This is a genomic window from Acetobacter sp. ESL1128, from assembly GCF_058505085.1.
Map to the genome: position 1 here is coordinate 2,389,338 of NZ_CP196369.1, position 55,951 is coordinate 2,445,288.

Annotated in this window: 57 protein-coding genes, 1 tRNA gene, 1 other RNA gene and 1 pseudogene (2 of these 60 only partly in view); 32 read left to right on the forward strand and 28 right to left on the reverse strand. The window is 59.7% G+C overall.

Annotated elements, in window-relative coordinates; genetic code table 11:
* A protein-coding gene (locus ACSYTG_RS11170; protein ID WP_086646324.1) for a polyphosphate kinase 2 family protein crosses the window boundary here: on the forward strand, positions 1-388 show its 3' end. 509 nt of this gene lie to the left of the window's left edge; 388 of the gene's 897 nt are visible here — the last part of the coding sequence; the start codon falls outside the window, past its left edge; it ends in the stop codon at positions 386-388.
* Between the two features lie 84 nt (positions 389-472).
* On the opposite strand, the gene ACSYTG_RS11175 is transcribed toward ACSYTG_RS11170, so the two are convergent.
* Positions 473-1,486 (reverse strand): cache domain-containing protein, encoded by a 1,014-nt coding sequence (locus ACSYTG_RS11175; RefSeq protein WP_086646325.1) that lies wholly within the window; start codon positions 1,484-1,486, stop codon positions 473-475.
* A 234-nt stretch (positions 1,487-1,720) separates the two neighbouring features.
* Here ACSYTG_RS11175 and ACSYTG_RS11180 point away from each other — a divergent pair, with 234 nt between their 5' ends.
* On the forward strand, positions 1,721-2,221 hold the full coding sequence (locus tag ACSYTG_RS11180; protein ID WP_489783193.1) for a hypothetical protein: 501 nt from the start codon (positions 1,721-1,723) through the stop codon (positions 2,219-2,221).
* Positions 2,222-2,284: 63 nt separating this feature from the next.
* Here the strand turns inward: ACSYTG_RS11180 and clpA are convergent, their stop codons facing one another.
* Both clpA and clpS read right to left on the reverse strand, forming a co-directional pair.
* Complete coding sequence (gene clpA / locus ACSYTG_RS11185) at positions 2,285-4,630, reverse strand: ATP-dependent Clp protease ATP-binding subunit ClpA (protein WP_086646327.1); 2,346 nt, start codon at positions 4,628-4,630, stop codon at positions 2,285-2,287.
* Between the two features lie 353 nt (positions 4,631-4,983).
* Positions 4,984-5,361 (reverse strand): ATP-dependent Clp protease adapter ClpS, encoded by a 378-nt coding sequence (gene clpS, locus ACSYTG_RS11190; RefSeq protein ID WP_086646328.1) that lies wholly within the window; start codon positions 5,359-5,361, stop codon positions 4,984-4,986.
* 292 nt (positions 5,362-5,653) lie between these two features.
* On the opposite strand from clpS, the gene ACSYTG_RS11195 reads away from it, so the two are divergent.
* From ACSYTG_RS11195 to ggt, 3 genes are all read left to right on the forward strand, one after another.
* Complete coding sequence (locus ACSYTG_RS11195; RefSeq protein ID WP_489783192.1) at positions 5,654-6,814, forward strand: D-alanyl-D-alanine carboxypeptidase family protein; 1,161 nt, start codon at positions 5,654-5,656, stop codon at positions 6,812-6,814.
* Positions 6,815-6,928: 114 nt separating this feature from the next.
* A complete protein-coding gene (gene map, locus ACSYTG_RS11200) occupies positions 6,929-7,729 on the forward strand; it encodes a type I methionyl aminopeptidase (protein ID WP_086646330.1) in 801 nt (266 codons plus the stop codon).
* A gap of 5 nt (positions 7,730-7,734) precedes the next feature.
* A complete protein-coding gene (ggt, locus tag ACSYTG_RS11205; protein WP_489783191.1) occupies positions 7,735-9,534 on the forward strand; it encodes a gamma-glutamyltransferase in 1,800 nt (599 codons plus the stop codon).
* A gap of 18 nt (positions 9,535-9,552) precedes the next feature.
* Here ggt and ACSYTG_RS11210 read toward each other — a convergent pair whose 3' ends face one another.
* Positions 9,553-10,602: a lysine-2,3-aminomutase-like protein gene (locus ACSYTG_RS11210; RefSeq protein WP_489783190.1), complete on the reverse strand. Its 1,050-nt coding sequence runs from the start codon at positions 10,600-10,602 to the stop codon at positions 9,553-9,555.
* A gap of 20 nt (positions 10,603-10,622) precedes the next feature.
* Here ACSYTG_RS11210 and epmA point away from each other — a divergent pair, with 20 nt between their 5' ends.
* The 3 genes from epmA (at position 10,623) to ACSYTG_RS11225 (ending at position 12,988) form a co-directional block, all read left to right on the forward strand.
* Entirely contained in the window at positions 10,623-11,648 is a 1,026-nt protein-coding gene (gene epmA / locus ACSYTG_RS11215; RefSeq protein ID WP_489783189.1) for an EF-P lysine aminoacylase EpmA, read from the forward strand.
* Positions 11,649-11,743: 95 nt separating this feature from the next.
* Positions 11,744-12,154: a hypothetical protein gene (locus tag ACSYTG_RS11220; protein ID WP_489783188.1), complete on the forward strand. Its 411-nt coding sequence runs from the start codon at positions 11,744-11,746 to the stop codon at positions 12,152-12,154.
* 12 nt (positions 12,155-12,166) lie between these two features.
* Complete coding sequence (locus ACSYTG_RS11225; protein WP_489783187.1) at positions 12,167-12,988, forward strand: fasciclin domain-containing protein; 822 nt, start codon at positions 12,167-12,169, stop codon at positions 12,986-12,988.
* 42 nt (positions 12,989-13,030) lie between these two features.
* On the opposite strand, the gene ACSYTG_RS11230 is transcribed toward ACSYTG_RS11225, so the two are convergent.
* The 3 genes from ACSYTG_RS11230 to ACSYTG_RS11240 are packed head-to-tail and all read right to left on the reverse strand — an operon-like array spanning position 13,031 to position 15,080.
* Positions 13,031-13,615, reverse strand: a complete 585-nt coding sequence (locus tag ACSYTG_RS11230; RefSeq protein WP_415420981.1) for a thiamine phosphate synthase — start codon at positions 13,613-13,615, stop codon at positions 13,031-13,033.
* A 38-nt stretch (positions 13,616-13,653) separates the two neighbouring features.
* Complete coding sequence (locus ACSYTG_RS11235; RefSeq protein WP_086638149.1) at positions 13,654-14,568, reverse strand: class I fructose-bisphosphate aldolase; 915 nt, start codon at positions 14,566-14,568, stop codon at positions 13,654-13,656.
* A complete protein-coding gene (locus tag ACSYTG_RS11240; protein WP_489783186.1) occupies positions 14,565-15,080 on the reverse strand; it encodes a hypothetical protein in 516 nt (171 codons plus the stop codon). Before ACSYTG_RS11240 ends, ACSYTG_RS11235 begins: the two co-directional genes overlap by 4 nt.
* 55 nt (positions 15,081-15,135) lie before the next feature.
* On the opposite strand from ACSYTG_RS11240, the gene ACSYTG_RS11245 reads away from it, so the two are divergent.
* The 5 genes and pseudogenes from ACSYTG_RS11245 (at position 15,136) to ACSYTG_RS11265 (ending at position 17,359) form a co-directional block, all read left to right on the forward strand.
* A complete protein-coding gene (locus ACSYTG_RS11245) occupies positions 15,136-15,432 on the forward strand; it encodes a hypothetical protein (protein WP_165925552.1) in 297 nt (98 codons plus the stop codon).
* Positions 15,433-15,435: 3 nt separating this feature from the next.
* Positions 15,436-15,624 (forward strand): annotated as a pseudogene (locus ACSYTG_RS11250) (cell division protein ZapA); the annotation flags it as partial.
* 159 nt (positions 15,625-15,783) lie between these two features.
* Positions 15,784-15,939: non-coding RNA, 6S RNA (gene ssrS, locus ACSYTG_RS11255), on the forward strand.
* Positions 15,926-16,510, forward strand: coding sequence for a 5-formyltetrahydrofolate cyclo-ligase (locus ACSYTG_RS11260; RefSeq protein ID WP_415424747.1), 585 nt, complete (start codon positions 15,926-15,928; stop codon positions 16,508-16,510). Before ssrS ends, ACSYTG_RS11260 begins: the two co-directional genes overlap by 14 nt.
* Positions 16,511-16,543: 33 nt before the next feature.
* Positions 16,544-17,359, forward strand: coding sequence for a TIGR00282 family metallophosphoesterase (locus ACSYTG_RS11265; protein WP_165925554.1), 816 nt, complete (start codon positions 16,544-16,546; stop codon positions 17,357-17,359).
* 72 nt (positions 17,360-17,431) lie between these two features.
* Here ACSYTG_RS11265 and ACSYTG_RS11270 read toward each other — a convergent pair whose 3' ends face one another.
* From ACSYTG_RS11270 to ACSYTG_RS11280, 3 genes are read right to left on the reverse strand one after another with little or no spacing between them, the layout of a single operon-like run.
* Positions 17,432-17,833 (reverse strand): NUDIX hydrolase, encoded by a 402-nt coding sequence (locus ACSYTG_RS11270; protein WP_233129112.1) that lies wholly within the window; start codon positions 17,831-17,833, stop codon positions 17,432-17,434.
* 5 nt (positions 17,834-17,838) lie between these two features.
* Positions 17,839-18,714 (reverse strand): TIGR01459 family HAD-type hydrolase, encoded by an 876-nt coding sequence (locus ACSYTG_RS11275; RefSeq protein ID WP_489783185.1) that lies wholly within the window; start codon positions 18,712-18,714, stop codon positions 17,839-17,841.
* The gene (locus tag ACSYTG_RS11280) at positions 18,711-19,784 is read right to left on the reverse strand and encodes a quinone-dependent dihydroorotate dehydrogenase (protein WP_415420978.1); all 1,074 of its coding nucleotides are present in this window, start codon (positions 19,782-19,784) and stop codon (positions 18,711-18,713) included. The genes ACSYTG_RS11275 and ACSYTG_RS11280 overlap by 4 nt, the downstream gene beginning before the upstream one ends.
* A gap of 164 nt (positions 19,785-19,948) precedes the next feature.
* Here ACSYTG_RS11280 and ACSYTG_RS11285 point away from each other — a divergent pair, with 164 nt between their 5' ends.
* The 3 genes from ACSYTG_RS11285 to ACSYTG_RS11295 all read left to right on the forward strand — a co-directional run bounded on the left by ACSYTG_RS11285 (position 19,949) and on the right by ACSYTG_RS11295 (position 23,214).
* Positions 19,949-20,548 carry a hypothetical protein gene (locus tag ACSYTG_RS11285; protein ID WP_086646344.1) on the forward strand — a complete coding sequence of 200 codons (600 nt, stop codon included), beginning with the start codon at positions 19,949-19,951 and terminating at the stop codon, positions 20,546-20,548.
* A gap of 105 nt (positions 20,549-20,653) precedes the next feature.
* Complete coding sequence (gene dinB, locus ACSYTG_RS11290) at positions 20,654-21,733, forward strand: DNA polymerase IV (protein ID WP_489783184.1); 1,080 nt, start codon at positions 20,654-20,656, stop codon at positions 21,731-21,733.
* Between the two features lie 521 nt (positions 21,734-22,254).
* Positions 22,255-23,214, forward strand: coding sequence for a transporter (locus ACSYTG_RS11295; RefSeq protein WP_489783318.1), 960 nt, complete (start codon positions 22,255-22,257; stop codon positions 23,212-23,214).
* A gap of 80 nt (positions 23,215-23,294) precedes the next feature.
* Here ACSYTG_RS11295 and ACSYTG_RS11300 read toward each other — a convergent pair whose 3' ends face one another.
* From ACSYTG_RS11300 to ACSYTG_RS11315, 4 genes are all read right to left on the reverse strand, one after another.
* Positions 23,295-26,036: a M16 family metallopeptidase gene (locus ACSYTG_RS11300; protein WP_489783183.1), complete on the reverse strand. Its 2,742-nt coding sequence runs from the start codon at positions 26,034-26,036 to the stop codon at positions 23,295-23,297.
* A 42-nt stretch (positions 26,037-26,078) separates the two neighbouring features.
* Positions 26,079-26,738, reverse strand: coding sequence for a 2OG-Fe(II) oxygenase (locus ACSYTG_RS11305; protein WP_489783182.1), 660 nt, complete (start codon positions 26,736-26,738; stop codon positions 26,079-26,081).
* A 78-nt stretch (positions 26,739-26,816) separates the two neighbouring features.
* Complete coding sequence (gene uvrB / locus ACSYTG_RS11310; RefSeq protein ID WP_489783181.1) at positions 26,817-29,072, reverse strand: excinuclease ABC subunit UvrB; 2,256 nt, start codon at positions 29,070-29,072, stop codon at positions 26,817-26,819.
* 157 nt (positions 29,073-29,229) lie between these two features.
* Complete coding sequence (locus ACSYTG_RS11315; protein ID WP_086646348.1) at positions 29,230-30,213, reverse strand: aldo/keto reductase; 984 nt, start codon at positions 30,211-30,213, stop codon at positions 29,230-29,232.
* Between the two features lie 116 nt (positions 30,214-30,329).
* Between ACSYTG_RS11315 and ACSYTG_RS11320 the strand changes: the two genes are divergently transcribed.
* Positions 30,330-30,812: an NUDIX hydrolase gene (locus ACSYTG_RS11320; RefSeq protein WP_369823039.1), complete on the forward strand. Its 483-nt coding sequence runs from the start codon at positions 30,330-30,332 to the stop codon at positions 30,810-30,812.
* Positions 30,813-30,942: 130 nt separating this feature from the next.
* Here the strand turns inward: ACSYTG_RS11320 and ACSYTG_RS11325 are convergent, their stop codons facing one another.
* The 7 genes from ACSYTG_RS11325 to ACSYTG_RS11355 all read right to left on the reverse strand — a co-directional run bounded on the left by ACSYTG_RS11325 (position 30,943) and on the right by ACSYTG_RS11355 (position 35,518).
* Entirely contained in the window at positions 30,943-31,449 is a 507-nt protein-coding gene (locus ACSYTG_RS11325; protein WP_233129113.1) for a disulfide bond formation protein B, read from the reverse strand.
* On the reverse strand, positions 31,446-32,789 hold the full coding sequence (locus ACSYTG_RS11330; protein ID WP_354857547.1) for an alpha,alpha-trehalose-phosphate synthase (UDP-forming): 1,344 nt from the start codon (positions 32,787-32,789) through the stop codon (positions 31,446-31,448). The genes ACSYTG_RS11325 and ACSYTG_RS11330 overlap by 4 nt, the downstream gene beginning before the upstream one ends.
* 2 nt (positions 32,790-32,791) lie before the next feature.
* On the reverse strand, positions 32,792-33,535 hold the full coding sequence (gene otsB, locus ACSYTG_RS11335; protein WP_095349660.1) for a trehalose-phosphatase: 744 nt from the start codon (positions 33,533-33,535) through the stop codon (positions 32,792-32,794).
* Between the two features lie 99 nt (positions 33,536-33,634).
* Positions 33,635-34,282 (reverse strand): DUF2155 domain-containing protein, encoded by a 648-nt coding sequence (locus ACSYTG_RS11340; protein WP_489783180.1) that lies wholly within the window; start codon positions 34,280-34,282, stop codon positions 33,635-33,637.
* The gene (locus ACSYTG_RS11345) at positions 34,279-34,512 is read right to left on the reverse strand and encodes a hypothetical protein (RefSeq protein ID WP_408737426.1); all 234 of its coding nucleotides are present in this window, start codon (positions 34,510-34,512) and stop codon (positions 34,279-34,281) included. Before ACSYTG_RS11345 ends, ACSYTG_RS11340 begins: the two co-directional genes overlap by 4 nt.
* 32 nt (positions 34,513-34,544) lie before the next feature.
* Positions 34,545-35,081 carry an outer membrane lipid asymmetry maintenance protein MlaD gene (mlaD, locus tag ACSYTG_RS11350; RefSeq protein ID WP_095349662.1) on the reverse strand — a complete coding sequence of 179 codons (537 nt, stop codon included), beginning with the start codon at positions 35,079-35,081 and terminating at the stop codon, positions 34,545-34,547.
* 56 nt (positions 35,082-35,137) lie between these two features.
* Positions 35,138-35,518, reverse strand: a complete 381-nt coding sequence (locus tag ACSYTG_RS11355) for an NADH:ubiquinone oxidoreductase subunit NDUFA12 (protein WP_086646353.1) — start codon at positions 35,516-35,518, stop codon at positions 35,138-35,140.
* Between the two features lie 178 nt (positions 35,519-35,696).
* Here ACSYTG_RS11355 and ACSYTG_RS11360 point away from each other — a divergent pair, with 178 nt between their 5' ends.
* From ACSYTG_RS11360 to ACSYTG_RS11385, 6 genes are all read left to right on the forward strand, one after another.
* Complete coding sequence (locus tag ACSYTG_RS11360; RefSeq protein WP_489783179.1) at positions 35,697-37,244, forward strand: TSCPD domain-containing protein; 1,548 nt, start codon at positions 35,697-35,699, stop codon at positions 37,242-37,244.
* Positions 37,245-37,280: 36 nt separating this feature from the next.
* Entirely contained in the window at positions 37,281-37,742 is a 462-nt protein-coding gene (locus ACSYTG_RS11365; protein ID WP_086646354.1) for a RidA family protein, read from the forward strand.
* A gap of 18 nt (positions 37,743-37,760) precedes the next feature.
* The gene (locus ACSYTG_RS11370; RefSeq protein ID WP_489783178.1) at positions 37,761-38,921 is read left to right on the forward strand and encodes a GNAT family N-acetyltransferase; all 1,161 of its coding nucleotides are present in this window, start codon (positions 37,761-37,763) and stop codon (positions 38,919-38,921) included.
* A gap of 133 nt (positions 38,922-39,054) precedes the next feature.
* The gene (gene folD / locus ACSYTG_RS11375; RefSeq protein WP_095349665.1) at positions 39,055-39,966 is read left to right on the forward strand and encodes a bifunctional methylenetetrahydrofolate dehydrogenase/methenyltetrahydrofolate cyclohydrolase FolD; all 912 of its coding nucleotides are present in this window, start codon (positions 39,055-39,057) and stop codon (positions 39,964-39,966) included.
* Positions 39,963-40,712 carry a methylenetetrahydrofolate reductase gene (locus tag ACSYTG_RS11380; protein WP_086646357.1) on the forward strand — a complete coding sequence of 250 codons (750 nt, stop codon included), beginning with the start codon at positions 39,963-39,965 and terminating at the stop codon, positions 40,710-40,712. The genes folD and ACSYTG_RS11380 overlap by 4 nt, the downstream gene beginning before the upstream one ends.
* A gap of 73 nt (positions 40,713-40,785) precedes the next feature.
* Positions 40,786-42,933, forward strand: a complete 2,148-nt coding sequence (locus tag ACSYTG_RS11385; RefSeq protein ID WP_489783177.1) for a hypothetical protein — start codon at positions 40,786-40,788, stop codon at positions 42,931-42,933.
* 41 nt (positions 42,934-42,974) lie between these two features.
* Here the strand turns inward: ACSYTG_RS11385 and ACSYTG_RS11390 are convergent, their stop codons facing one another.
* On the reverse strand, positions 42,975-43,469 hold the full coding sequence (locus tag ACSYTG_RS11390; RefSeq protein ID WP_086646359.1) for a kinase inhibitor: 495 nt from the start codon (positions 43,467-43,469) through the stop codon (positions 42,975-42,977).
* 15 nt (positions 43,470-43,484) lie between these two features.
* A complete protein-coding gene (locus ACSYTG_RS11395) occupies positions 43,485-43,697 on the reverse strand; it encodes a hypothetical protein (RefSeq protein ID WP_086646360.1) in 213 nt (70 codons plus the stop codon).
* Positions 43,698-43,866: 169 nt separating this feature from the next.
* Here ACSYTG_RS11395 and queA point away from each other — a divergent pair, with 169 nt between their 5' ends.
* The 4 genes from queA (at position 43,867) to ACSYTG_RS11415 (ending at position 47,528) form a co-directional block, all read left to right on the forward strand.
* Positions 43,867-44,928, forward strand: coding sequence for a tRNA preQ1(34) S-adenosylmethionine ribosyltransferase-isomerase QueA (gene queA / locus ACSYTG_RS11400; RefSeq protein WP_489783176.1), 1,062 nt, complete (start codon positions 43,867-43,869; stop codon positions 44,926-44,928).
* 36 nt (positions 44,929-44,964) lie between these two features.
* Positions 44,965-46,125, forward strand: a complete 1,161-nt coding sequence (tgt, locus tag ACSYTG_RS11405) for a tRNA guanosine(34) transglycosylase Tgt (RefSeq protein ID WP_489783175.1) — start codon at positions 44,965-44,967, stop codon at positions 46,123-46,125.
* A 90-nt stretch (positions 46,126-46,215) separates the two neighbouring features.
* Positions 46,216-47,283 (forward strand): tRNA epoxyqueuosine(34) reductase QueG, encoded by a 1,068-nt coding sequence (gene queG, locus ACSYTG_RS11410; RefSeq protein ID WP_489783317.1) that lies wholly within the window; start codon positions 46,216-46,218, stop codon positions 47,281-47,283.
* Entirely contained in the window at positions 47,280-47,528 is a 249-nt protein-coding gene (locus ACSYTG_RS11415; RefSeq protein ID WP_086646363.1) for a ribbon-helix-helix domain-containing protein, read from the forward strand. The genes queG and ACSYTG_RS11415 overlap by 4 nt, the downstream gene beginning before the upstream one ends.
* A gap of 42 nt (positions 47,529-47,570) precedes the next feature.
* On the opposite strand, the gene ACSYTG_RS11420 is transcribed toward ACSYTG_RS11415, so the two are convergent.
* Together ACSYTG_RS11420 and ACSYTG_RS11425 are read right to left on the reverse strand one after the other, a co-directional pair.
* Entirely contained in the window at positions 47,571-48,443 is an 873-nt protein-coding gene (locus tag ACSYTG_RS11420; RefSeq protein WP_489783174.1) for a PhzF family phenazine biosynthesis protein, read from the reverse strand.
* 54 nt (positions 48,444-48,497) lie between these two features.
* On the reverse strand, positions 48,498-49,427 hold the full coding sequence (locus ACSYTG_RS11425) for a ketopantoate reductase family protein (protein ID WP_489783173.1): 930 nt from the start codon (positions 49,425-49,427) through the stop codon (positions 48,498-48,500).
* A 117-nt stretch (positions 49,428-49,544) separates the two neighbouring features.
* Here ACSYTG_RS11425 and ACSYTG_RS11430 point away from each other — a divergent pair, with 117 nt between their 5' ends.
* The 3 genes from ACSYTG_RS11430 (at position 49,545) to ACSYTG_RS11440 (ending at position 52,111) form a co-directional block, all read left to right on the forward strand.
* Positions 49,545-50,372, forward strand: a complete 828-nt coding sequence (locus tag ACSYTG_RS11430) for a TerB family tellurite resistance protein (RefSeq protein ID WP_253528117.1) — start codon at positions 49,545-49,547, stop codon at positions 50,370-50,372.
* Between the two features lie 241 nt (positions 50,373-50,613).
* The gene (locus ACSYTG_RS11435) at positions 50,614-51,462 is read left to right on the forward strand and encodes an MlaA family lipoprotein (RefSeq protein ID WP_086646367.1); all 849 of its coding nucleotides are present in this window, start codon (positions 50,614-50,616) and stop codon (positions 51,460-51,462) included.
* 25 nt (positions 51,463-51,487) lie between these two features.
* Positions 51,488-52,111 carry an MlaC/ttg2D family ABC transporter substrate-binding protein gene (locus ACSYTG_RS11440; RefSeq protein WP_086646368.1) on the forward strand — a complete coding sequence of 208 codons (624 nt, stop codon included), beginning with the start codon at positions 51,488-51,490 and terminating at the stop codon, positions 52,109-52,111.
* Positions 52,112-52,180: 69 nt separating this feature from the next.
* Here ACSYTG_RS11440 and ACSYTG_RS11445 read toward each other — a convergent pair whose 3' ends face one another.
* The 3 genes from ACSYTG_RS11445 to ACSYTG_RS11455 all read right to left on the reverse strand — a co-directional run bounded on the left by ACSYTG_RS11445 (position 52,181) and on the right by ACSYTG_RS11455 (position 54,566).
* On the reverse strand, positions 52,181-52,678 hold the full coding sequence (locus ACSYTG_RS11445; protein WP_086646369.1) for a GNAT family N-acetyltransferase: 498 nt from the start codon (positions 52,676-52,678) through the stop codon (positions 52,181-52,183).
* 58 nt (positions 52,679-52,736) lie between these two features.
* Positions 52,737-54,416, reverse strand: coding sequence for an energy-dependent translational throttle protein EttA (gene ettA, locus ACSYTG_RS11450; RefSeq protein ID WP_086646370.1), 1,680 nt, complete (start codon positions 54,414-54,416; stop codon positions 52,737-52,739).
* A gap of 76 nt (positions 54,417-54,492) precedes the next feature.
* A tRNA-Ile gene (locus ACSYTG_RS11455) sits at positions 54,493-54,566 on the reverse strand.
* A gap of 157 nt (positions 54,567-54,723) precedes the next feature.
* On the opposite strand from ACSYTG_RS11455, the gene ppa reads away from it, so the two are divergent.
* Together ppa and ACSYTG_RS11465 are read left to right on the forward strand one after the other, a co-directional pair.
* Positions 54,724-55,251: an inorganic diphosphatase gene (gene ppa / locus ACSYTG_RS11460; protein ID WP_086646371.1), complete on the forward strand. Its 528-nt coding sequence runs from the start codon at positions 54,724-54,726 to the stop codon at positions 55,249-55,251.
* A gap of 191 nt (positions 55,252-55,442) precedes the next feature.
* Positions 55,443-55,951, forward strand: partial view of a DODA-type extradiol aromatic ring-opening family dioxygenase gene (locus ACSYTG_RS11465; protein WP_489783172.1) — the 5' portion only. The gene runs 310 nt beyond the window's last position; only the first 509 of its 819 coding nucleotides appear in the window; it begins with the start codon at positions 55,443-55,445; the stop codon falls past the right edge of the window.

Here is a 55,951-nt window from a genome sequence, read left to right on the forward strand (position 1 = left end):
CCGCCACCTTGAACACTACCTGAGCAGGCAGGGCACAATTGTGCTCAAATTCTTCCTGAACATCTCACGCGAGGAACAGCGCGAACGCCTGCTGGCCCGGCTGGATATTCCTGAAAAACGCTGGAAATTCTCTCCCTCGGACCTGCATGAGCGCGAGTACTGGGATGATTACGCAACTGCTTACCAGGATGCCATTGCCCAGACCGCGCGCGCACATGCCCCGTGGATTATCGTGCCTGCCAACCACAAATGGTATGCACGTCTTGTGGTTATTGGCACCATTATCCGGGCCTTGCACAATTTGCGGCAGGTTACCCCACAGCCCAACCCCGACGTCATGCGCCAGCTTGATGACTACCGCACACGCCTGTTGCAGGAAAAACCCTGAAACACCTCCCCCATTGCAGCATACGCTGCAATGGGGGGAAGCCCCTCTGGGGAACAGGCAAACCCTGCTTAAATAGCTTTTGTTTTACAGGCTGGTTTCCAAAACCCCATACCAGCCAAGGCCTTTATAGGTTTCATACCCCGGCGTGTGGGCATAAGCGATCAGCTTATCCCCGCTTACGTAGTAGCCACGCTCCGCCTGCGGTGTGAACTTGTAATAATCGCCCGACACACCACTACCGTTAGACGATGCAATAATACGCTTGTGGGCATCTACCAGCATAACGCGCGTCTGCCCCCGTTCCACATCAGACAGGCGCACACCGTTTACAATGGCTTCGGCCTGCGGTGCCCAGTCAAACGCAATGCCGAGCACACCCAGAACCTGCCCGCGCGCATCCCCACCCGCTCGGATGGCGGTGCTGTAAATGGCGGCCTGTTCGTTATTGAGTGCCTGCACACGGTTAACGTCTGCTACCGCGTATTCCTCCCCACTTTGCGTGCGCATGGCTTTTGCGAACCATGCCTCGCCCGACATATCGCTCCCTTCCAGAGAACGGTGTGTCTGCGGGCGGCCACAGGCCACCACCTTGCCTCTGGGGTCAACAATAAAAAGATCAAGATAAACAGTATAGGATTTTAAAATTGTTGCCAGACGCTCTGCAGCATACTGGTACGCTTGGGGGGTTGCACTTTCCAGCGCCTGCACAACGGCACTATCGGTTGCCCACCACCTTACGTCGCACGAGCGTTCGTACAGATTACGGTCAATCAGATCCACAACATTCAGGGCCAGGTCGGTCATACGTTCCCCCTTGCCGCGCAAAAGCAGATCGTTCCCAGCCTGTAGCAGGCGCTCGGTGCTGCTGTCCGTTGCACTGCGCAGTTCGGAGGCAATGCCAACAATACGGGTGGAAATACGCCCCATTTCGTCTGCCAGCAGGCCAAAGGCCGCACCGGCCTGCCCTACCCGCGCGGCTTCAATGCGTGTGTTGATGGCAAGAAACTTGGCTTCGTTCATGACTGAAGCAATCAGATGAATTTTTTCCCGCGTCATCTGAGAGACTTCGTAAGCAAGTTTTAGAATATCGTCTTGCATGCGGGATATGTCTTTCAATCCGGTATCGAAACAATGTGGCGCATGGGACACACAACCATTTTCGCCAAAACAACAGCAGAATATACTGTATCCCCCTGTTCTGCCGAAATTATTAAGGTCTGTAAACTCCTGATTATAAGCCTGTTCCATCCCTATCACGTGCATTTGACACAAGGTTACCGCCCGGTCATGAACACAGCCAGAAAAACCTGCTGACCCCGTACAAGGATTCCCATGTTCCACTTTACACGCCGCATGTCCCTGCTGGCCCTATGCGCCGGGCTGGCCCTGCCTACCCTGAACACCCCGGCACAGGCCCGGCACAGACATGCAAATACCAACCTGCCTGCCTCCGTGTCTGCCACATGCGATAATCAGGATTTTCTGAGCAAACAGCAGGCGTTTGAAAACGGTGGGCCAAAAGCCGATGCCGCAGTGCATATTTGCGGGACTGTTCTAACTCTTTCCAAAACCGCCAGACAAACCCGTAGCGGCCGACATGGCTATTTTTACATAACGGTTGCACCCAATATTTCCATCCGCATCGTGACCAACCTGGACGAAATGCACACCCCCGCCTGGCCATGGGTCGCCAAGGGCGACAAGGTCGAAGTGGTGGGCCGGTATTATTATGATTCAGCACGCCAGCAGGGTGTGGACTGGACACACCGTGGCACTGGCCGCTCATGGGGCATTCCGGGCTACGTTATTGTCAACGGCACAAAATACGACTGAACAAAAAATGGCTGGCCAGAAAAACTGGCCAGCCAAATATGTTTTTCACAGTGCGCGCAAAAGTTAGTCTGCGGCTTCCTCTTCCTTTTCGCTCCCGCGTTCATCCTCGCCAGAGCTGGAGGCAGCGTTGGCATTGCTCTCCACAATATCAAACGCCAGTTCACCATTCTTGAGGCCGATTTTAACGGCACCCCCTTTGGCCAGACGCCCGAACAGCAGCTCCTCGGCCAGAGGTTTTTTGATGGATTCCTGAATAACCCGACCCAGCGGACGGGCACCATACAGGCGGTCATACCCTTTTTCTGCCAGCCACTCCTTGGCTGCCGAAGACAGTTCAATGGTCACGTGCCGGTCAGCCAACTGTGCTTCAAGCTGCAGCACGAACTTTTCAACAACCTGCCCGACAATTTCCTGCGTCAGATGTGCGAAAGGAATAACCGCATCCAGCCGGTTACGGAACTCGGGGGTGAACAAGCGCTTGATGGCCTCTTCATCCTCGCCTTCACGCACCTTGCGACCAAAGCCTACGGCCTCCTTGCTCATGTCGGACGCACCGGCGTTGGTGGTCATGATCAGGATAACATTCCTGAAATCGACCGTTTTGCCGTTATGGTCCGTCAGGCGGCCGTTATCCATAACCTGTAGCAGCACGTTGTACAGGTCGGGATGGGCTTTTTCGATCTCATCCAGCAGCAGCACGGCATGGGGGTGCTGGTCGATGGAATCGGTCAGCAGGCCACCCTGATCAAACCCGACATACCCCGGAGGCGCACCCAGCAGGCGGGAGATGGAATGCCGCTCCATGTATTCGGACATATCAAAGCGGATCAGCTCAATACCCAGCGCGTTGGCAAGCTGGCGGGCCACTTCCGTTTTACCAACCCCTGTGGGGCCGGAGAACAGATAGTTGCCAATCGGCTTTTCCGGATCACGCAGGCCAGCACGCGCCAGTTTGATGGCGGCGGAAAGTGCATCAATCGCCTGATCCTGCCCGAATACCATGCCCTTGAGGTCACGCTCCAGAGAACGCAGCACTTCCTTGTCATCAGCAGAAATGCTTTTGGGCGGAATGCGGGCAATACGGGCGATAATGTCTTCCACATCCTTCAGGTTGACCGTCTTGCGGCGGCGGCCTTCAGGCTGGAGCATGCGCGAAGCCCCGACCTCATCAATCACGTCAATCGCCTTATCGGGCAATTTACGGTCATGAATATAACGTGCGGAAAGTTCCACAGCCCCACGAATAGCCTCTTCCGTGTAGCGGACCTTGTGGTGCTTTTCGTAGCTGCCTTTCAGGCCGCGCAGGATCTTGACCGCATCATCAATGCTGGGTTCAGGCACATCAATCTTCTGGAACCGCCTTACAAGAGCACGATCTTTTTCAAAGTGCTGGCGAAACTCCTTGTAGGTGGTCGAACCAATGCACCGCAGCGTGCCAGCCGCCAGAGCGGGTTTGAGCAGGTTGGACGCATCCATGGCCCCGCCCGATGTTGCACCCGCACCGATAACGGTATGGATTTCATCAATAAACAGAATGGCGTGCGGGTCCTGATCCAGCTCCGTCACAACGGCTTTGAGGCGTTCCTCAAAATCACCGCGGTAGCGGGTGCCTGCCAGCAATGCGCCCATATCCAGCGAATAGATGGTAGATTTCAGCAGCACTTCAGGCACGCTGCCTTCCACAATCCGGCGGGCAAGCCCTTCCGCAATGGCGGTTTTGCCTACACCGGGATCGCCTACATATAGCGGGTTGTTTTTGGTACGGCGGCACAGAATCTGGATTGTGCGTTCAATTTCGGTATCCCGCCCGATCAGTGGGTCAACCTTACCGGCCAGCGCCTTGTCGTTCAGATTGACGCAGTAGGTAGACAGCGCATCCTGGCTTTTCTGTGCCTTGGTTTCGGCCCGTTCGGGTTCTTCCCCTTTTTCCGCACCGGTATTGCTGCCTGCAACCGGGCGCCGGGTGGCGCGGTCGGGGGCTTTGGCAATCCCGTGGGAGAGAAAGTTCACTGCGTCCAGACGTGTCATGTCCTGCAGTTGCAGGAAGTACACGGCGTGGCTTTCACGCTCGGCAAACAGGGCGACCAGCACGTTAGCGCCTGTCACCTCATCGCGTCCGGTGGACTGCACATGAATGGCGGCGCGCTGGATAACACGCTGGAACGCGGCTGTTGGTTTGGGTTCGGTCGGGCGCTCAGACGCCAGACCGGCAAGGTCCTTGTCGAGGAAGCCTGTCAGGTCTGTCCGCAACCGGTCCAGATCAACCCCACAGGCGCGGAACACCGTTACGGCATCCGCATCATCAACCAGGGCAAGAAGCAGATGCTCTAGCGTGGCATATTCATGATGCCGTTCTCCGGCCAGAATAAGCGCCCGATGCAGCGTCTGCTCAAGATTGCGTGACAACATGACGAGACGCTCCTTTCCCCGGACTTTCCGACCACGGCAAAACAACCTCGGGACCATGATCGGGTGCCCTGCAAACATATTTGGCTGCTTCGGCAAGAAATGCGAGTCATAACCACGCAAAAAACGCATGTTCACGCATTTTTCGTTCTCATCTCTGGCAAGAATGCTGGTTTTGCGCGCTTTTTACCCAAGCGCTCAATCGCAAAAATATGCGTGTTCTGCCTGCAAAGCGGCATTTGCAGGCCAGAAGCAGGGCTGACACCCCACCGACCACGGGCTTGCGCACACGCCAAACACCGCAGAGCGCGGCTGGCAGCCAAACTGTGTTCAGGAAAACGGCAGAGGTTCTAGTATCAGTCTTTTTCTATGGTGCACTGCAAGGGGTGCTGGTTCTGGCGCGCCAGATCCATGACCTGAGAAACCTTGGTCTCCGCCACCTCATACGTAAACACACCACAGACACCCACACCCTTGCGGTGGACGTTGAGCATGATGTCTGTCGCTTCTTCACGATTCTTCTGAAAAAAGCGTTCAAGGACGTACACCACAAACTCCATGGGAGTGTAGTCATCGTTCAGCATGAGCACTTTGTACATGGCGGGTTTGCGGGTTTTGGGTTTGGCCCGCACAACCACGCCAATTTCCACATCATCCCGGTCCGAATCCATGCCTCCATCACGCCGCGACGGCCCGTTGCCTGTATGCAGAACAGGAAGATGAAACGAGGCCATGGCAACCAAACTCCCGAGGCAGGGTGAAAAACGAGTGGTGTTCCTTACCACCATATTGGCAAAGCCAAAGTACAATAAAAGAGAGCGGAACGACAGAATAGCTGGTGTGCGTGCCCAATATGGAACCAGCGCGCCATATTTATGCCACACATGGGCACAACATGGCAGAACAGACGCGGGAACAGCTTATGTTGGATTCCATGCGCCAGAGTTCCAGTTTTTTGCCGCCATGCTCTTGCGATTCCTGACAGTAGGCGGAATAGTGCTCCATAAGGCACAGGTGGGGGTAGCAGTGGCAGACAAACCGGCGTTACGGCAGATAACGGAACACAACAGACTAACATCGGGCAGCACAAAAACCCTCCGTTTGCGTAAATGGGCAGGTCTGCTTGCTGGTGTAACCCTTGCTGCATTTACTACGGCCAGTCAGGCCCGTGCGCAGTATGCCGGACAGATCAGTTCCATTGTCATGGATGCCAATACCGGGACCGTGCTCTCCCAGACCGATCCGGACCTGCGGCGCTACCCGGCCAGCCTGACAAAGCTGATGACGCTGTACATGACCTTCAACGCACTGCGTGCCGGGGCTATCTCCCTGACCCAGTCCGTGCCGGTTTCCATCCATGCGTCCACCATGGAACCTTCCAAACTCGGGCTAGTTCCCGGCACACACCTGACGGTTGAACAGGCTGTGCTTGCGCTGGTCACCAAATCCGCCAACGATGCCGCCTGTGCTCTGGGTGAGCTGATCGGGGGCGGGAGCGAACCCCAGTTTGCCGCCATGATGACCCAGCAGGCCCACGCCATGGGTATGTCCAAGACCCTGTTCCGCAACGCATCCGGCCTGCCCGACCCTGACCAGATGACAACCGCGCGGGATCTGGCCACCCTCGGCCGCCGCCTGATTGCCGATTTTCCCGAATATTACCATTACTTTGCCACCCCGTCCTTCCGCTTCCATGGCCGCTACATCCCCAACCATAACCCCATGCTCAAGGTCTATGCCGGGGCAGACGGCATGAAGACGGGATACACGCAGGAAGCCGGGCGTAACCTTGTGACCTCCGCTCTGCGTGACAATGTGCGGCTGGTTGGTGTGGTTATGGGGGCATCCAGCAACACCCAGCGCTCGCTGGTCATGGCCAACCAGTTGGACCACGGCTTTGATGCCGAAGGCGTAGCTCCTGTTGCCCGCCCGCTTCTTGTAGCACAGGCCACCAGCAGCCAGCGCCACCGCAGCCGCCGTGGCGCGCTGATCATGGCCGCCGCCAACCACAGGCACGCACCACTTGAAGTGGCGGAAGCACCTGCAACCCGCCGCCACCACGCGGCTATTACCAATGTCAGCCATGGCCGCCATACTGCGGTTATTGGGGCCAAGGTCCATACCATTGCCACGCCCACCATCCGCCGCAGCATGGTGCGCCACACAACCGCCCATAACCGGACCTGAACATTTTATGGCCATTTAGGCAGCCCGTTATAACCAAAGCGGGTTGCCTTTGTGGCCTGCACTCTTCATCTTGCTGCTTTCTCAAAAGCACCAACAACGATGAGGAAGTGCAGAATGGCGGGCAGAGGCGGAATCGTTCTCCATACCGAAGAAGACTTCAAGCACCTGCGGGCGGCAGGCCAGCTGGCCGCAGCAACGCTGGACATGATTACGCCTTACGTCAAACCCGGCGTAACCACGGGCGAACTGGACCGCATTATTCATGCCTACACGCTTGAGCATGGCGCCACCCCCGGCCCGCTGAACTACCGTGGCTACCCCAAGTCGTGCTGTATTTCGGTCAATCATGTTGTGTGCCACGGCATTCCGGGTGACCGGCCACTGATTGAGGGCGATATTGTCAATATCGACGTCACCCCCAAGCTTAACGGCTGGTTCGGGGATACAAGCCGCATGTACACCGTGGGCAAGGTGTCCATCAAAGCTGCCAAGCTGATCACCACCACGTATGAAAGCCTGATGCGCGGGATTGAGGTTGTACGCCCCGGTGCCACTCTGGGCGATATTGGCTACGCCATTCAGAGCCACGCCGAAAAACACCGCTACTCCATTGTGGAAGATTTTTGCGGGCATGGGATCGGGCAGGTTTTTCATGCCGAACCCAACATCCTGCACTACGGCCGCCCCGGCGAGGGCATGAAGCTGAAGGCCGGTATGGTATTTACCATTGAGCCCATGCTTAACATTGGCAAACCCGAAGTGAAAATTCTTGAAGACGGGTGGACCGCCGTAACGCGTGACCGCTCCTTGTCCGCACAGTTTGAGCATATGCTGGCCGTAACCCAGACCGGGTATGAAATATTTACCCGTTCCCCCGCAGGGTACGACTGCCCCCCTTACCCAACCGAAGGATAAGCGCCATGCAAACCACCCCCACCACGTTGTTCTCCCGTGTTGCGCGCCATGTGGTGCAGGTGGTTTGTTGCCTGAGCGCAGGCTTTGCCACCCTGCCAGCCTACGCGGCACCGGTGGCCGACCCCTTGGCCTACGGGGCAGCGGTGCCGACTAATGCAGCCGTGGCTGCTCCCGTACCCGGGCAGCACGGCATGGCGGTTTCTGCCCAGAAGCTGGCATCAGAGGTAGGGGCGCGCATTCTGGCCAAAGGGGGCAATGCTGCCGATGCTGCCGTTGCCATGGGGTATGCACTGGCGGTGGTGTACCCTGCCGCGGGCAATCTGGGTGGTGGCGGGTTTATGATGCTGCGCCCACCGGGCAAGCCTGCGATTTTTTTCGACTTCCGGGAAAAGGCCCCTCTGGCAGCCACGCCGGATATGTTTTTGGACAGTAAGGGCAATGTTATCCCCGACCTGTCCCTTCTGGGCTGGAAGGCCGTAGCCGTGCCCGGCACTGTGGCCGGGCTGGAAGCCGTGCATAAACGCTGGGGCCACCTGCCCCGAGCAGTGGTTATGGCCCCTGCCATTCAGCTCGCCCGCGATGGATTTGTGCTGGGGGAAGGGGATGTGCAGCTCCTGAACACCTCCACCGCTGCGCTGGCGCAGGACCCCTATGCCCGCAAGGTTTTCCTGCGCCCCGATGGCTCCCCCTTCCAGCCCGGTGACAGGCTTGTACAGAAAAATCTGGCACACTCGCTCGAACTGATCGCACAGAACGGGGCGGATGCCTTTTACAAAGGGCCCATTGCCGCCAGTATTCTGGAGCAGTCCAAGGCCCATGGCGGCATTTTGCAGGCCAAAGATTTTGAACACTACCAGCCGCGCGAACTGCCCCCCATAAGCTGCACCTACCGTGGGTTACTGGTAGAAACCGCTCCGCCCCCCAGTGCAGGCGGCATTGCCCTGTGCGAAATGCTGGAAATTCTGGCCGGGTATGACATGCACGCCCTTGGCCTGCACACCGCCCCCGCTCTCCAGCGTGAAATAGAGGCCATGCGCCACGCCTATTCCGACCGGCGGGATCTGGGCGACCCGGCTTTTGTTCATAACCCGGTCAGCAGCCTGCTGGACCCGGCCTATATTGCCAGCATACGCGCGCATATTCCCCCCAACAGAGCCATTCCCTCCGCTGACCTGCGTGCAGGTGTTGCCTCGCCCGAAAAACCCGAAACCACCCAGTTTTCGGTAATCGACCAGAACGGGTTTGCCATTTCCACCACCTATACGCTGAACGGCTGGTTTGGCGCCAAGGTGATGGGAGGGGACACCGGGATCATCATGAATGATGAAATGGATGATTTTTCCATCAAACCCGGGGCGCTGAACATGTTTGGCATTCCCGGCAGTGCGGCCAATGCCATTGCACCGGGCAAAACGCCCCTTTCCTCCATGGCGCCGACCATTATCTCGCGCGATAACAGGCCGCTCATGGTTATTGGCAGCCCCGGTGGGTCGCGCATTCCCACCATTATACTCTCTGTTATTCTGGGCGTTGTGGATTACGGGCTGAACATCCAGCAGGCCATAGACCTGCCCCGCCTGCACGAACAGTGGATGCCACAGAGTGTGGAGGTTGAGGCAAACGCCCTGACCCCGCAGGTGCAGCAAGCGCTGGAGCAGGAGGGGTACAGCTTTGTCCTGCATGCGCCGTGGGGCATTCCCGAAGGGATTCTGGTAGGGGGTCCCGGCCTGAACAGCCACGGACCAGCCCGTTTTTATGGTGGGGCCGACCACCGCCACCCCGGCGGGGCTGCGATAGGGGAGTAAGCTCCTCCCCCGCAGCGCCTACAGGCGGTCCAGATTATGGGTGCCGCCCTGTGGGTCACGCACCTGCCGCTCGCCCGTAATATACTCCGGCCCCAGAGGAACCTTGCCGTAGCCTCCGGGAATATCCAGCACGTAAATAGGCCAGGCAAGCCCCGTAACACGCCCCCGCAGACCAGCCAGCAGGCGCTGGCCCTGTGCGACCGGCACATGAAAATGGGCCGTACCCGGCGCAGGGTCGAGCTGGTGCAGGTAGTACGGCCGCATACGGTTTTCCACCATGGTGCGGAACAGGTCTTCCAGTGCCTCCTCGCTGTCATTCACCCCACGCAGCAGCACCGACTGCCCCAACAGCGGTATGCCCCGCCGGGCAATACGGCGCAGGCTGTTCCGTGCGGGTGGGGCCATTTCCCGCGCATGGTTGATGTGTACGGCGATCCACATGGCTTTGTCCGTTTCCAGCGCATCCAGCAATGCGTCTGTCACACGCTCGGGTGCGGCTACTGGCACGCGCGTATGCACCCGGATGATGGTTACATGCGCCATGCCGGAAAGGGCCTGCACAATCTCCCCCAACCGCCGGGGCGAGAGCATGAGCGGGTCCCCCCCGGTCAGAATAACCTCGCGGATCTGCTCATGCGTGCGTAGCCAGTCCAGCGCGCGGCTCAGGGCTTCATCATCCAGCACACCGCCATCTGGCCCCACATGCTCCCGCCGGAAGCAGAACCGGCAGTATAACGGGCATACCAGCAAGGGCTTAAGCAAGGCGCGGTCCGCGTAGCGGTGCACAATACCGGGCACGGGGGAGAGCGCATCATCTCCGATCGGGTCAGAGCGCTCTTCCGGCGTGACCACCAGTTCTTGCATGGTGGGCACAACCTGCACGCCAATCGGGTCGTCCAGGCTGTGCATCAGCTCCGCAAAAGCGGGCGGTATGGCCGTGGCATACTGCCGGGCTATGGCTTGCAGGTCCGCTTTTTGCGCGGGCGTAGCCATACCGGCGGCAATCAGTTCATCTGGGGTGCGCAGCGTTCGGCTGGTCGCAAAAGGGGGCTTGACCGGGGAAGACATGTACCGGCTCTACTCTGCCCATGTCTGTGTCTGCAACATCTCATCTGTCCTTTGGTGGCCCGGACCCCGAGCGTATTCGCGACCGGCTGCCATTTTTAATCCGCCGCAACCTGACCATGCGGGGTGTGCGCGCGTTTTTGGAATCCCGTGGCTGCGTGGAGGTGGAAACCCCCTGCGCCGTGCCCGTGCCGGGGGAAGAGGTGCATCTGCTCCCCTTCCAGACCGAGCGGGAAACACCCGACGGCCAGCGCCAACCGCTGTTTTTGCACACCAGCCCCGAATTCGCCATGAAGCGGATTATCGCCGCCACCGGGCTGCCGCTGTTCCAGTTTGCCCGTGTCTGGCGCAATGGTGAGGCCAGCGGCACCCATGCCCCCGAGTTCACCATGCTGGAATGGTACCAGCCCGGCATGCCCCTGAGCGGCCTGATGGACGAGACAGAAGCCCTGCTCAAAGCCGTTCTGCCCCCTGTTGTGCACCGCAACGCCTGCACGCTGGACCTGAGCCAGCCCTTTGAACGACTGAGCATGGAAGAGGCATTCCGCCACCATGCTGGTGTGGACCTGCTTCCAACCCAAGGTAATGCGCAAGCACTGGCCCATGCGGCAGGCTGCACCCTGCGCGATGGTGAACACTGGGAAGACCTGTTTTTCCGCTTGTTGCTGGAGCGAATCGAACCCGCCATTGGCCAGACCCGCCCCACGTTTTTAACGCACTGGCCAGCAAGCCAGGCCGCACTGGCACGCAAGGACCCAACGGACCCGCGCGTGGCCCTGCGGTTTGAGCTTTACGCCGCAGGCATGGAACTGGCCAATGCGTTTGAGGAACTGACAGACCCTGTAGAGCAGCGCCAGCGTTTTACCCATGACAGGGCCGAACGCCAGCAGCTTTACCCTACCCGCCCCACCTGGCCGATGGACGAAAAACTCCTCCACGCCCTGCCCCACATGCCCCCCTGTTCAGGCATTGCGCTGGGCTTTGACCGGCTGGTTATGCTGGCCAGTAGAGCCCGCCAGATACAGGATGTCTTGTGGATACAGGATTAGTCTGCAACATTTAGCCTTAACAGGTGTTTTTTGCTTATCTTCCACTCGTACGACGCACACCGCAGGCGTATTCCACCAAGGGGCAAGTCGGTGCCATGACATACGCAAACAAATTTTTACTGATCGGGCTTCTAGCCCTTGCCGCCTGCCAGGTTCCCAGCGCGGAGGAACGACGCAAGCTCGATTCCATGATCGGGCGGCCAACCGTGGATGTTATCCGCACCTTTGGCGTGCCTACGCGCCAGTTCACCACGGGGGATCACACTTTTCTTGCCTACATCACGCAGGAGACCGACTACACCTCCATGCCCATGGGCGGTGGCTGGGGGTATGGCCCCGGTTGGGGTGGCGGCTGGGGCGGCTATGGTGGCTGGGGCTACGGTGGTTGGGGTTATGGCGGCTGGGGCGGCGGTATGGGCACCGCTTACACCTATAGCTGCCAGACCAACTTTGAACTCGTAAAAGGCCTTGTCATCAGTTGGACAATGCGGGGCGACGGCTGCTAGACCACACGCATCATGCTGAGCCTCCTGCCCTTACCGTTCAACACCACGACTACCCGGGATGAGGCTCCTTTGCGTCACCACACCCCACGCCGCGCACAACACCGCTGGCGTGGGTTTGTGGCTCCCCCGGCACTTATGCTGGCAGGCATGTTCCTGCTGGGTGGCTGCGCGCAGAGCCCCGCGCGGCAGGACACATACACAACGCCAATCTCTACCTGCGCGTATATGATGCCAACAGTTTCGGGCACACGCACCTATACACAGGGGCGCAGTGGCAAGTCCGGGCAGAACAATCCAATTGATAGTGCCGTTGCCTACGGCAACCCGCAAACGCCCGCATTCTGCGACCGCCCCCTGTCCGACACCCTGCGCAGTTCCATAGAGCTGGCCGACTACACGCATCTGCTGGACAGGACCGGCCTGTTCCCGACCTTGCAGCAGGCGGGGCCTTTTACGGTGTTCGCCCTGCCCAATACGGCGCTGGAAACCTATAACGCGCAAACTGGTGGCCAGCTTCTGGACCCAGCCAGCACCAGCAGGGTACGCGCCTTGCTAGGCTATACAATTGTCACCGGAAAATGGCCCCACAAGGCCTTGCGTGCAGCCCTTGCTGCCGCACCGGGCCATAGCCTGCTGCTCCCCACCCTGAACGGGCAGGCGCTGCCCATCTGGCTGGACACACAAACAGAGCAGGTCATGGTTGGCCCACCCCATGGGCAAAGCAGCCCGCTCTGGGTCATGGGGATTCCACAATCCAACGGTGTTCTGTATTTTACGCACACGCTGGTTCTGCCACCCGCGGAACAGGCGGCTGTGCGCCCTAACACCCCTTAAGGGATTTGGCCCATACGGCGCGGGGCTACTGGATAGCTGGAGTTAAAAAACCCACGGGGAAGGGTCATCCCACCAGTTGGTATCGGGCATGACAAAATCCGTATCACACCCGGCCAGTGCACGGACGTCTTCGGGGGTTGCGGCGCAGGCTACGGCGGGCAATTCCATCATCATGCACCACCACTGGGCAAGAGCCAGAACGGCCTGTGTGGCCTCTGCACTCTGCGCGGCATCCGGAGCAAAGCAGACGTAATCCGCCCCTTCTTCCCCCGCGCGCATGGCGCCGTCGCGGCTGCTGCCTACGGCCACACCAAGTTGCAGTTCATCACCAATCTGGCGTCGTACGTCGCGCACACTGGCCGCAGTATAGGACTGGGAGAGATGCACCCCATCGCACCCGGTCTGCACAGCCAGTTCGGGTGCGTCTTCCAGCATAAGGGCAATGCCCTCATGCTGCACAAGCGGGCGAATAGCCCCGATCAGGGCTATGGCGGCAGCAGGGGCTATGCCATCCGCCAGACGCAGCAGCAATGCTGCGGGCTGGTGGTTGGCCAGACGCTGCTCCAGCACAGGCAAAAACGCATCGGCGTGCAAGAGTGCAGGCGTAACAAGATAAAGTTCCGACACTGCGACTATCCTTTCCGCACGATGCGCATCTGTTAGGCTCAGCTCTTGAAGATGGTGATAATCTGGTCGAGCAGGGCCAGCGCTTCTGCCTTGGGGCGCTGGAACACGTTACGACCGATAATGGAGCCAAAGCCGCCACCATCATGAATACCCTGAATGGTGGCCAGCAGGTTGTCCGTGCCGGTGTGTTCACCACCAGAGAAGATGACAATCCGGCGACCGGCAAAGCTGGACTGCACAACATGGTTAATGCGCGCGGCAAGCGTTGCCACATCAACCTTGTTCTTTTCGTACACAGGCTTGCAGGCATCCAGTGCCACAACGTCGGTCGGGGGTTTGACCTTGATGATGTGGGCACCACACAGGGCGGCCATATGTGCGGCATAGGCGCATACGTCCACGGCTGTTTCGGCTTTTTTGTCCAGCACGGGGCCACGCGGGTAGCTCCATGCGATCACGGCCAGACCCACGGACTTGGCTTCTGCCGCCAGTTCACGCAGTTCTTCCATCTGGTCGAAGCAGTATTCGGAGCCGGGGTAAATGGTAAAACCAATGCCCGCACAACCCAGACGCAGCGCATCCGCTACGGTGCCGGTAACGGCCTGATCTTTTTCGGTCGCAAGGCTGTTGGAACTGTTGCACTTGAGAATAAGCGGAATTTCACCCGCAAAGGTTGCGGCCCCACATTCGAGCATGCCCAGAGGCGCTGCATAGCCGCTCAGCCCGGCTTCGATCGCAAGCTGGAAGTGGTAGTGCGGGTCATAGGCGGCCGGATTGGCTGCGAAAGAGCGGGCAGGACCATGCTCAAACCCCTGATCCACCGGCAGAATGACCATTTTGCCGGTTCCACCCAGCTTGCCAGCATTGAGCAGGCGGGCCAGATTCGTCTTTGTACCGGGGTTATCGCTCTCATACTGATTGAGAATAGCCTTAACCTTCGGGGTAAGCGTCATGGGGAACAGTCCTTCTTTTGCCTTGTGTCCGGCACATTATTTTCCGGATGCTGGTGTTGGCAATAACCGTGGGTGAAATACCCGACAAGAGACGATATGGCACTTAACGGCATGATAAGGTTAAATGATGGCGGGCGTTGTGGCAGAAGTGTCGCTTTTTCCTGTGCATACAAGGCCCGGATTGTCTCATATTGTGGGTTTTGCGGGCGCAGAATGGCAGTTTGCTGGCCACAACGCAACGCCATGAGCGCACCTGCAGGACTACTGTCACAATCGAGCACGTGCACAAAAGGCTGCCGGGCCGATTCTGCGGCATCGTTCATCAGGGCATGCCACCAGCCTACCCCCATGTATGCCACCGCACCGGGGGGGGAGAGCAGGCCAATGCAACCACCATACTCCGCCAGCCCCGCCGCACGCAAAGCCATATGCACACCAGCACGGTCATGGACGCACACATAGCGGATACCCGCCGGAGAAGATGAGAAAAGTGGCCTGTTTTCCGTGAGCATGCTTGACGCAATCGCTTTTGCAGGTGATTCCTTACCCCAAGAGAAGGGAAAAGGAATGCAGGATCAAGACGTGGAGCCGCACTCACCCCAAGGCAACAGCTATGCCAGCATGCACACCCGCGCAAGACCTGCGGAAGAGTCCATTACCCGGCTGGACCGTGCGTTGCAGCGCATTTCCTTTGCTCTTGATAAGCAACAGCAGGCAAAACAGAACCGACCGGAAACCGACCGACAGGAACTGCTGGCCAACATAGATGCGCTGATCATGCGCGTGCGGGACATTCTGGACCAGACGGGCCAAGCCACACATGGCCAAGACCCGCTCCTGCCCCGGCATGAGGAAGGGAACTGACCCATGGCGCTTGTTTCGGTCAATATCAACGGCCACAGCTATACAGTCGGGTGCGAAAACGGGCAGGAACGCCACGTTCAGGCCATGGCGCATCAGGTTGAACGCCGTGTGCAGCAGGTCCGCAATCTGGGATTTAGCGGTGAAACCCGCGTGCTGGTACTGGCTGCACTGCTGATGGCGGACGAAATTCAGGACCTGTCAGGCAGCCGCGTGCCAGAGAGCACAGCACTGGCGGCCCTGGACGCAGAACGCCTGCGGGCGGAACTGGCCCTGACCAACACCCGGCTGGCTGATCTGGCCGATACTGCGGAATCTCTTGCAGCGGAGATGGAGCGCGCCTACATAGAAGATGCGGGGCTGCCCGACGCGTGAGGCAAGTCATCCCCTGGGCCGATAAGCACTTCCTAGGGAGCTGGCTCTGTTGTGGCCCTGGTCACATTACCCGGCGCCCACCTGCACTAGCAGGTCCTGGAGGTTGAAAGACCCACGGTCCATGGTGGCTCCGCACATTCCCCCCCCCTGCAATGACCCGCCTGACATTGCGCAGCGCAAAAAAACCCTGCGGGTTGAATGCCTTGCCGCCATGCGTGCGCGCGATTACGCGCGGGATTGGGGGATTATCCACCGGCTGGAGCCTTTACTGCGCGCAAGCACCGGCCCCATTGCCTGCGTGTGGCCGCTCCCGCACGAGGTGGACCTGCGCCCGCTCTGCCACGCTCTGGCGCAAGCGGGTAAAACCGTTGTACTCCCCCAGACACCAGCGCGAGGCTCCCCACTGGTTTTTCGCCAGTGGCAGCCCGAATCCACCATGCTGGCGGGCCGCTTTGGCACACACCACCCCGATGGCCCGATTATGGAGCCTGCCCTTGTGCTGGTCCCCCTGCTGGGGTTTGACCGCAGCGGCAACCGGCTGGGTTACGGCGGCGGTTATTACGACCGCACACTGGCTGCCCTGCCCCATGCCGCCAGCATAGGCTATGCTCCCTCCACACAGGAGGTGGCACACCTCCCCCGTGGCCCCCATGACCAGCCCCTGAACTGTATTGTAACCGAAAAGGAGGTTATTCGTTTTGGCTAACCCACACCCCTGCACAGTGCGAAAGACCCACGCGTGAGAATTCTGTTTTTGGGCGATATTGTCGGCCGCACCGGGCGTGATGGCGTTCTTTCCCGCCTGAGTGGCCTGCGCACGCAACTGGGGCTGGACCTTGTGGTGGTCAATGCGGAAAACGCAAGCCACGGCTTTGGCCTGTCCCCCGCCATAGCCACAACCCTGCTGCAAAGCGGCGTGGATGTGATTACTCTTGGCAACCACGCATGGGACCGCCGCGACCTGATCGGCCATATTGATGGCGAGCCCCGCATTATCCGCCCGCTCAACTACCCGCCGGCAACGCCGGGGCAAGGGAGTGTGGTGGTGGCGCTGGCCGATGGCCGCAAGGCGCTGGTGGTCAATGTAATGGGGCGGCTGTTCATGGACCCGCTGGACGACCCCTTCCGCTGCACCAACGACTTGCTGGGCAAGCACCGCATGGGTGCCACGGTACATGCCATTGTGGTGGATATTCATGCCGAAGCCACCAGCGAAAAATGGGCCTTTGGCCATATGCTCGATGGCAGGGTGTCCCTTGTTGTGGGCACCCATACCCACACCCCCACAGCAGACCACCGTATTCTGGCCGCTGGCACTGCCTTCCAGACCGATGCCGGCATGTGCGGGGACTATAACAGCGTGATCGGCATGACCAAAGAACCCGCCGTTGCCCGCTTTGTGCGCAAAATGCCCGGCGAGCGGCTCCAACCCTCCGAGGGTGAGGCCACGATCTGCGGCATTATGGTGGAAACGGACGATGCAACCGGTCTGGCCCGCCGCCTTGCCCCCTTGCGGCAGGGGGGATTGCTGGCCCAGACCCTGCCGGATTTCTGAACCGCCAAGAACATCCGCCACAGGCAAACCCACCAGCCCACCACACCATACGGCGGGCTGGTGGCAAGGCGCCTATTCCGCCTGCGCGTTAAAAGCCTGCACGGCAACCTGTGTGGCTGTGGTTAACGGATGTGGCAGGGCATTCAGGGCAAACCACCCCAGACCATCATGTTTATGGGGCTCGCATAGCTGGGGTTCGCCCTGCACTGGGCCTGTCCTGTAAACCGGGGCCACCCAATGCGTGCCTGCGGCACGGTCAATCTGGTCCACCACGCACAAAAGGGGACCGGGTTGCAGTTCCAGCCCCACTTCTTCGCGCACTTCACGCATGGCGGCCTGCGCTGCGGTTTCGAACAGGTCCACCTTGCCACCGGGTAAACCCCAGCACCCGGCCTCTGGCGCCTTGACCCGCCGGATCAGCAGCAGGCAGCCATCACGCAGAATAAACGCGCCACACCCAACCGCTGGCTGCACGGGTGTTACCACACCAACCTGTGCACCGCAGCCGTTGGCCGCAGACCAGCCGCCTGAGCCTCGGCCGTGGCCAGAGCCATGTCATTGCCCACCATTTCCTGATGAATGCCGCCCAGAATCCACAGGCTGTCCACACCCACGGCGGCAGCCCCCCTGATGTCTGTCCCCAACGCATCCCCAATAGCCAGAATACGTGTGCGGGGCACGTCCAGCATATCAAACACGGGCTGGTACACACCGGGGTATGGCTTGCCAATCCAGCGGACATCCCCGCCCTGTTCGGCATAAAACGCAGCCAGAGCGCCAGCACAGATCTGCCGGTTACCCCCTTTGACCACCACCTTGTCGGGGTTGGCGCAGATCATGGGCAGGTTGCGGGCAAGGCAGGCACGCAGTTCGGGCAGGTAGGGGTCCAGCGTTGCAACGCCCCGCTCCAGATCCGGCCCTGTGTTCATCACAAAATCGGCCTGTTCCACGTCTGTTACGCGCTGGATGTTCAGCCCTTCGTACAGCCCCAGATCATGCACACCGCCAATATGGAGCACCTTGTGGCCAAGGCGGGCAAACCATGGGTCTGCCTTCTCCTTCATCTGGCGGTGGGTTTCCTGCCCACTAGTCATGACCCCGTTGTAAAGGGCGCGGTCCACGCCAAACCCTTCCAGCTGGGTGGCGATTACCGCAGCAGGCCGGGGCGCGTTGGAAAGCATGACAACCCGTTTGCCCGCATTATGGAGTGCACGCAGGCATTCCAGAGCGCCGGGATAAGGGTTTACGCCATCATGCACGGTGCCCCACAGGTCTATGATGTAGCCATCATACCGATCAGCCAGCGCTTCCAGCCCGGCAATCTGGGGGAGTGACCAGTCTGTGGTGGTGCTCACAGGTCCACCCCACGCACATCATCCAGTGATTCTATGCCTTGTGCACGCATGATCTGAAGCATCTCCCGCTTGAGGCGGGCAATAAGGGCTGGCCCTTCATAGGCAAAGGCCGTGTAAACCTGCACCAGATCGGCCCCAAGGCGGATACGGTCCAGAATATCCTGCCCGCTCTCGATCCCCCCACAGGAAACAAGAGCCAGACGGCCAGCGGCAATATTGGCAACAAGCCGCAGCATCTGGGTCGAGCGCGCAGCCAGCGGTCGGCCGGAAAGCCCACCGGATTCGCCCTTGTGCGGACTACGCAGGCTATCGGGGCGGGCCAGTGTGGTGTTGTTGATGATCAACCCCTGCACACCGCCCTGAATTGCGGCTTCCACAATAGGGGCAATGGCATCGTCTTCCAGATCCGGGGCCAGCTTGACCAACAGGGGCGGGCGTTCGGGGTGGCGCGCGGCAATGGCGTCCAGAATCCCCTTGAGCCTTGCCGCATCCTGCAACCCGCGCAAACCCGGCGTATTGGGGGAAGAGACATTGAGCACAATGTAGTTCACATACGGTTTGACCCGCGCCACAAGGGCCGGGTAGTCCCGCTCGGGGTCCGCACCGGTTTTGTTGATGCCAATATTGGCCCCCACCGGCACACCGGCTCCCCCTGCCCTGCCAGATGGCAGCGGCCGGGTCAGGCGGGCAAGGCGCACGGCAAAGCGGTCTATCCCCTGATTATTGAACCCCATGCGGTTGATAACCGCCCGGTCCTCCTCCAGCCGGAACAGCCGCGGCTTGGGGTTGCCCGGCTGCGGGCGGGGGGTCACGGTCCCGGCCTCAACAAACCCGAAACCCAAACGGGCGAGCGGGCGCAGCACGCGGGCGTTCTTGTCAAACCCGGCGGCTATGCCAATGGGGTTGGAAAAACGCATACCCAGCGCGCGCGTGGCAAGAGCCGGGTCATCCTCGGGGCGCTTGAAGGGGACGGAAATGCCCAGCGTAAGGGCATCTATGGCAAGCTCATGCGCTTTTTCGGGGTCAAGTTTGCGCACAAGCGGCAGGGAGAGGGATGCTAGCACTGACATGCCCTTTGTACTGCCCCAAGCCGCCCCCTAAGGAAAGAGAAAAAACCAGCCCCGCGACCACACGATTATTGCCCAAAGTTTTACTTGCAACTAAGAGTGATTCTCATTTAATGATCCTCCATGACCGATAGCTAGGGAGGGAGGCGTTGCCTCCGGATCACGCCATGCAGCATACACCTGTGTACCTTACCGACCTTGCCGCAAGTGAACGGCTGACCCTGTGGACCATCCGCCGCCTTGCTGGCGCCCCTCCCCCCTGCGGGGCAGCACCGGGTGCATCGGGCAGCCTGTTCCTGCCCTGCTTCCGGCAGGAGTTTATGGCTGTCTCCCAAGCTTTTCAGGATGCGCTAACCGACATGGCCGCGCATGAAATGCCCGCACTGGATATTTGCGCAGGCAGCACACTGGCCGTAACCGAAACCGAATATAATCTGCTCCTCGCCACCGAAGCCGCACAGAATGAGCGGGAAACGGACATGCAGGCCCTGTTGAGCCCCCTGCTCCCCTTTGCGCGCCTGCGCCAGCGCATGGTGGCGGCCCTGACCACTCTGGGCGCATGCCTTGCGGGCGCGGGCTACTGGCTCTCCCACCATGCGGCGCGCCCTTTGCAGCAGCCCGTAGCCATGCCGCGCATGAGCCGTGCCGCCTACCCTGCAACCGCAGCCCTTTCGGTCGCACGGTGGCATGATCTGGATATGAGCATCGCCCATTCGTGGCGTTATGCGCCACCACGCCGCAATTTTGCGCAACACAACCCCGGTTAAGCCTGCCGGGCACACCACAGCTTGAGCACTGCGCAGGAATGAGCCCGCAAGATACGTTCTCTTTCTGTTCCATTTTGGTGCGGTTCATGCCATAGTGGCCGGGCCATGCCTACGCCCATACGCCGCATTATCCACATCGACATGGATGCATTTTATGCGTCGGTCGAACAACGCGACAACCCGGCCCTTAAAGGGCGACCGGTTGCCGTAGGCCATTGCCAGGAACGTGGCGTTGTGGCCGCCGCCAGCTACGAAGCCCGCAAATTTGGCGTGCGCTCTGCCATGCCCTCCCTTATTGCGCGGCGCAAATGCCCCGAACTGGTTTTTGTTCCCCCAAGGTTTGATGCCTACAGGGCTGTATCGGCCCAGATTCACGCCATTTTTTCGCGCTATACATCTCTTGTTCAGCCGCTCTCGCTGGATGAGGCTTATCTGGACATCACCCAGCCCTTACTCCGCCGTGCCTCCGCCACCGCCATTGCGGAGGAAATCAGGGCCAGCATTTTTGAACAGACCGGGCTAACCGCCTCGGCCGGGGTCTCCTACAACAAATTTCTGGCCAAACTGGCATCGGACTACCGCAAACCCAACGGCCTGTTTGTTATTCCACCGGGCATGGGGGAGGCTTTTGTAGCACCGCTGCCGGTTGGCACCTTCCACAGCATCGGCCCGGCCACGGCCCGACGCATGAACGGTCTGGGCATTCATACCGGGGCAGACCTGCGCGCCTGTGCACTGGATATTCTCAAACACCATTTTGGCAAGGCTGCCACGTTTTACCACGGCATTGCCCGCGGCGTGGACAACCGACCGGTTGAACCCAACAGACCAAGAAAATCCCTTGGAAAAGAAACAACTTTTTTACAGGACCTGCATGCCGCCCCCGAGCTGGAACAGGCCATGGACAAACTTGTAACACTGGTCTGGGCTGGCTGCCTAAAGCGTGAGATCAGCGGGCGCACGGTCACACTCAAACTCCGCCATTCGGATTTTACACAACTGACGCGCAGCCAGTCCTTCCCCCATCCCATCCAGAACGAAACCGCCTTACGAGACGCCGGGAGCCGGCTGCTGGCGCCCCTGCTCCCCCTTGCCAAGCCCGTCCGGCTTTTGGGCATATCGCTTGCCGGGCTGAGTGTAGCGGGGCAGCCCGCGGCAGACCGCCAGCTTTCCCTGCTGCCATAAGGCAACATGTGCAGCATAATCCGCTGCCAGATTGACCACATCCAGTACAACACAGAAAATGTTTTGATTTCAAAATATGTTGAAAGTCAACATTCCTTCATCACAAGGAAAACCCGCCAAAAATTGCGGATACGCAAAGACTACAGGGCAAACAACAAAACCCGATACCCAGCAGATACACTAATTTTGATCTCGTAAGCATCTTTACACCCGCGATAATTCAGGGCAACCGATACAGTTCCATTACAAAACAGTGTCTCTGTAAGGTTGGCTGAATGACTGCGCCCCCCTCCCCGTTTTCCAACGTCGTACCCACTGGCGCAGTCAAACCCGCACACAAGCGCCCATATGGGCACAAAACAGGACCAGCACCCGCAGACTTGCCGGGCAGGAACGGCACAGCAGACGCCCCCATGAGCACATTGCTGATACAGCAGGCCAAGCGGCTTTTTGCCCGCACCTGCCTGTATGGCTCCATGCACTGGCGTTTACCTGCCACGCTTGGCGTGCCAGCCCTTGCCATGGCCGCCACGCCCACTTGGGCAGCCGATGCAAACAGCACCACCACCACACAGACCCAGAGTGAGCAGGAGGCAAAACCGCAGTGGTACACTGGCTCCCTTGTCTCCCCCTCCGGGGCCATGACCAAAAAAGGCATGATCGCGTGGGAACCGTACATGACCTACAGCCAGCCGGTTGGGCAGTTTAACAGCAATGGTGTGAGCCAGCCCATGCACCCACGGCAAAAGGCCGTTAGTAACTTTACGCTGTATAAATACGCAATTACGGATGCGATCAGTATCCAGCTGACCCCCGTTATCGAGTATCGCTGGAAAAAAGGTGACAACACCAGCAGCGGTTTAAAGTTTGGTGACCTGCCGGTGGACCTGATGTGGCGTTATGTGGATGCAGACCCCAAACGCTACATACCCGCCCTGAGCGTTTTTGCAGGCATGGCCATGCCTACGGGGGATTATAACAGGCTGGGCCGCGCGCAGGATGGTGTGGGTGCTGGCACCTACACTTTCCGTCTGGCGTTAACAGAACAATCCACCTACACACTGCCCGGCCAGCATGAGCTACGGTTGCGGGTATGGAGCACCTTCCGGCGTGCGGTCACAACCGCACACCTGCATGACGTCACCAGCTATGGCACATCAGCAGGTTTTAAAGGCCGGGCACAGCCGGGAATGTATGGCGAGAGTGGTTTTTCGCTCGAATTCGGCATTAACCAGAAGTGGGTTCTGGCCCTTGATCTGGCGCGGGACTGGTCCAACGGCTCCCATTTGCGGGGCACAACCGCCACTGGTAAAAAGGTTGATACCATAGCCCAGTCCTCCGGTGACTGGCAGATTGCTCCTGCCATTGAGTATAACTGGTCCCCCCGTTTTGGGGTTATTGCAGGTGTGTCCACTTACTTTGCCGGCCACAACACGGGTTTGGACGTATCACCCCAGGTTGCGTTTAACAGTGTCTTCTAACACTTAATGCAATACAAAACAGAACGGCGGAAAGAGAACTTTCCGCCGCCTGCATAAAACACCTGTATATTCTATGTCTTTTACAAAGACGGAGCAGGCCCCTTAACAATGGATGCCAGATCATCCGGGCGGATCCACTGGCGGAATGCGGCCTGCACATCTGCGCCGGTTGCATTGTAATAGGCCAGTGCCCCGCGGTCCGCATTATCCAGCGGCAGCCCCAGATCGGTCAGATGCAGGTACTGCGCTGCAATCCGGTCCAGACTGGCGCGGGCCAGAGGAATACTCCGCAGAAGTGACGCCTTGGCCAGAGCCAGTTCATCATCCGAAGGAGGGGCCGACTGCATGGCCTTGATGTCCCGCACCGCAGCGGCCTGTGCCTTGCCGACCTTATCGGGGTCTGCGCCGTAATTGACCGTGTACAGGCCACGGGTGCGCCCCCACTCGAACGCGCTCCCCACTGTGTAAACATACCCGGTTTTAACACGCAGGTCGCGGTACAGGCGGGAGGAGAACAGACCGCCCCCCAGCACCTCATTCCCCAACTGGAGCATAAAGTGGTCGGGCTGGGCCGCAGTCAGGCCCAGTGTTTCGGCCAGAACCACTTCGTCCTGCACACTGCTCTTATCTGGCACCTGTGCGTGGGATGCCTTGCTTAGGGGCACGGCTGGCAGGTCAATATCGGGTGCGGGGCCATCAGCTTTCCAGCCCCCGAACGCCTGTTCCAGCACAGCCTGTGCTTTTTCCGGGGTTACATCCCCGGTCACAACAATGGTTGTTCTATCTGGCCGCCAGACTTTTCTGTAATAGGTCTGCACGTCATCACGCGTCACACTCATGATGGATTGCGGTGTGGCTTCGCGCAAAGTGGGGTCTTTGGGCGGCAGCACAGCCATTTTTATGGCCCGGTTGAACAGATGGTCAGGCGAGAGTAGTTCCCCTGCCTGTGCCTGTGCCGTCTGCTGGCGCACAACCTGAAAATCCTTGTCTGCAAAAGCAGGATGCAGCTCGTTATCAGCCAGCAGGGCAACACCTTTTGCAAAATCGGGTGTCAGAACCTGAAGGGAGAAGCTGCTCCCCGCACTTTCCCATGCAGGAATATCGTCCAGCGCTTTCTGGAAAGCCAGCCGGTCATACTGCGTAGTTCCGTAGGAGAACAGGGCTTCGGTAACGTCATTCACCCCATCCTGCCCTGCGGGCTGCTGGAGGGAGGGTGTCTGCCGGACCTGCCCGCTGAGCTGAATGGTATGGCTGACATGGGCCGGCCAGACGATCAGCTTGATCCCGTTGGACAGGGTGCTCACATAAGGCTGGGGTGTGGGTTCAGGCTTGTCCAGCTTGAGCAGGGCTTTTTCTGCCCAATCCGGCAATTTGACCGGCTTATCGGGGGAAGACGCAAAGGACTCAGCCCCGCCAAACCCTTTGCCCGACACAGGATTACCCGAACTTTCCGGCGTGAGTACGGCAGAAACCGCATGGGCCGGGTTAAGCAGGGTGGCAGCCAGTTTGTTCACCGCCTCTGGTGTTACGGCCTGATACGCGGCAACCAAATCCCCCGGTGCGTCCAGCCCCTGAAAAGCCAGCGCCGTGGACCAGGTGGAAGCCAGACCGCTGACCGAATTGGCAGCAAACTGCATTTGGGCAATCTCGCGCCGTTTGGCTGCTTCCACCAGATCAGCCGGAACGCCATTCTTGCGAATAGCCTCCAGCACACCCCGCATATCCGCCATGGCTTTTGCCGCATCCCCCCCTTTGGGGAACGCCGCCAGAGCAAGCCCAAACCCTGCTTCCTTTTTGGGGGCGTATTCAAACCCGGCAAACAGCGCCTTGCCCTGTGGCACAAGGTCGTACAGTGCCCCACGCTGGCTGGCCAGCACATCGGACAGAATATCCGCCGTGGCGTAATCGGCAGCGGAAGAACCCGGCATGGGGAAGGCAAGTGTTGCAAACCCTATGGGGTAATCCGTTGCCAGCGTAAGCGTTTTGGCCGGTGGTGGCACGGGGGAAACCTTGTGCCGTGCAGGTAATGTTTTACGTGGAACACCGCCAAACGCATCTTCTACCTGTTGCAGGGCGGTAACCGGGTTTACATCCCCCACAATAACCAGAATGGCGTTATTGGGCGCGTACCATTTTTCGTAAAATGCGCGCAGGTCAGCGGCTTTTGTTCTATCAAACGACGGGCGCGTGCCCAGCGCATCATGCTCGTACGGTGTGCCTGCGAACAAAATGGCCTGCAGCTGTTCAAGGTAACGGTAGGCGGGGCTGGACAGGTCGCGCGAGACTTCCTGCTCAATGGCACCCCGCTCCTTGTTCCAGTCTGCCTCGGACAGGGTCAGCCCGTTCATGCGCAGGGCTTCAATCCTGAGCAGCACCGGCAGGTCACGTGCCTGAGCAGTGTAAAAATACTGGGTAACGTCCTCGGTCGTGTCTGCATTATAGCTGCCGCCAAGGCGTGTACCCACGGCCGCGAGCTGGTCCTTGTCCAGCCCCTTGCTGCCACGGAACATCATATGTTCCAGCGCATGCGCCGTGCCGGGAAAACCCTTTGGCACCTCTGCCGACCCAACCAGATAGTTGATTTCCGTTGTGACCACCGGTGCCAGCTTGTTGGGCACGATCACAACCCGCAAGCCATTGGGCAGGGTTGCCCGCACGACCTGCGCACTGCTGAGCGAAGGCGGCACCAGTTCCGATGGCATGGAAGGCGCTGCCGCCTGCGCAAAGGCACCAACGGGCGAGAGCGCGCTACCACACAGGGCCAGCCCGGCAACAAGTGCGGCACCCCGCGCGCGGGAGATGGTCATTTTACGGAAAATCATGAAAAATCCTGTGTCCTGTGGAAAACGGCAAAGGAAAAATGCCTAGTACCCCATGGCAGGCAAAGGCAGTTTTTTGGCGAGAGCAGACAGCTTGTGCCGCCGCAGCTCGGAGCGGGCTTTGGCATCCTCGGTCATGTAATTGAGCTGAATGGTATAGCGCGACCCCACAAACTGCTTGTGCCCGTGCCATGTTGTCGGCCCGTTGGGGAAGATGAGCAGTGTGCCATCCACAGGCTGCACTTCCTTTGCATAATCCTCAATATCATGCGGGCCACGCAGCAGGCGCAGACAGCCTTCCTGCTTTTCCCAATGCGGGCCCGTAGGGTTCAGGTAAAGCAGAATGGTTACGCGCTTGGCCAGAGAGTCCGTGTGGATGCGGCCATCCTTTTCCCGCGTGCGGCCACGAATGGTCAGCATGGAAGGTGCTGTATCCAGGTCAAGGTTCAGCTTTTTGGCAATGATCCGGCGCAGCTCCGGGCCTTCCATCTCACGCACTAGTGCCTGCACCAGCGGGGCAAGCTTAAGTGATTGTGGAGGGAAAGACCCGCCTGAATGAATGGCAGGCAGACTGGCGAACAGTCTGGGCAAGTCATCCTGACGAATAAAGTGCGGCACCATAATATGTGTAAATGGCTCTGCGCAGACAGGAGCCTGCGTTAGTGCCGCATAATCGGGCCGGATGGTGGATTCTGACGTGGTCATACCCTGTTGTCCGCAAAAGTGAACCTGTTAACCGCCGAAACGGTAGAAGGGTTGCGCGGCATAAACAAGAGCCAGCCGTTACGAGCGCCGTTTACTGCGGCCCTTTCCGGGTTTTGGCTCATACCCCCCGCCACCCGGCCCCAAGGGACGCGGGACCTGCCCTTTGCCAGCGCCCTTGCGCCCAGCCCCGGCTTTTGGGGCCGGAGGGGGCGGCACGTCCAGCCCGAGTTGCAAGGCTTCCAGCCTTTTAATTTCATCACGCAGGCGGCCTGCTGTTTCAAACTCCAGCTCGGCTGCGGCATCGCGCATCCGCTTTTCCAGCCCGGCAATGGTGGCACTCAGGTCCTGCCCCACAAACTCGGCCACCCCGCTATCTTCATCCGGGGCGACGGTCACGTAATCCTGCTCGAACACGGAGCCTACAATATCCCCAATATGCTTGCGCACACTCTGGGGTGTAATGCCGTGCTCTGCGTTCCACGCCATCTGTTTTTCCCTGCGGCGCGCGGTTTCTTCCACTGCGTAGGTCAGGGAGTCGGTCATTTTATCGGCATACAGCAGCACGCGCCCATCCACGTTACGCGCAGCACGGCCTATGGTCTGGATGAGCGATGTGCGGGAGCGCAAAAAGCCTTCCTTATCCGCATCCAGAATGGCCACAAGCGCACATTCGGGAATATCCAGCCCTTCGCGCAGCAGGTTAATGCCGATCAGCACATCAAACGCGCCCATACGCAGGTCACGGATAATTTCGATCCGCTCCAGCGTATCCACATCGGAATGAAGGTAACGCACCCGAATACCGGCTTCGTTCATGTAATCGGTCAGGTCTTCGGCCATGCGCTTGGTCAGGGTGGTTACCAGCACGCGGCTGCCCTTGGCTATGGTCTCGCGGCATTCGGCCAGCAGGTCGTCCACCTGATGTTCCACAGGGCGGATAACCGTTACAGGGTCGATCAGGCCCGTGGGGCGAATAACCTGTTCTGCAAACACACCGCCTGTGCGCTCCATTTCCCACGGGCCGGGTGTGGCGCTGACAAAGATGGTCTGGGGGCGGAACTTGTCCCACTCCGCAAAATTAAGCGGCCGGTTATCCAGACAGGACGGAAGCCGAAACCCGAAGTCTGACAAAATGGATTTACGGGCAAAGTCTCCACGCTCCATGCCGCCAATCTGGGGCACGGTCACGTGGCTTTCATCCACAATCAGCAAGGCATCTTCTGGCAGGTATTCAAACAGGGTTGGCGGGGGATCGCCCGGTTTGCGCCCGGAGAGGTAGCGTGAGTAATTCTCAATTCCCTTGCACACACCTGTTGTTTCCAGCATTTCCAGATCAAACGTGGTGCGCTGGTCCAGTCTTTCGGCCTCCAACAGTTTGCCTGCATGGGTAAACTCATCCAGCCGGGTGCGCAGTTCGTGCTTTATACCTTTTATGGCCTGATTAAGCGTGGGCCGTGGCGTAACGTAATGGCTGTTGGCGTAAATGGTAATTTCCTGCAAATCAGCCGTTTTATCACCTGTCAGCGGGTCAAACTCTATAATGCCGTCCACTTCATCCCCAAAAAGGGAGACGCGCCAGGCCCTGTCTTCGTTCTGGACAGGGAAAATATCCACACTTTCCCCCCGCACACGGAACGCACCGCGCGCAAAGGCTGCATCGTTCCGGCGGTATTGCAGTTCCACCAGACTTTTGATCAGCTTGTCGCGGTCAATCTCGCCCCCCAGCTCCAGCTTGACCACCATGCGGGAGTAAGTCTCGACCGAGCCAATACCGTAAATGCACGAGACAGAAGCAACAATAATCACATCATTACGCTCAAGCAGCGCCTGCGTGGCGGCATGCCGCATACGGTCAATCTGCTCGTTAATCTGGCTGTCTTTTTCAATATATGTATCAGAACGCGGCACATAGGCTTCGGGCTGATAGTAGTCGTAATAGCTGACAAAATACTCCACGGCATTATTGGGGAAGAACTGCTTCATCTCCCCATAAAGCTGCGCGGCCAGTGTTTTGTTGGGTGCCAGAATAAGGGTGGGCTTCTGGGTGGCCTCGATCACCTTGGCCATGCTGAAGGTTTTGCCCGAACCGGTAACCCCGAGCAGGACCTGATCGCGCTCCTGCCCTTCCACGCCCGCGACCAGTTCCTTGATCGCCTGTGGCTGGTCCCCTGCCGGTTCATATTCGGAGACAACCTCCATCCGGCGCAAACGCGGGCGGGCGGGTTGCTGCTCCGGCACAAACGTAACAGGCGGCAGGCTTGCTGCCCGCTCGCTCAGAGAAGCCCGTTTTTTGCCACGCGCGGGCGGCGCAGCGGAAGAAGATGAAGCACCCATGCCCACAAGATGGGCAACTCTGCTCCCCTATGCAAGAGAGCAGCGGCAACGACCCCGCACAATTCCACAATCCCCCATGCAAGAGAGGGAGAGATGCCCCCTCCCCTGCATGGCAACACCTGTACCCCCAACCATAGGCAAGGACACAGGTCCGGTTTTATGAGCGGGCGGGAGGTGCCATAAATTCCGGCCCCACAGGGTCGGTAATAGCTTTGTCCAGAATGGCATCAATGGCGGCCATATCGTCCTTGCTGAGTGTCCAGCCAAAGGCATCCTGCACGCCGGTAATCTGCTCGGGCTTTCTGGCCCCCCACAGGGCAATGGTTGGGCCCCGGTCCAGCACCCAGCGAATAGCCAGAGCCAGCAGGCTTTTGCCGTGCTGCTCGGCAATGGTTTTAAGCCCTTCCACTGCGTTCAGATACTGTGCGAAGCGAGGCGGCTGGAACTTGGGGTCCACCTTACGCAGGTCATCCCCCGTAAACACGTGATCTGCTGCCATTTTACCCGACAACAGCCCCCGGCAGAGCGGACCATAGGCCAGAACAACCAGATTATTGCTTACGGCATAAGGAAGAATGTCTTTTTCAATCTCCCGTTCAAACAGATTATAAGGTGGCTGAATAGCCGCAACCGGTGCGAACTTCCTAAACTCATCCATTTGTTCGGGGGAAAAATTACTTAGCCCGAGTGCGCGAACCTTGCCGCTCTGCACACTTTTTTCCAGTGCCCGCGCGGTTTCCTCAAACGGGGTTTTGGGGTCCGGCCAGTGCACCTGATAAAGATCAATATGGTCTGTGCGCAACCGCTTGAGCGATGCGTCCAGTTCCTCTTCAATCCGTGCTTTTCTGCTATCGCGGAATACGTGGCCATCCTGCCAGTCCAAGCCTACCTTGGTTGCCAGCACCACCCGGTCACGCCGCCCTTCCAGCGCCTTGCCCAGAATTTCCTCCGAATGACCAAACCCATAGACCGGTGCGGTATCAATCAGGTTTATGCCAACATCGAGTGCTTTATCTATTGTTTTTGCGGCATTGGCATCATCAGGGCCGCCCCACATAAAGCCACCCATGGCCCATGTACCCAGGGCAATACGCGAGGCCGGTTTGGGAATACCTTCAATTTTTATAAATTCCGCCGTCACGTTTACTCTCCTTGACTATGTTCTGCACCAACAGGCCTGTTACGGCACCATTGCCACACCTTACCCATTAAACACCGCATCTGGATAGAGATGCAGTGTTTTGCTGCAAAGATGGGTTGACCTGCATGCACACCCCCCTACACTACAGGGCCATGAACGCTCCCCCCTTACCCGTATTACCCCGCGTTGGCGTGCTGGCCATTGTGCGCCGTGGCTGTAATTTTCTGCTTGTCCGGCGGGCCAATGCGCCCGATGCGGGCTTATGGGGCTTTCCCGGTGGCAAGGTGGAAGGGGGAGAAACCTTTTTCCGCGCTGCGGAACGGGAGCTTATGGAAGAAACTTCCTTACAGGCCCATGCAACATCTTTAGTAGATGTGTTTGATAGCTTGCATTATGCGCCCGATGGCACGCTGGCTTTTCATTACCTTATTCTTGCCGTGCTCTGCACCGAACCACAACCGGCCCTGACTACCCCCATTGCGGGGGATGATGCACGGGAAGTAAGGTGGTTCAGTTACGAGGAAATCGCCCAGCTTGGCCCAAAAGCCAGCGCACGCCTGCACACACTTGCAAAAACTATCATGCAGGCACAGCCATGATCGTGAAAAACCAGTATTCAGAGTAACGCGCGCTGCATACACTCTGCACCAGACATCTGCTTTTGAACGCAGGGCTTTTCAACACCGCATGGAATATGCAGTAAATATTCGGGAAAAACCTGAAAAACCCTTAAATCCAGTTGCTTTTTTTAATCCGACCCATACCCACACACAGCCCAGCAAGCACAACCAGTGCAAACACTGCCCCCATAACAGCCATGGAAACAGGCAAGCCGGGGATCAGATATGTAGGGGCATCACACGGTTTGGATGGCACCAGCGGCATGGAGGCCCAGCGCTCGGCCAGTGTACGCCCCACAACATGGGCCGCATGGCAGGCAGGGAATGGGCTTGGCCACCACTTCCACTCAACGCCCGCATGGCAGATTGCAAGCCCTTCCGCCGCTAGCAGAACAGGCACACATGCCCACAAGGCACCACGCCCCATACGGGCAGGCAATACAGGGGCTACAACCCCCAGCACAATCAACACCCGCCAGGGCCAGCGTTCCCACAGACACAGCTCACACGGCATAATTCCAAGCCTGTGCTGCGTCCACCAGGCAACGCCAAGTGCGGCAAAACCGGCCAGAATCATAAAAAGCGCAACCGTGCTCAGCCGCATGGTTTTTTTCATGCTGTTCTTACCTCAGACATCGCCGCAATAAACGACCGCGCCCAGCTTGCCGCCGTAACACGCCATACTTCCGCCCGCAGGCGCTCCCAGCGCACCCGGCGCTCGGAGCCGGATAGACTTAACGCCTTATGCAGGGCTGCTGCAATTTCATCCGAATCATGCGGGTTGACCAGCAGGGCATCTTCCATATCCGCCGCAGCCCCGGCAAAACGGGACAAAATAAGCGTGCCGGGGTTCTCGGGGACCTGGGCAGCGACATATTCCTTGGCCACAAGGTTCATCCCGTCACGCAGGGGGGTGACAAGTGCCGCACTGGAAAGCTGGAAAAAAGCCGCCAGCAGTTCCCGCGGGAGCGGGTGAGTCAGGTAGCGCACGGGGGTCCAGTCAAACGCGCCGTATGTGCCGTTAATATGCCCCACAATCTGGTCCAGTTCGGCCCGCAGGCTCTGGTATTCCGGCACGCTCCCGCGTGAAACCGGCGTGATCTGGAGATACGTGACCTTACCCCTGTATTCAGGGTAGCGCTTAAGGAATGTATCGTACCCGCGCAGTCGCTCCGGCAGACCTTTGGAATAATCCATGCGGTCCACACCAATAATCAGCGGTAGACCGCGCAGGTCCTGACGCAGGCGCTGCACCTGTGGCAGGCTCTGCCCCTCATGCGCACAGGCTGCAAAACTGTCCGGATCAATGCCAATGGGGAACACCCGCGCCTTGGCCGGAATACCCAGAACCGCAAAGGCCTCATTCATATTCCGCGCGTCATCTTCGGTCTGCACGCCAATCACATCATAGGCACGCAGGTCGCGCATCAGGGCTGGGGCCTCTGGCAAAGAGCGCATCAGGCTCCATGGCGGAAAAGGGATGTGCAGAAAAAAGCCGATCCGCGCTTTGACTTTTAAATCACGCAGGGCCTTGCCAAGCGGGAACAGGTGGTAATCATGCACCCAGACCATGTCATCGGGTTTAAGCATGGGGGCCAGTCTGGTCGCGAACAGGGTGTTCACACTGGCGTAAATCTGCTGGTCATGTCGGCTATAGTTCATAAGCCCGGCCCGGTAATGGCACAGGGGCCAAAGAATACCGTTGGAATACCCCTGATAAAACCCGTTATATTCCTTATGGGTCAGCCCTATGGTGGCGTAGGTTACGTTGCCTACCGTGTCCACGCTGAGTGTTCTGTCCGCGCCGTCTCCGCCTATCTGCTGGCCGGACCACCCAAACCACAGACAGGGGTGGTCCTGAACAGCAGCCCTAAGTGCCACAGCCAGACCACCTGCTGGCTGTTTACGGTCACGTACTGCTGGTACCCTGTTGGAAACAATGACCAGCCTCTGCATGCTTACCCCCTTCCAGCAACAAGGGACGCCAGCCAGGCCCTGAACACCGCAGGTGTTGGAAAATCTGCTGGAATACGGAAGAAGGCACCGCCCATACGGTGGACTGCGGCCATGCCGTCCTCATCCGTTACGTCGTCCCCCACAAAAACAGGTTTACGCCCCGCAAAGGGTGCGGTTTCCATCAGCAGGGAAACCGCATAGCCTTTATCCACCCCGGTCGGGCGGATTTCCCATGCCATTTTTGCTGGCTGGAGCGTAAAGGCCCCATCGGATTCCCTGACCCAACGCTCGGCAGTCTGGCGCAATACTTCTGCTTTTTCGGGTGCTGCACGGTAATGCAGCACAAAACCACCCTGCTTATGCTCCAGCCGAGTGCCCGGCAGGGTCGCCAGCAGGTCGGATGCCTGCACAAGCCAGCGCTGCGGCATGCTCGGCAGCACCGCGCGCTCAATGGGACCACCGGGGCGATGGCGGATGGCCACGCCATGTTCCCCTGCAACCGCAAATGGAACATCACCCAAAAACTGGTCAATCTGGTCAATCGGGCGGCCGGAAATAATCGCCAGTGCGTCCCCACAGGCCGCACGCAGGCGGCTCAGGGTTTCCCGCAAATCGGGGGGAACCACCACAGCTTCGGGCGTTGGGGCTATGTCCACCAGAGTACCATCAAAATCCAGCAGAAAAGCTGTCTGGCTCAAAGGAGGAATTTTAAAACGGCTATCCTGCGCAAAGGAAGAACCAAACACAACGCACCTCTTGATTGTCTGTTTGCAGCGCTGGGCAAAACCCGCATGCCGTGTGTTGCGCTACGCAATGAATATGATTTTTAACCCGCAGCCTTACCTTTAATAGGCCCCATCGCTATCCGGCTGGAACGGGTTGGCATTATCCGGCGCGGCAGGGCGCGGGGCAGCAGGTGGCGCCACAAGGCCCGGCGGAGTTGGCTGGGCCGGCAGGGTTTGCGAGCCCTGGCCCATGCCGGCACCCTGATCAACCGGGGCGGCCTCTGGCAGGGGTGGGGGGGCTACGGGTTTGGGCAAGGCGGGCAGGAAGGGCGCCATGTCATCCCCGGCACACTTGACCATCCGCACATCATAAACCGAACTTTCCAGCACCCCGAGCCCGGGCTCGGCGGCCAGCATCCAGCCCTTAAAGGTAGCTCCTCCGGGGTGTGTATCCTGTATTTCCAGCCAGGCGGCGGCATCGGGTGCCCGAGTTGGCGGGCGCTGGAGGCAGCGGCGAGCCAGAATATCCAGATTTTTGTAGTGTATGGCCTCGCCCCCAACCGGCACGGACAAGACCTCCACATGGGCGTCCAACCGGTCCAGTACGCGCACAACTGCCGTACCCTTACCCTGCCATGTGCCAGCCGGGTAAACAGCCGGGGGAGCAAGTGGCGTACCCGTGGCACAGGCTGCACCACCATAACCAGCCAGCCCAAGCAGACCCGTGGCCAGCATACGGGCACACCGCCCACGGAGTAGCAACATCATGCGCCTGCCACCTTGGGAGAGGAAAGAGAGGTAACAAGCTCTGCCAGACGCTCACGCATAACCTGTTCACTTACCCCCATGAGCACCGCATCCTCAAACGCATCGGCCAGCACCTGCTGCACTTCCTGCCAGTTCTCTTCCAGCATGCGCAGTTTTTCCTGGCACGTAACGGGTTGCCCGTCTTCTTGCGGCCATATGCGCAACGCCGTCATTGTGTCCGCCTTAATCATGTTCGTCTTGCTAAACCGTTTTTATGTCTGTTTCAGGGCAGATTTGCGCCATTGCCCTCATTCTGCCCGGCTGCGGCATCCTTGTTCGCGCGGGTCAGTGTATCGGTCACAGAGAAAATAAACTTGCTCAGGAGTTGTTCCAGACTGATCGAACCCTGTGTCTGGCTGATGGTGCCACCTGCGGGCAGGGTTTTGTCATCGCCACCGGGGGAGAGAGCAATGTATTTGCCACCAAGCAGGCTGTCGCTGGTAATAATAGCCGCTGTATCAGCCGAGAGATGAATGTCCGGGCGCACGGTAAAAACCACATGCGCCTTGAAAGTCTGCGGGTTTACGCTTTCGCTCTGCACGGTGCCAACCGTTACCCCGGCCAGCCGCACGTCCGAGCCAACACTCAACCCGTCTACGTGCGAGAAGTCGGCCCCAAGCTGGTAGCCAACCGTATCTGTCTTGCGGCCTTCGCCGACCACTGCTGCAGCCAGCATGCCTGCCAAAGCCACCAGCACGGCTGCGCCAGTCAGAAGCTCCGCCAGACTGCGCCGTGATTTTTCCGCCATTGCCGATGCCATGAACTACGTACACTCCCTGATAAGACAAACCACTCTAACAGGGAATGTGCCGCAAATCACGCCTTGGGAACACTCTCGGGTGTCCATGCTTCATAATCACCGGTTGCGGGCGGGTGCTGGCCCGTTGCGTACAGGCTGCCCTGTGGGTGATAGGCCTGTGCGGTGCCGGTCATGTTGGCCTGATGGGGCAGTTGCCAGGGCTTGCGCTCTGCCTCGGCAATCGGGGCATCAAGCGTGTGGTGCAGCCAGCCCCACCATTCCGGCGGCACAGCGGAGGCATCTTCCCCTTTCAGGTAGATAACCCAGCGCTCGGGGCGCTCCGTGCCCCCACCCTTGCGGGCCGGGCCGGTGGATTCGTAATAACAGCGACCATCGGCATCCTTGCCAAACAGCCGACCCTTCCGGCGCGTATGCAGCCATGTTCCGAAATTTGCCATGGAAGCGATGATAGGACTCCGCGCACCCCGCGGTCCATGTTTTATCGCAAACTCCCCGATCAACCGCGCGCGAGCGGGAGGATGTAAAAGTTATCCCCCATATCCTCATTTTGCAGGGTGATAACGGAGTGCCGGACGTGTTTTGTCGGGTTACGCGGTGTGTGTGCGCAGCGGTAACATGCCACTCATGACAACAGCCAGACGCCATTGGAACGGTGTGCTGATGAGCACACTGGACGCCGCAGCAGACCCGGACGCACCGCTCCGCTCCGTAACGCTGCCCGCAGAGTGGGATGTGGATGCCGCGTCCGCACTTGCCCAGCTTATGCCGGGCGACGGCCCGCTTGACCTGCCTACTCTTGCGTCACGCTGGATTACGGCCCTTGCGCTGGACGAGGCCTCTACCCGCTCACTGGTATGGCTGCTGCTAACGCGCCAGGCCGCACCGGTGGAAGCCGTGTGGCACTGCGCGTTCGACCGCCCTGCGGGCTTTGTGGTCAACCTGGCAGCCTTTGTCTCCCCCGGGGAAGGGTTTGCCGCGCGCACCTTTGTAGCCGCACTCAAGCTGATCTGCGCGGTACTGCGCCAGACGGCACTCAACATGGCCGACCAGCGCAATGGCGACCTGCTACTGCCCGACCTGTTTGTGCCCACCCCCTCCGCTGGCACAGATGCCCCACCCATGCAGGCCGCAACTGCGGGGGACATCCTGCTGACCAACATGGATGCCTGCCTTGCCGGTGTTGGTCTGGATTATGATAGCGAAGATGGCCGCGCCGCCGCCTGTGCCATTACCGCACTGGCCACACTGACTGCCCATGCAGGACGCGGCCCGGAGTCCCTGCCCCTGCCGCCCGTACGCACCGTACTACCCGGGCTGGGCGAGACCCTGCGCGCGGTCTGGAACGAAGCCGCGGTAGAAACCGATGCCCCTCTGGCCCCGATCGAAACAGGGTTTTCCACCCCCAACCCCGTAGACGGCCTGCTTGGAGTGGAAGCGTGCGGTCTGGCCCCTGTTTTTTCCATGCTCCGGCCCGATGGACGGCTGGCCAACAGCACCCGGCAACGGCTGGACATCCGCGGCTTTACGGTAGAAACCGCACTGGCCGCAGCCCTTGCGGGCGAGACTGTGCTGCCCCAGCCCGGCCCCAAGGCGCATCTGGCCATGTACCGCGCACTGACCGGCTTTGCGGACCGCATGCCCGCACGCCCAGAAACCCTACCCACCCCCGTAAAGCTCCGGCTCGAGCGGGGCATGCGGCGGATTCTGCCCGCACGGCATGGCGGCTTTACGCAAAAAACCACCATTGGCGGGCACCGCCTGTTCATGCGCACAGGGGAGTATGAAGACGGCACACTGGGTGAGCTGTCCCTGACCCCCACGCGGGAAAGTGGTATGGTGCGCGGGCTGATGGAAAGCTTTGGGGATGCCGTAAGCATTGGCCTGCAATACGGCGCGCCGCTGGAAGCCTATGTGGAAAACTTTGCCTATTCCTGCTTTGGCCCGGCTGGCACGGTAGAGGGTGACCCGGTTGCCTCCTACGCCACTTCCATGCTGGACTATGCCTTCAGGGCCCTGTCCGACACCTATCTGGACAGACGCCTGCCCGATGGCCCCCACCAGGACAGCACGTCCGAACCGGACCCGCTGCTCCCGCTGGACCTGCCGGATGGAGATGATACGCAACCCACACGCCCACGGCGCAACCTGCGCCTGGTCTGCTAGGTCCCGGTTTTTTTACAAGGAACGGAACACAACGCCATGAGCACTCCCCAATCCCGTCTGGCCGAACTGGGTATTGACCTGCCCACACCCGCAGCCCCCGTGGCCAATTATGTTGCCTGTGTGCAGACAGGCTCGCTCCTTGTAGTTTCAGGCCAGTTGCCGTTGCACAATGGCAAACTGTTCGCCACCGGCAAGCTGGGGGACGCCGTGAGTGTGGAAACAGCGGTGGAAGCCGCGCGTTACAGCATGATCAACGTGATCGCACAGGTTAAAGCAGCAGTGGGTGACCTCTCCCGCGTCAAGCGTGTGGTGCGTCTGGGCGGCTTTATTGCCTGCACGCCAGATTTTACAGCCCATGCTTCCGTCATGAACGGGGCGTCTGATCTGGCTGTGGCTGTCTTTGGCGATGCAGGGCGCCATGCCCGCTCCACCGTTGGCGTACCCTCCCTGCCGCTGGATGCCCCGGTGGAAGTGGAAGGCCTGTTCGAGATCGCCTGACCAAGCGGAAAAAAACTCATGGCTGACTGGTCCGTTACCCTGCACAACAGCATTCACGACATTCCCGCTGCGGAATGGGCACAATGCGCAGGGCCGGATAACCCTTTTGTCAGTCATGCGTTTTTAAGCGCACTGGAAGACAGCGGCTCCACCGGCCAACAAAGCGGATGGGTGCCACGGCATGTGTGCCTGCATAGCCCCGATGGGCAACTGGCCGCTGTCTGCCCCGCCTACCTTAAAGGCCATTCATGGGGCGAATACGTCTTTGATCAGGGCTGGGCCCGTGCGTTTGAAGCCGCGGGGGGCCGCTACTACCCCAAGCTCCAGATTGCCATCCCCTTTACCCCCGTACCCGGCCCCCGAGTGCTCCTCCACCCCGATGCCCCACCGCAGACCACGGCCGTTATGGCTGATGCCCTGCGCCAGATCTGTGCGGATACGGGCCTATCCTCCGCCCATGTGACCTTCTGCACCGAAGCGGAAAGTACGGCCCTGCACCAGCAAGGCTGGCTGCCCCGCCTTGGCCTGCAATACCACTGGCACAACAGAGGCTACGCAACGTTTGACGATTTTCTGGCCACGCTCTCCGCCCGCAAGCGCAAGAGCATCAAACGCGAACGGCGCGATGCCAACGCTGCGGGACTGACGTTTGAAACCCTGCAAGGCGCCAGCATAACGCAGGCGGACTGGCAGGCGTTTTACCAGTTCTACCGCAATACAATCGACCGCAAATGGGGCAGCGCTTACCTGAGTGCCGAGTTCTTCCCGCTTATGGCGCAACGGCTGGGCGAGCGGGTTGTGCTTATACTGGCGCGCAACGGCTCAACCCCCGTGGCCGCGGCCCTGAACCTGATGGGCACCCATACGCTCTATGGCCGCAACTGGGGGTGCGAAGGCAACTGGCCCTTCCTGCATTTTGAACTCTGCTATTACCGCGCCATAGATTTTGCCATTGCCCACGGTCTGCAACGGGTGGAAGCCGGCGCGCAGGGGGAGCACAAAATCCAGCGTGGCTACGAGCCAACCCTCACCCACTCCGCCCACTGGCTGCAAAGCCCCGGCCTGCGCAATGCGGTGGACCGTTTTTTGCAGGCCGAACGCCCCGCCATACTGGCCGAAGCACAGGCCCTGAGCACATTAACCCCCTACAGGCAGGACCTCCCGCCCCAGAACCCCTAAGCCCCAGGCCCTTCCCGGTCCCTTGGCAAAGCGGGCGGGCAAGGGTTGCAAACATTGTCGGCAGGCGTTTTTTTGCGTATGCCCGCCTGACCCTTTTCCCACCTGTTTACGCGACCGGACCGGCACAGAACTGATGAGCAGCACATCCCACACCCTCCCCCCCGAACATCAGGCCAGCCTGATTGATGGCAAGGCTTTTGCCGCAACCGTGCGCCAGCAGATCCGTGAGGATGTTCTGGCCTTCCACGACCAGCACGGCGTAACCCCCGGACTGGCCGTTATTCTGGTGGGCAACGACCCGGCGAGCGAGGTGTACGTTAAAAACAAGGCGATCCAGACACACCATGCCGGCATGCGCTCCTTTATGCACATGCTGCCCGAAACCACGTCCGAGGCCGAACTGCTGACCCTGATCGGGCGGCTGAACAACGACCCGGAAATTCACGGCATTCTGGTGCAGCTCCCCCTGCCCAACGGGCTGGATGCACGCCGCATTACCAACGCCATTCTGCCTGAAAAGGATGTGGATGGTCTGGGCGAGGTCAATGCAGGCCGTCTGGCCGTAAACCTGCCCGGCATTGTGCCCTGCACCCCGCTGGGCTGCCTGATGCTGCTGCGCGACCAGCTGGGAGACATGAAGGGCCAGCACGCCGTGGTTATTGGCGCATCCAACCTTGTGGGCAAACCCATGGCGCTGCTGCTGCTGGCAGAAGGCTGCACGGTCACCATCGCCCATATTCACACGCGCGATACCGCAGCCCTTGCCCGCGAGGCAGATATTCTGGTTGTGGCAACCGGCTGCCGCGAGCTGGTGCGGGGCGACTGGATCAAACCCGGGGCCACGGTTATTGACGTGGGCATTACCCGCACCCAGACTGCAAGTGGTAAAAGCCGCCTTGTGGGGGATGTGGCATTTGATGAGGCCGTAAAGGTTGCCGGGCGCATTACACCCGTGCCGGGGGGCGTTGGCCCCATGACCATTGCCTGCCTGCTCAAAAACACACTCACCGCGGCCCAGATGCAGATCGAGGGAAAAACCGAATGAGCCTGAACCGCCTGTGCGTTGAACTGATCCCCCGCTCCGCCGAATCTCTGGAGCAGGACGTAAAAACCGTTCAGACGGTTTTTCCCGCAGCGGATACGCTCAATGTGCCCGACCTCATGCGCTTTCCCCTGCGCAGCTGGGACGCCGCAGCCCAGCTGCGCCCGGTCTTCCCCCGTGTTATTCCGCATATCCGCGCCATAGACATTGCCCCCCACGCCCCCCTGCCCGGAGCCGAGCAGGACGGGCTGGAGGAAATTCTGGTCGTGCACGGGGACCCTCCGGCCGACCTGTCCATGCGCACATACCCCAACAGCACGGAAAGCATTATCCGCCGCTACCGCAAGGAAGCGCCGCACCTGAATGTTTATGCCGCGTTCGACCCCTACCGCCGCGCACCGTGGAAGGAGCTGGAGGACGTAGCCCGCAAAAAGGAAGCCGGAGCCTGCGGTTTTTTCACCCAGCCGGTCTTTGACTACAAACTGTTCGACCTGTGCCGCGAATGGTTGCAGGGCGAAAACGTGTTCTGGGGTCTGTCCCCCGTTATTGGCCCACGTTCACGCTCATACTGGGAAACTACAAACCACATTGTGTTCCCCAAGGATTTTTCCACAACGCTTGAATCCAACATAGCCTTTGCCCAGACTGTCCTGCGTGAACTTGGACAGGACAAGGGATCGGCCTACCTTATGCCCGTACGCGTTAAACTCGAACACTACCTGCCCGCCCTGCTTGATGCGGTGGCCTGAACAGGCGCACTGTTCCCAACAAGCGTTTAACATGTGTGGTGCCGGGCAGGCCACTAGGAGCAACGGGGTAGGCATGGCGTTTTATCTTCTCTCCTTTCATGGCGCTCTGGTTGGCTTTACCGGCCAGCGCCTGCACCCGCTCTGCCCCACAATGGGCACAAGCCGCACAACCGCCCCTGTTGCGCTGGACATGCAGCACAACACGCTTACCCCCGGCGGAGCCTTTGTACGCGCCCAGCCACTGGGCACGGCGGCCCCCACGCGCCCTCTGGTCGCACTCAGGGCTGGCAATGCGTATCTTTCCAGCCGCAGTCCTACCCAGTTTGATGTTGTTCCCCTGTGCGCCACGTGGGAGCATTTTCTGCTCATCCCCCCCGAAAGTGCTGACCTGCTCCGCACCCTGCTGCGCAGCACCTGGCATGATGGCCAGACCTTTGTGGGGCAACCCACCTGCACAGGCCATGAACTGCGGCTTGGCCCGCACACATGGCCCGTGGAGCAGCTACAGGCCGAAATCCGGGCCGACACACTCACCCTGTGGACCCATGCAGCCCCCCGGCGGGTTACGCTGCGGGTATGCCCGTCCCGCACTCTGGAAAACCTGATCGAAAACGTGACAGAGCTGCTGGAGATCGGGGCCTTCCGCCACGCACTCAGCCCATGGGCCACGGTGGATGACGTGCGCGAACAGGTGCTTAAACTCAGCATTACCCCTTCGGCCATTGCTCCGTGTATTGGTCTGGCCCAGCTCTGCTGCCAGTTCGGGCAGGGGGAGCTGGGCGCGCAATTTGCAGCCTATGCGCAGTCTTTTGCCCAGATAGCCGATCTGGTGTGGTTGCAGGCCCTTATAGCCCTGCGCCTGCACGACCATGACCGCGCGGCAGACCTGCTGGCCCTTGCCCTGCGTGAGCGCTACCCCAGACATGATTTTTCGGACACACTCCCCGCACTCCTGACCCGCCTGCGACAAGGTGAGGATGCGCTGCTCCTGATCCCCGACATGCTGTACGAGCACGACCTGCCCGGTTTTGACGAGCGGTTTGATACCCTGCTGGTGCCCATGCGGCTGGCCGCCAGCAATGGCCCGGACATCCGCCAGATCTACGCCATGCTGTTCGAAAACGCCTACCAGCGGCTCAACACCACCAAAGACCTGCGCCTGCTGGAAACAGAAGCCCGCCTGAACGGCCTGAGCTGGTGGACAGAAACCGCCATGGGCCACACAAGCTGGCTGGCCGGGCTTATGGCCGAGGCCGATGCCCACTATGCCATTGCCCGCCGTCTGGCCTTGCAGGAAGGAGCCATGCCAGCGCCGGACAATACTGGTATTTTTTCCTGGCTGGGGGCGCAGGAATGCCGCCAGCTTGCCAGCCGTGCCGTGCCCGACCGCACGGGTGTTTCCCGCTGGGAGTGGCAGTTTGGCACGGCGGAAGTACCCCCGGCCCTGTGTCTGGTCTTTGCGTGCGACAGTGCACACTTCCACCTTTTGCCCGGCCTTATCCTGTCCCTGCTTCAGGCATACCGGCAGGATCGTTCCTTCGGGCCTGTGCAGCTTTGCATTGGCGTGGCCAACCCCAATGCCGAACAGCTGGCTTTTTTACGCACCATTGCCGACTGGCTGGAACTCTACGCCACCAGCCTGCGCCTGAGCTTTGGCCATGGCCCCGCAGCCGAGCAGGACACAGCCCTTGAACCCGCCTTGCGTTACTTAATCCTGCCCGACATTGTGGCCCGCTTTCGCTGCCCGGTGCTTACGGGGGATTGTGCCGGGTATTTTCCCGCCAATACGGCCACATTGCTGCGCACGCTCAAAAACACGGCCTCTTACGGGTTTGATCTGCCCCTGTTCGACCAGAATGGTCGCCAGCACAGCAGCACACCGTGGAGCATTGGCACGGACACCGCCTATTTTGGCGAACCCGAACGCCTGCCAGCCATTGCGGCATTCATGAATGATTACCTGAACACCGTTTATACACCCCGCAGCAGGGCCCATACCGCCATGGACCGCTGCGCGCTGGCACAAATGCTGCGCCACTTCATTCTGCCCCGATGGAACGAGCTATCCATCCGGTTCCTAAACAAAGGGCCGGATATTCTGGTCATGCCGGCTGGGAGCATTGCCACCAGCACAGTGCTGGTTTCGCAGGCGGATGTCCTGCATGATCTGGCGGTGCACACGCCCCGCAGACCCGCAAAACTCCCCCCGCCAAACGCCTGAGTGGCCAGCCCGCAACACGCGGGCCAGCCATACACATGGGGTTAATGTTTGCTGCTACCGTACAGGGCAGTCAGGCTGGCCGAAGCCAACTGGTGGTGGTGCACCATAAACCCGACCAGAGCAGGGCTTGCATCTGCTGTTACGTCCAGCGTGGCCACATCCAGCGCATAAACCGTAAACACGTACCGGTGCACCCGCCCTGCTGGCGGTGCGGCCCCGCCATAACCGGGCACGCCAAAGTCCGTGCGGACCTGCAAAGCCCCATCGGGCAGGCCAGCTTTGCCCGAGCCCGCTCCCTGAGGCAGGGATGTTACGGTTGGGGGCACATTCACTACAACCCAGTGCCACCAGCCCGAGCCTGTGGGGGCATCGGGGTCATAGACCGTAACCACAAAGCTTTTGGTCCCCTGCGGCGCGCCATGCCACTGCAAGGCGGGGGAGAGGTTCTGCCCGCTCTGGCCCATACCATTATAGACCTGAGCCTGAGGCAGAACATCCCCATTGGCAAAAGCCGGACTTGTCAGAACAAATGCCATGCCGGTAGCTCCCTCTTACCAGTTCTTGCTGATCAGCCAGAACTCTTCGGATGTCAGGGTCACGCGTTCGCCGGAGTCGGCGGCTGCACTGGCCAGTGCTTCAATCCGTTCAATCATGACCACCTTGCGGACATGGGTTTCGGATGTTTCGGCACTGGTTTTAAGAACACCAAGCGAAACACCGGAAGCCTTGGCCACACGGGCGGCATCAAGCAGAGCATAGGACATGCTGGAACGTCTCCTTAAATCATAAACTGTGCGCCAGACTGGGAATGTTCTGGCTGCGTAGGGTAGAATCTGGCCCTGTGCAGCCATCAACGCAAGCCCTTGCCTGGTGGAGGCTGCCCTCCCTTTCCCTCTGGCATTGCGCTGCCCTATTGCGTAAACCCGGCACACCATGAGCAACCGCACCGAAGATTTTGACTTCCACCTCCCCGAATCCCTGATCGCGCAGGAGCCTGCCCGCCCGCGTGAATCCGCACGCCTGCTGGATGCAACAGCCCCGCACACGCTGGTTGACCGCCATGTGCGCGACCTGCCCACCCTGCTGCGCCGGGGCGACCTGCTGGTGGCCAACAATACCGCGGTTATCCGGGCACAGCTGCATGCCCTGCGGGGGGAGGCCAGAATTGGCATTACCCTCGACCAGATCCGCCCCGATGGCACATGGCATGTTCTGGTGCGCAACGCCCGCAGGCTCAGGGTGGGGGATACGCTTACCTTCGCCCACTCGGACCAGACAGCGCAGGTCGTGGCTCTGGAACCCGGCGGGGGGGCCAACCTGCGCTTTTCATGCGAGGGCGATGCGTTTGACACGTTTTTGCAAACTGCGGGGGCGCTGGCACTCCCGCCCTACATCCACCGCCCCAATGGCCCCACGGCGCAGGACAGCAAGGACTACGCCACCATTTTTGAGCGTTACAAAGGGGCTGTGGCGGCACCCACTGCCGGGCTGCACTTTACGCCAGACCTGCTGGACGCAGTGGACGCCACAGGGGCCGAGCGCTGCACCTTAACCCTGCACGTAGGGGCAGGCACATTCCTGCCCGTGCGCGCGGATGATATTGCCCACCACCACATGCATTCCGAACACGGGGTCATCACCCCCCAGACTGCCGAGCGCATTAACGCAACACGGGCTGCGGGGGGGCGCATTATTGCCATTGGCACCACAACCCTGCGTCTTTTGGAAAGTGCGGCTGACGAGCACGGTATTGTGCACCCCTTTGCAGGGGAGACATCCATTTTCATCCGTCCCGGCTACCGCTTCCGGGCGGTGGATGTACTGATGACCAACTTCCACCTGCCACGCTCCACCCTGTTCATGCTGGTCTGTGCCTTTGCGGGGCAGGAGCGTGCAAAGGCGGTTTATGCCCATGCGCTGCACACCGGCTACCGTTTTTATTCCTACGGCGATGCCTGCCTGCTTGAATGCGCAAGCAGCATCCATGCCCGCTAACCCCCTACCTCCGTTCCACCCAGCAAGGACCACCCGATGAGCCGTTTCCACTGGACGTGTGAAAGCACCGATGGCGCAGCCCGCGCAGGCATGCTGCATACAGCCCACGGCCCCGTGGCTACCCCCACCTTTATGCCCGTAGGCACGGTGGGCACGGTCAAGGCCATGACCATGGATGCCGTGCGCTCCACCGGTGCGGGCATTGTGCTGGGCAATACCTACCACCTTATGCTCCGCCCCGGCGCGGCACGGGTGCGGGCATTAGGGGGGCTGCGCCGCTTTATGGACTGGTCCGGCCCGATCCTGACCGATTCGGGGGGCTTTCAGGTCATGTCGCTCGGAGCGCTGCGGCGGCTGGACCAGGATGGCGTCACCTTCCGCTCGCATATTGATGGGTCCGAACACCGGCTGACACCAGAAAGTTCGACCGGCATCCAGCATGATCTGGATGCCACCATTACCATGTGTTTTGATGAATGCCCGGCCCTGCCAGCCCCACCCGAGGCCATTGCCGCATCCATGCGCCTGTCCATGCGCTGGGCTGCCCGCTCGCGCGAAGCCTATGTGCAGCGCACGGGTTATGGCCAGTTTGGCATTGTGCAAGGCGGCACGGAAACCGACCTGCGTGCTGAAAGCGTAAAAGCCCTGACCGATATCGGGTTTGAAGGCTACGCCATTGGTGGCCTTGCCGTGGGCGAGGGGCAGAAGCTCATGTTTGCAACGCTGGACACCACAACCCCGCTTATGCCGCAGGACAAGCCACGCTACCTTATGGGGGTTGGCACGCCAGACGACCTGCTGGGCAGCGTGCAGCGCGGGGTGGACATGTTTGACTGTGTTATGCCCACCCGCGCAGGCCGCACCGCGCGTGCTTACACAGAGCGGGGCACACTCAACCTGCGCAACGCCCGCCACGCCACGGATGCCCGCCCCATTTCCCCCCATTGTGACTGTCTGGCCTGTACGCGCCACAGCCGCGCCTATCTGCACCACCTGTTCCGCGCGAACGAAATTTTAGGCCCCATGCTGCTGACATGGCATAATATTGCCTATTACCAGCGGCTCATGCGCCAGATCCGTCAGGCAATCATGGACAAAAATCTGGAGGCCACAGCCGCGCGCATGCGCAGCGAATGGGCAGCACAGGACTGGACGGAAGATGAAATGCCACAACCCCACATTCCGCCCATTCCCTAAAGCACGCATCCCCCTGACCTTACTCTCCGAACCAGCCTTTTACGTATGACAGAGGCCACACCTTCCGCCCCAGCCCCCCCGGCCAGCACCATGCATCCGGGCAGCCGCCTGAGTGCGCGCATCCGGGACAAGGCGCTGGAACTGGGGTTTGACGCCATTGGCTTCTGCCCGGCCACACTGGGGCCGGAGGCACGTGTGCGCCTGCAGGATTTTCTGGCAAACGGATACCACGGTGAAATGGGCTGGCTGGCCGACCGTACGGAGCAGCGCAGCCAGCCCACGGCCCTGTGGCCCGAAACCCGCACGGTTATTGCCCTTGGCCTGTCCTACGCCCCGGAGGGCGATGCGCTGGCCACCCTACAAAACCCCGACTGTGGCAATATTTCCGTCTATGCCCGCCACCGGGATTACCACGATGTACTCAAGGGCATGCTCAAACATCTGGCCCAGTTTGTTGTGCGCGAGGGCAGGCTGGCCCATCCGGCCACACCGGAGGTCAAGGTCTTTGTGGACACCGCCCCCGTGGCCGAAAAACCTCTGGCGCACCAAGCCGGGCTGGGGTGGCAGGGCAAGCATACCAACCTTGTCTCCCGTCAGCACGGGAGCTGGCTGTTTCTGGGCGAAATCTACACAACGCTCGACCTGCCTGCCTCCCCCCCTTCCGGCGGGGGATGTGGCAGTTGCACCCGCTGCCTCAACGCCTGCCCTACACAGGCTTTTCCCGCCCCTTACCAGATGGATGCACGGCGGTGCATTTCCTACCTGACCATAGAACACGCAGGCCCCATACCCCTGCCCCTGCGCCCCCTGATGGGCACCCATATTTACGGATGTGATGACTGCCTTGCCGTGTGCCCGTGGAACAGGTTTGCCAAAATGGCCAGCACCATCAAACTCCAGCCCAGAGCAGACCTGATAGCCCCGGACCTTGCCACCCTGAGCCAACTTGACGATGCGGCGTTCAGAACCCTGTTTTCAGGCTCACCCATCAAGCGGATCGGGCGCAACCGCTTTATCCGCAATGTGCTGGTTGCCATGGGTAATTCCGGCAGGGCACACCTGTTACCCCATGCCCGCGCCCTGACCACAGACCCCGACCCAGTTGTGCGCGACGCCGCAGACTGGGCCATGACTCAGCTTGAAAGCCCTACGGCATGAGCAGACATTTGCGCAAACGCAGCCTGATACTGGCCGGACATGACACAAGTGTAGCGCTGGAGCCCGCCTTCTGGGCCGTGCTGGAACGCATGATTGCTCACCAGAATGTCACGCTGGTCCAACTGGTAACACAGGTGGATGCAACCCGTGTGCCCGACCAGTCCCTTGCTTCCGCCCTGCGGGTCCATGCTGTGGAATGGCTGCAACAACACATACAGAGCCAGAGCTTGAAAGAACCACTCTAACCCACGCACTACCCGCACACAGGCACGGAGCCCCCTGCGCGGCTAGCCAGCCAGACGGCCCTCCACGGTGGTCACGCACTGCCCGCCCACGTCCACCGCACCATCTGCGCCAACGCGCACAAAAATACGGCCCGCGCGCCCAACACAGCCCCCCTGCGTGGCCAGATACCCCCCCTGCCCAGACGGCAGAATACCCCGCACATGGCGGAACACAGCCACGCTGCCATTGCCGCTACCACAGACCGGGTCCTCGTTCACACCCTGCGATGGAGCAAAGGAGCGCACCTCAATATCCACCCCGTCAGGGTCATGGGCTGCAAAAACACTGATCCCGATTGCACCAAGGCGCTGCTCAAAAACCTGCGAACGCCCAAAATCCGGCCGAAGTGCCAGAAGCTGCCCCACACTGCTCACGCGCGCTACAATCCAGACCGGGCCAACATCCACCATCATCGGTGGGGCCGTGTGGTCCACGGGTACGCCCAGAATAGCTTCCAGTTCCGCTCTATCGGCTGCATCCAGCGTAACGTGCCGGGCGGGCGGCAAAGCAAAAGACAGGGAGCGATCCTCCCCGCTGCCATTAACGTGCAGCGTCACAAGGCCAACCCCGCATTCCTGCACCAGTTGCCCCTGCCTTGGCACGGCGCGCCCTGCCTCCAGCGCAGCGTGCGCACTGCCCAGTGTGGGGTGGCCTGCAAACGGCAGTTCGTTCCGGGGAGTAAAAATACGCAGCTGGTAATCTGCCTTATCGCTTTGTGCGGGGAGCAGAAACGTGGTTTCCGAGAGGTTTGTCCAACTGGCAATGGCCTGCATGGCCTGTGTATCCAGCCCCTGCGCGTCCAGCACGACGGCAACCGGATTGCCCGCAAACGGCACTTTTGTAAAAACATCCACAACTTTGTAAGTACGTTGCATGAGAGTTCTCGCCTGAATTCGGTGTTGGCAATGCTCTGCTGGCAGGGGCTATGCTTATGAGGGCTGCATGGGCTTTATGGCCGATAGCAGGCCCAGAACAAAGCGATTAAGCGGCACATCCAGACCATGCCGGTCTGCTACGCGCACAATGGCCCCGGTTATGGCATCGTACTCCAGAGGGCGGCCTGCCTGCCGGTCCTGCAACATGGATGTGGCACTCTCTGGCGGCACGCTCTGCAGCCACGCCAGAGCGTCCTCCACATGCTGCGCTGTAAGGGCGGCCCCTTCGGCCTGCCCGACCTGCACCACTTCAGCCATGATCTGCCGGGCATTGGCCGCACAGCCGGGCTCACGCATAACCCCTGTGCGCCTGCCGCACAGGGCAGTCAGCGGGTTGGCGGCACTGTTGGTGAGCAGCTTGGTCCAGACCATGCTCAGCATATCCGCGGCAAGCACAACCCGCAGCCCGCCTGCCTGCAAAGCCGCAGCCACATCCTGCACAAGTGCCTCTGCGGGAAGGCACAGGTCCGCCTGGCCGATTCGGCGTAGAACCGAACACCCCGGAGAAGACCGCTCGGCGTTAAAATAGGCAATGGCAGGCAATGCCACGGCCACAGGCGCATAGGCGGCAATCCGCTCACGGTGCTCCAGACCATTCTGCACAGCCAGAATACGCGCATCTGGCCGGTTGAATGCCGCAATCCACTCCGCCACATCCCCCGTCTGATGTGCTTTGACCGCCACAACAGCGACTGTGCACGGGCCAAGTTCGGCCGGGCTGCGGGCATGCCGGACCGGGTATTCCACCCCCTGCCCGGCCTCCTGCACATAAAGGCGGCCAAACGGGCTGCGCGCACCACAGACCCATACCTCCCACCCAGCGCGGGCAAAGGCTGCGGCCACAACAAGCCCGACCGCCCCTGCGCCAATCAGGGCAACAGCAGGCTGCGCAGGAACCTGCTCAGGAGGTGTGTTTGTGTGCATGCCTTGTCCTTTCTGGTACCGTTTGCAGCAAATGCGATAGTGGCACATTGCAGCCAAGCTCTGGCACCCACCCGGCACAGGCTAGGGTTCCGCTCCAGAACATGATAAAAGACCTCTATGGCGATATGGGGCAAAATATTTGGTGGCGTAACCGGCTTTGCCGTTGGCGGTCCACTAGGTGCGGCGTTGGGCACGGCTTTGGGCCATGCCGCAGACAGCGGCACATTGCTGCAACCACCCGCTGTTGGCTGGAGCGACCGATGGGCCGCCCGCGCGCGCCCAGACCCCAACGGAGCGGCAGCCTTTGTCGCTGCCAAACTGGCCGCCACACTGGGCAAAAAAGACCAGCTTTACGGGCTGACCTGCGTTATTCTGTGCGCCAAACTGGCCAAGTGCGATGCCCCGGTTAACCGGCGGGAGATCAACGCCTTCAAGACCCGCTTCCGGGTGCCGGACGAGAACATGCGCGACATCGGTCGCCTGTTTGACATGGCCCGCCAGAGAACAGACGACTACGAAGCCTTTGCCCGTGAACTCGGGCAGGCCTACAGCAATGACAAACCCCCGCTTGAAGACCTGATGGGAATCCTGTTTGCCATCGCCCGTGCCGATCTGGCAGCGGACGAACCCCTTGCCCCCGAAGAGCTGCGTTTTCTCAAACGTGTGCATGCCCTGTTCGGGCTAGGGCGCGGGGCATGGGAGCGGGCCGAACAGGGCCGGGCCCGTGCGGCCATGGGGGAAGATGACGCCTATACCGTTATGGGGGTGAGTGCCTCCCTCTCCAACGAAGAACTGCGAGCACACTGGAAAAAACTTGTCCGGCAGTATCATCCGGATGTCATGGCCGCCCGCAATGCCAGCCCCGAAGAGGTGCAGGTTGCCTCGGTCCGTATATCCAGAATCAACGCCGCATGGGACATAATCAAACGCGAGCGCGGACTGTAACGCCGGATTCCCTGTGGCCATCACATCCCGAGCAGGATGTGCGACTTTATGGCAACAGAGATTGCAAAAATCTGTTCTTCCCGGCAAAAAGGTAACTTGCAAAGGGCTATTTTTGTCCCCTGCCCTCTACGCAGAGAAGCCCTGCCATTGCACCCTGCGTTTCTCATGGTAGAGAAGGCAGCAATAAACAGGTCTGCCCGGCAGGCCATGCGGACGTCACAAGGCAAAGGTAAAGGTGGCAATGATTTCAGGACGGAACGGCTCATGGCTCCGCCCTCGCGCACAGGATCAGCACGATCAGGCGCGGGAAGGTTCCTCGGTACATCGCCGTTTCCGTCTGGGAACACTCTGCCTTGGTCTGGTGCTGCTTGGCGCAACGGGGTGTAGCTCCATTAAAGCCCCCGTTCCCACGGACCCGGATGCCCTGGCCGAATACAAGGCCGCAAACGACCCGTATGAACCGTTGAACCGCAAAATGTTCAACCTGACCATGAAGTTCGATACATGGGCCCTGCGCCCGGTTGCCAAAGCCTATGTGTGGGCCGTGCCCCGCCCCGTACGTAACTCGCTTGGCAACATGATCACGACCATGAACGAGCCCTCCGTCTTTTTTAACGACGTCGGGGCCGGCAAGCCACGCCGTGCGGGGGATTCGTTCGTGCGTTGGTGCATTAACATGACCGTGGGTGTTGGCGGGCTGATTGACGTTGCAAAAATGGCGGGCTTCCCCCACCATGACAACGATGCAGGCCTGACCATGGCCAACTGGGGCATTTCCTCCGGGCCTTATCTGTTCCTGCCCATGGGGCCGTCCTCCTTCCGTGACGGGATTGGTTACGGCATTGATCAGGGTCTTTCCCCGTGGGATTACGTGCCACGCGGTTATGGGCTTGTCAGTTTCAACTGGGCCTATAACATGATGGGTGTTGTGCATGGCCGCTCCGAGCATCTGGAAGATCTGGATGCTCTCCAGCGCGATGCTCTGGACCCATATGCCACCATTCGCAGCGCTTACCAGCAGCAGCGGAAGGCACAGGCCGAGGCCATCAAGAATGACCGCCGCGCCACCGTGCCAGACTGGTATCAATAACTAACAACAAGAAGGTAGCGCAAACATGAAACTCCTTTCTGGTCGCCGTATTGTTCTTGCCACTCTGGCCCTGACATGCGCCAGCGGACTGTTTGCCCTGCCTGCCCGCGCAGCGGATAACGCCAAGCAGTTCATTCAGAGCTTTGGCACGCAGCTTGTTGCCATTGTTAACAGCCCTGTTCCTCTGTCCGAAAAAAAGACCAAGGTTCTTCCTCTGGTTCAGAAGAATGTGGATATTGATGGTATTGGCCGCTACTGCCTTGGCCGTTACTGGAAAATTGCCACCCCTGAGCAGCGGCAGCATTATCTGGCCCTTTTCCATGAAGTTCTGGTCAATGCCATTACCGACAAGCTGGGCGAATACCGTGGTGTCAGCTTTACCATTGGTGATGTCAGCAAGTCCGGTAATGAAGATTCCGTCAACGCCATTCTGATGCGTCCGCAGCAGCCCCCGGCTTCCATGCAGTGGGTTGTCGGTTACGACAACGGGCAGCCACAGGTTGTAGACGTTATTGGTGAAGGGGCCAGCCTGCGCCTGACCCAGCGCAATGACTACTCCTCCTTTATTGCCCGGAATGGTGGGAGTGTCGCGACACTGCTTTCCGCCCTGCAGAAGCAGCTGGACCGCCATAACCAGTCCACCAACTAAGCCGCTAAAGCCCGGTCTGGCGGGGCAACCGCCGGTCTGGCAGAAAGGCACCCATGAGGGTGCCTTTTTTTATGCCCGCTTGCTTTCATACACCATCATGGTCTGCCCATTTCTGGTGAAAGTCTCGCAGACATGCATCCCGATACTGCCCAGAATGGTGCGCGATGCCACATTACTTTCCGATGCAACGGCAATAACCCGGTGCAAACCGGCATCATGCGCAAAGTTAAGGGCCGCGTTGGCAGCCTCACGCGCAATGCCGCGCCCCCTTGCGCTGGCAAACAGGGCAAAACGTAACCCGAACCCGCGACCATCTGGCCGGTCGTGAATACCGGTCATGCCGACAAACTGGTTATTTTCATGAATGGTAAAAATACCAACACGGTGACAGGCCCAAAAAGCAATGTCATCCGCCATCTCACGCTCGGCCTGCTGGCGGGTGCAAACACCCCCTAGCATCTGACCAAAAGCGCCGCCATCGGCCTTCAGGCGCGCCATATCTTCCATATCCCGCCATGTCACGGGCTGAAGAAGCAGGCGAGGTGTACGGACTGAGCGTAAATCCACCGCTCAGCCCCCGTAACAGAGGAAGGCTCCGCAGGGGAGCCTTCGCACAGGCATGCCGTTAACGGGCAAGCGGTTTGTAATGGATGCGGCCTGGCTCGGTCGCATCCGGGCCAAGGCGGCGGCGCTTGTCTTCTTCATAAGCCTGAAAGTTACCTTCAAACCACTCAACGTGAGAATCACCTTCAAACGCCAGAATATGGGTGGCCAGACGGTCAAGGAACCAGCGGTCATGGGAGATAACCACGGCGCAACCGGCAAACTCGGCCAGTGCATCTTCAAGCGCACGCAGGGTATCCACGTCCAGATCGTTGGTCGGTTCGTCAAGCAGGATCACGTTGCTTTCCTGCCGGAGCATCTTGGCCAGATGCACGCGGTTACGCTCACCACCCGAAAGGACACCAACTTTTTTCTGCTGGTCGGACCCTTTGAAGTTGAAGGCCCCCACATAGGCGCGCGACGGTACGGCCCGCTTGCCCAGATAGATGACATCCGTCCCGCCTGAAATTTCTTCCCACACGGTTTTATCGGGGGACAGATCATCGCGCGACTGGTCAACGTAGCCGAGCTTTACGGTTTCCCCGATTTTCAGCTCGCCTGAATCTGGCTTGTCCTGCCCGATAATCATTTTGAACAAGGTGGACTTACCAGCACCGTTTGGCCCGATAACCCCCACAATACCGCCCGGTGGCAGTTTGAAGTTGAGGTTATCAATCAACAGCCGGTCACCAAACCCTTTGGTCAGGTTGTCGGCCTCGATAACCGTGCCGCCCAGACGGGGGCCGGGAGGAATGACAATATCGGCCACACCACCCACTTTTTCCGCACTGGCGGCCAGCATTTCCTCATACTTGGCAATACGGGCCTTGCTTTTGCTCTGGCGGGCCTTGGGGCTGGCGTTAATCCACTCCTGCTCGGCGGCAAGAGCACGCTGGCGGGAGCTTTCTTCCTTTTCTTCCTGCGACAGGCGCTTGCGCTTCTGTTCCAGCCAGGAGGAGTAATTGCCTTCAAACGGAATACCGCGACCACGCTCGATTTCCAAAATCCAGTTGGTCACGTTATCCAGGAAGTAACGGTCATGGGTAATGACCATAACCGTGCCGGCGTAATCCCGCAGGGTTGTTTCCAGCCATGCAACGCTTTCTGCGTCCAGGTGGTTGGTTGGTTCGTCAAGCAGCAGCAGGTCGGGTTTTTCCAGCAGCAGGCGGCACAGGGCCACGCGGCGGCATTCCCCCCCGGAGAGTTTTTCTACCGAGCTGTCAGCAGGCGGGCAGCGCAGGGCGTCCAGCGCGATTTCCAGCTTGCGGTCCAGCTCCCAGCCGTCGCCTGCGTCAATTTTTTCCTGCAGTTCTGCCTGTTCGGCCAGCAGGGCATTCATTTCGTCGTCTTCCATGGGCTCGGCAAAACGGGCAGAAATCTCGTTAAAACGATCAACTGCCTTTTTCAGGTCGCCAAAGCCCAGAGCAACGTTTTCGCCCACGGTCAGTTTGGGGTCGAGCTGGGGTTCCTGTTCCAGATAGCCGACGCGCACGCCTTCAGCCGCCCAGGCCTCGCCGCCGTATTCCTTATCAATCCCCGCCATGATCTTGAGCAGGGTGGACTTACCAGCGCCGTTGACACCCAGAATACCAATTTTGGCACCCGGCATGAAGGACAGGGTGATGCCCTTGAACACTTCGCGCCCACCGGGATAGGATTTTGTGAGATCCTTCATCACATAGACGTATTGATAGGATGCCATGATGATGAACTCCCGTTATGCGGAATAAACTGAAAAAATGAAGCGGCTACAGGTTGCGCTGCCGGCTGGGACAGCCTGCGCCCGGCAGGACTTGAACCCGCAACCAAGCCGTTATGAGCGGCCCGCTCTAACCAATTGAGCTACGGGCGCGCAGGCGAGTATCTGATTACGCAACCAGAGCCATTTGGCAAGGGTCTGGGGCAGGAAAATCCATATATCGCCCGTTTAAAATCCGGCTCTTGGCAAGCCGCAGGTGGGCGGATAGGGTCTGCTGCATTCCCTTTGTTTATCGGTTGGAGCAGTGTTCATGGACGTTTCCAAACTTTCTCCCGGCAAGGACGTGCCGTTCGACATTAACGTTGTTATTGAAATCCCGCAGGGTTCCTCTGTCAAATACGAAATTGACAAGGAAAGCGGCGCCCTGTTCGTGGACCGCTTCCTGTTCACGCCCATGGCCTACCCCACGGCTTACGGCTTTATCCCCAACACGCTCGCAGCCGATGGTGACCCCACGGATGCTCTGGTCCTGACCCCCACAAACGTGGTGCCGGGCAGCGTGATCCGGGCCCGCCCCATTGGCGTGCTGAAGATGGAAGACGAATCCGGGCAGGACGAAAAAATCATCTGCGTCCCGCACGACAAGGTGCACCCCGAGTTCTCCAAGGTTGAAACCACGGACGACCTGCCCGAAATCACGATCAAGGCCATTGAGCACTTTTTCACCCGCTACAAGGACCTTGAAAAAGGCAAGTGGGTTAAAGTGACTGGCTGGGGCACGAAGGAAGAAGCCGGGAACTTTATTCTCAAGGCTCTGGAAGCTGCAAAAGCCAAATAAGGCGCGCTTTCTCCTGACCTGCAACAGGCATGGCCGTGTAGTGCGCCGTGCCTGTTGCAGCGCACCTGCACACCCGGCATCACACCCTGAGTGTGAAATATATTCCGTATCGCGCGGATTATCAGCCCACCAGTTTTGCGCCATGCTCTGGACAACACCTCCGACCCTTTCATTCTGTCATGGTGATGTTCATGCCCACCCCTGCTGCCGCAACGCGCCCCAAACAGCCAACCCTGTTCATCCCCCATGGGGGTGGTCCATGCTTTTTTATGGACTGGCCACAGACATGGGACCACATGGCCGCCTTTTTGCGCGGGCTAAGCGCCACGCTCCCACAAAAACCAGATGCCATTGTGGTGGTTTCCGGCCATTGGGAGGAGCAGGTTCCCACGCTCATGTCCGGTGCAAAACCGGGCCTGATCTACGATTATTACGGCTTTCCCGCCCACACCTACACGCTGCAGTACCCCGCCCCTGGCAGCCCCGCACTGGCAGCCCACATGCGGACCCTACTGGAGCAGGCAGGATTTGCCAGTGCCGAAAATGCCGAACGGGGGTTTGACCACGGTGTGTTCATCCCGTTCATGCTGGCTTTTCCCCAGGCCGATATTCCCGTTGTGGAATTCTCGTTACAAAAAGCGCTGGACCCGGCCGAGCATCTGGCCATTGGCGCAGCACTGGCCCCCCTGCGGGCAGACAA

Coding starts and splice junctions, on each gene's coding strand:
- ACSYTG_RS11175 (WP_086646325.1), bottom strand. CDS start 1,486: ATGCAAGACGATATTCTAAAACTTGCTTACGAAGTCTCTCAGATGACG.
- ACSYTG_RS11180 (WP_489783193.1), top strand. CDS start 1,721: ATGTTCCACTTTACACGCCGCATGTCCCTGCTGGCCCTATGCGCCGGG.
- clpA (WP_086646327.1), bottom strand. CDS start 4,630: ATGTTGTCACGCAATCTTGAGCAGACGCTGCATCGGGCGCTTATTCTG.
- clpS (WP_086646328.1), bottom strand. CDS start 5,361: ATGGCCTCGTTTCATCTTCCTGTTCTGCATACAGGCAACGGGCCGTCG.
- map (WP_086646330.1), top strand. CDS start 6,929: ATGGCGGGCAGAGGCGGAATCGTTCTCCATACCGAAGAAGACTTCAAG.
- ggt (WP_489783191.1), top strand. CDS start 7,735: ATGCAAACCACCCCCACCACGTTGTTCTCCCGTGTTGCGCGCCATGTG.
- ACSYTG_RS11210 (WP_489783190.1), bottom strand. CDS start 10,602: ATGTCTTCCCCGGTCAAGCCCCCTTTTGCGACCAGCCGAACGCTGCGC.
- epmA (WP_489783189.1), top strand. CDS start 10,623: ATGTCTGTGTCTGCAACATCTCATCTGTCCTTTGGTGGCCCGGACCCC.
- ACSYTG_RS11220 (WP_489783188.1), top strand. CDS start 11,744: ATGACATACGCAAACAAATTTTTACTGATCGGGCTTCTAGCCCTTGCC.
- ACSYTG_RS11225 (WP_489783187.1), top strand. CDS start 12,167: ATGCTGAGCCTCCTGCCCTTACCGTTCAACACCACGACTACCCGGGAT.
- ACSYTG_RS11235 (WP_086638149.1), bottom strand. CDS start 14,568: ATGACGCTTACCCCGAAGGTTAAGGCTATTCTCAATCAGTATGAGAGC.
- ACSYTG_RS11240 (WP_489783186.1), bottom strand. CDS start 15,080: ATGCTCACGGAAAACAGGCCACTTTTCTCATCTTCTCCGGCGGGTATC.
- ACSYTG_RS11245 (WP_165925552.1), top strand. CDS start 15,136: ATGCAGGATCAAGACGTGGAGCCGCACTCACCCCAAGGCAACAGCTAT.
- ACSYTG_RS11260 (WP_415424747.1), top strand. CDS start 15,926: ATGGTGGCTCCGCACATTCCCCCCCCCTGCAATGACCCGCCTGACATT.
- ACSYTG_RS11280 (WP_415420978.1), bottom strand. CDS start 19,784: ATGTCAGTGCTAGCATCCCTCTCCCTGCCGCTTGTGCGCAAACTTGAC.
- ACSYTG_RS11285 (WP_086646344.1), top strand. CDS start 19,949: ATGCAGCATACACCTGTGTACCTTACCGACCTTGCCGCAAGTGAACGG.
- dinB (WP_489783184.1), top strand. CDS start 20,654: ATGCCTACGCCCATACGCCGCATTATCCACATCGACATGGATGCATTT.
- ACSYTG_RS11295 (WP_489783318.1), top strand. CDS start 22,255: ATGGCCGCCACGCCCACTTGGGCAGCCGATGCAAACAGCACCACCACC.
- ACSYTG_RS11300 (WP_489783183.1), bottom strand. CDS start 26,036: ATGATTTTCCGTAAAATGACCATCTCCCGCGCGCGGGGTGCCGCACTT.
- ACSYTG_RS11305 (WP_489783182.1), bottom strand. CDS start 26,738: ATGACCACGTCAGAATCCACCATCCGGCCCGATTATGCGGCACTAACG.
- uvrB (WP_489783181.1), bottom strand. CDS start 29,072: ATGGGTGCTTCATCTTCTTCCGCTGCGCCGCCCGCGCGTGGCAAAAAA.
- ACSYTG_RS11325 (WP_233129113.1), bottom strand. CDS start 31,449: ATGAAAAAAACCATGCGGCTGAGCACGGTTGCGCTTTTTATGATTCTG.
- ACSYTG_RS11330 (WP_354857547.1), bottom strand. CDS start 32,789: ATGCAGAGGCTGGTCATTGTTTCCAACAGGGTACCAGCAGTACGTGAC.
- ACSYTG_RS11340 (WP_489783180.1), bottom strand. CDS start 34,282: ATGATGTTGCTACTCCGTGGGCGGTGTGCCCGTATGCTGGCCACGGGT.
- ACSYTG_RS11345 (WP_408737426.1), bottom strand. CDS start 34,512: ATGATTAAGGCGGACACAATGACGGCGTTGCGCATATGGCCGCAAGAA.
- mlaD (WP_095349662.1), bottom strand. CDS start 35,081: ATGGCATCGGCAATGGCGGAAAAATCACGGCGCAGTCTGGCGGAGCTT.
- ACSYTG_RS11355 (WP_086646353.1), bottom strand. CDS start 35,518: ATGGCAAATTTCGGAACATGGCTGCATACGCGCCGGAAGGGTCGGCTG.
- ACSYTG_RS11360 (WP_489783179.1), top strand. CDS start 35,697: ATGCCACTCATGACAACAGCCAGACGCCATTGGAACGGTGTGCTGATG.
- ACSYTG_RS11365 (WP_086646354.1), top strand. CDS start 37,281: ATGAGCACTCCCCAATCCCGTCTGGCCGAACTGGGTATTGACCTGCCC.
- ACSYTG_RS11370 (WP_489783178.1), top strand. CDS start 37,761: ATGGCTGACTGGTCCGTTACCCTGCACAACAGCATTCACGACATTCCC.
- folD (WP_095349665.1), top strand. CDS start 39,055: ATGAGCAGCACATCCCACACCCTCCCCCCCGAACATCAGGCCAGCCTG.
- ACSYTG_RS11380 (WP_086646357.1), top strand. CDS start 39,963: ATGAGCCTGAACCGCCTGTGCGTTGAACTGATCCCCCGCTCCGCCGAA.
- ACSYTG_RS11385 (WP_489783177.1), top strand. CDS start 40,786: ATGGCGTTTTATCTTCTCTCCTTTCATGGCGCTCTGGTTGGCTTTACC.
- ACSYTG_RS11390 (WP_086646359.1), bottom strand. CDS start 43,469: ATGGCATTTGTTCTGACAAGTCCGGCTTTTGCCAATGGGGATGTTCTG.
- ACSYTG_RS11395 (WP_086646360.1), bottom strand. CDS start 43,697: ATGTCCTATGCTCTGCTTGATGCCGCCCGTGTGGCCAAGGCTTCCGGT.
- queA (WP_489783176.1), top strand. CDS start 43,867: ATGAGCAACCGCACCGAAGATTTTGACTTCCACCTCCCCGAATCCCTG.
- tgt (WP_489783175.1), top strand. CDS start 44,965: ATGAGCCGTTTCCACTGGACGTGTGAAAGCACCGATGGCGCAGCCCGC.
- queG (WP_489783317.1), top strand. CDS start 46,216: ATGCATCCGGGCAGCCGCCTGAGTGCGCGCATCCGGGACAAGGCGCTG.
- ACSYTG_RS11415 (WP_086646363.1), top strand. CDS start 47,280: ATGAGCAGACATTTGCGCAAACGCAGCCTGATACTGGCCGGACATGAC.
- ACSYTG_RS11420 (WP_489783174.1), bottom strand. CDS start 48,443: ATGCAACGTACTTACAAAGTTGTGGATGTTTTTACAAAAGTGCCGTTT.
- ACSYTG_RS11425 (WP_489783173.1), bottom strand. CDS start 49,427: ATGCACACAAACACACCTCCTGAGCAGGTTCCTGCGCAGCCTGCTGTT.
- ACSYTG_RS11430 (WP_253528117.1), top strand. CDS start 49,545: ATGGCGATATGGGGCAAAATATTTGGTGGCGTAACCGGCTTTGCCGTT.
- ACSYTG_RS11435 (WP_086646367.1), top strand. CDS start 50,614: ATGATTTCAGGACGGAACGGCTCATGGCTCCGCCCTCGCGCACAGGAT.
- ACSYTG_RS11440 (WP_086646368.1), top strand. CDS start 51,488: ATGAAACTCCTTTCTGGTCGCCGTATTGTTCTTGCCACTCTGGCCCTG.
- ettA (WP_086646370.1), bottom strand. CDS start 54,416: ATGGCATCCTATCAATACGTCTATGTGATGAAGGATCTCACAAAATCC.
- ppa (WP_086646371.1), top strand. CDS start 54,724: ATGGACGTTTCCAAACTTTCTCCCGGCAAGGACGTGCCGTTCGACATT.